Origin of the sequence: Clostridium lacusfryxellense (genome assembly GCF_018861735.1) — a bacterium.
Taxonomy (GTDB): Bacteria; Bacillota; Clostridia; order Clostridiales; family Clostridiaceae; genus Clostridium_AD; species Clostridium_AD lacusfryxellense.
The window spans coordinates 115,344-173,014 of the sequence record NZ_JAHLEB010000003.1 but is presented as its reverse complement, the minus strand read 5'-3'; the positions used below and the strand labels follow the sequence as shown (position 1 = coordinate 173,014).

At 30.7% G+C, this 57,671-nt stretch carries 55 protein-coding genes and 1 tRNA gene (2 of these 56 cut by a window edge); 15 read left to right on the top strand and 41 right to left on the bottom strand.

Annotated elements, in window-relative coordinates:
• The 13 genes from yabN to purR all read right to left on the bottom strand — a co-directional run.
• Positions 1–609, bottom strand: the beginning of a protein-coding gene (gene yabN, locus KPL55_RS03680; RefSeq protein WP_216305362.1) for a bifunctional methyltransferase/pyrophosphohydrolase YabN. Its footprint begins 837 nt before the window's first position; only the first 609 of its 1,446 coding nucleotides appear in the window; it begins with the start codon at positions 607–609; its stop codon lies beyond the left edge, outside the window.
• A 23-nt stretch (positions 610–632) separates the two neighbouring features.
• A complete protein-coding gene (locus tag KPL55_RS03675) occupies positions 633–2,168 on the bottom strand; it encodes a putative polysaccharide biosynthesis protein (RefSeq protein ID WP_216305361.1) in 1,536 nt (511 codons plus the stop codon).
• A gap of 166 nt (positions 2,169–2,334) precedes the next feature.
• A complete protein-coding gene (spoVT, locus tag KPL55_RS03670) occupies positions 2,335–2,886 on the bottom strand; it encodes a stage V sporulation protein T (RefSeq protein WP_216305360.1) in 552 nt (183 codons plus the stop codon).
• A 248-nt stretch (positions 2,887–3,134) separates the two neighbouring features.
• Positions 3,135–4,130 (bottom strand): peptidylprolyl isomerase, encoded by a 996-nt coding sequence (locus KPL55_RS03665; protein WP_216305359.1) that lies wholly within the window; start codon positions 4,128–4,130, stop codon positions 3,135–3,137.
• A gap of 74 nt (positions 4,131–4,204) precedes the next feature.
• On the bottom strand, positions 4,205–7,726 hold the full coding sequence (gene mfd, locus KPL55_RS03660) for a transcription-repair coupling factor (protein WP_216305358.1): 3,522 nt from the start codon (positions 7,724–7,726) through the stop codon (positions 4,205–4,207).
• 57 nt (positions 7,727–7,783) lie between these two features.
• Positions 7,784–8,347: an aminoacyl-tRNA hydrolase gene (gene pth, locus KPL55_RS03655; protein ID WP_216305385.1), complete on the bottom strand. Its 564-nt coding sequence runs from the start codon at positions 8,345–8,347 to the stop codon at positions 7,784–7,786.
• Between the two features lie 188 nt (positions 8,348–8,535).
• A complete protein-coding gene (locus KPL55_RS03650) occupies positions 8,536–9,735 on the bottom strand; it encodes a S1C family serine protease (protein WP_216305357.1) in 1,200 nt (399 codons plus the stop codon).
• Positions 9,736–9,802: 67 nt separating this feature from the next.
• On the bottom strand, positions 9,803–11,218 hold the full coding sequence (locus KPL55_RS03645) for a sensor histidine kinase (RefSeq protein ID WP_216305356.1): 1,416 nt from the start codon (positions 11,216–11,218) through the stop codon (positions 9,803–9,805).
• Positions 11,219–11,905: a response regulator gene (locus KPL55_RS03640; protein ID WP_216305355.1), complete on the bottom strand. Its 687-nt coding sequence runs from the start codon at positions 11,903–11,905 to the stop codon at positions 11,219–11,221.
• A 344-nt stretch (positions 11,906–12,249) separates the two neighbouring features.
• On the bottom strand, positions 12,250–13,221 hold the full coding sequence (locus KPL55_RS03635) for a ribose-phosphate diphosphokinase (protein WP_216305384.1): 972 nt from the start codon (positions 13,219–13,221) through the stop codon (positions 12,250–12,252).
• A 258-nt stretch (positions 13,222–13,479) separates the two neighbouring features.
• On the bottom strand, positions 13,480–14,850 hold the full coding sequence (gene glmU, locus KPL55_RS03630) for a bifunctional UDP-N-acetylglucosamine diphosphorylase/glucosamine-1-phosphate N-acetyltransferase GlmU (RefSeq protein WP_216305354.1): 1,371 nt from the start codon (positions 14,848–14,850) through the stop codon (positions 13,480–13,482).
• A gap of 181 nt (positions 14,851–15,031) precedes the next feature.
• Positions 15,032–15,352: a septation regulator SpoVG gene (gene spoVG / locus KPL55_RS03625; RefSeq protein ID WP_216305353.1), complete on the bottom strand. Its 321-nt coding sequence runs from the start codon at positions 15,350–15,352 to the stop codon at positions 15,032–15,034.
• A gap of 96 nt (positions 15,353–15,448) precedes the next feature.
• Positions 15,449–16,270 (bottom strand): pur operon repressor, encoded by an 822-nt coding sequence (gene purR / locus KPL55_RS03620; RefSeq protein ID WP_216305352.1) that lies wholly within the window; start codon positions 16,268–16,270, stop codon positions 15,449–15,451.
• Between the two features lie 240 nt (positions 16,271–16,510).
• Between purR and murC the strand changes: the two genes are divergently transcribed.
• From murC to KPL55_RS03605, 4 genes are all read left to right on the top strand, one after another.
• A complete protein-coding gene (murC, locus tag KPL55_RS03615; protein WP_216305351.1) occupies positions 16,511–17,890 on the top strand; it encodes a UDP-N-acetylmuramate--L-alanine ligase in 1,380 nt (459 codons plus the stop codon).
• A gap of 115 nt (positions 17,891–18,005) precedes the next feature.
• Positions 18,006–18,128, top strand: a complete 123-nt coding sequence (locus KPL55_RS26265) for a hypothetical protein (protein ID WP_281418800.1) — start codon at positions 18,006–18,008, stop codon at positions 18,126–18,128.
• A 220-nt stretch (positions 18,129–18,348) separates the two neighbouring features.
• Complete coding sequence (locus KPL55_RS03610; RefSeq protein WP_216305350.1) at positions 18,349–20,085, top strand: ABC transporter ATP-binding protein; 1,737 nt, start codon at positions 18,349–18,351, stop codon at positions 20,083–20,085.
• Positions 20,085–21,872, top strand: coding sequence for an ABC transporter ATP-binding protein (locus KPL55_RS03605; RefSeq protein WP_216305349.1), 1,788 nt, complete (start codon positions 20,085–20,087; stop codon positions 21,870–21,872). Before KPL55_RS03610 ends, KPL55_RS03605 begins: the two co-directional genes overlap by 1 nt.
• Before the next feature lie 3 nt (positions 21,873–21,875).
• Here KPL55_RS03605 and KPL55_RS03600 read toward each other — a convergent pair whose 3' ends face one another.
• Entirely contained in the window at positions 21,876–22,307 is a 432-nt protein-coding gene (locus KPL55_RS03600; protein WP_216305348.1) for a hypothetical protein, read from the bottom strand.
• On the bottom strand, positions 22,304–22,660 hold the full coding sequence (locus tag KPL55_RS03595) for a hypothetical protein (RefSeq protein WP_216305347.1): 357 nt from the start codon (positions 22,658–22,660) through the stop codon (positions 22,304–22,306). The genes KPL55_RS03600 and KPL55_RS03595 overlap by 4 nt, the downstream gene beginning before the upstream one ends.
• Positions 22,661–22,861: 201 nt before the next feature.
• Here KPL55_RS03595 and KPL55_RS03590 point away from each other — a divergent pair, with 201 nt between their 5' ends.
• Positions 22,862–23,182: a hypothetical protein gene (locus KPL55_RS03590; protein WP_216305346.1), complete on the top strand. Its 321-nt coding sequence runs from the start codon at positions 22,862–22,864 to the stop codon at positions 23,180–23,182.
• Between the two features lie 5 nt (positions 23,183–23,187).
• Here the strand turns inward: KPL55_RS03590 and KPL55_RS03585 are convergent, their stop codons facing one another.
• On the bottom strand, positions 23,188–23,808 hold the full coding sequence (locus KPL55_RS03585) for a LysE/ArgO family amino acid transporter (protein WP_216305345.1): 621 nt from the start codon (positions 23,806–23,808) through the stop codon (positions 23,188–23,190).
• Between the two features lie 293 nt (positions 23,809–24,101).
• Between KPL55_RS03585 and KPL55_RS03580 the strand changes: the two genes are divergently transcribed.
• The 5 genes from KPL55_RS03580 to KPL55_RS03560 all read left to right on the top strand — a co-directional run bounded on the left by KPL55_RS03580 (position 24,102) and on the right by KPL55_RS03560 (position 27,608).
• A tRNA-Pro gene (locus tag KPL55_RS03580) sits at positions 24,102–24,177 on the top strand.
• Between the two features lie 208 nt (positions 24,178–24,385).
• Entirely contained in the window at positions 24,386–25,732 is a 1,347-nt protein-coding gene (locus KPL55_RS03575; protein WP_216305344.1) for a [Fe-Fe] hydrogenase large subunit C-terminal domain-containing protein, read from the top strand.
• Positions 25,733–25,818: 86 nt separating this feature from the next.
• Positions 25,819–26,343, top strand: a complete 525-nt coding sequence (locus KPL55_RS03570; RefSeq protein WP_216305343.1) for a phosphatase PAP2 family protein — start codon at positions 25,819–25,821, stop codon at positions 26,341–26,343.
• 48 nt (positions 26,344–26,391) lie between these two features.
• Positions 26,392–27,045: an HAD family hydrolase gene (locus KPL55_RS03565; protein ID WP_216305342.1), complete on the top strand. Its 654-nt coding sequence runs from the start codon at positions 26,392–26,394 to the stop codon at positions 27,043–27,045.
• Between the two features lie 125 nt (positions 27,046–27,170).
• Positions 27,171–27,608: a hypothetical protein gene (locus KPL55_RS03560; RefSeq protein WP_216305341.1), complete on the top strand. Its 438-nt coding sequence runs from the start codon at positions 27,171–27,173 to the stop codon at positions 27,606–27,608.
• Positions 27,609–27,877: 269 nt separating this feature from the next.
• Here the strand turns inward: KPL55_RS03560 and KPL55_RS03555 are convergent, their stop codons facing one another.
• Positions 27,878–29,236, bottom strand: coding sequence for a DUF2812 domain-containing protein (locus KPL55_RS03555; protein WP_216305340.1), 1,359 nt, complete (start codon positions 29,234–29,236; stop codon positions 27,878–27,880).
• Positions 29,233–29,550, bottom strand: coding sequence for a PadR family transcriptional regulator (locus KPL55_RS03550; RefSeq protein ID WP_216305339.1), 318 nt, complete (start codon positions 29,548–29,550; stop codon positions 29,233–29,235). Before KPL55_RS03550 ends, KPL55_RS03555 begins: the two co-directional genes overlap by 4 nt.
• A 163-nt stretch (positions 29,551–29,713) precedes the next feature.
• Between KPL55_RS03550 and KPL55_RS03545 the strand changes: the two genes are divergently transcribed.
• Positions 29,714–30,583 (top strand): hypothetical protein, encoded by an 870-nt coding sequence (locus KPL55_RS03545; protein WP_216305338.1) that lies wholly within the window; start codon positions 29,714–29,716, stop codon positions 30,581–30,583.
• Between the two features lie 38 nt (positions 30,584–30,621).
• On the opposite strand, the gene KPL55_RS03540 is transcribed toward KPL55_RS03545, so the two are convergent.
• Positions 30,622–32,178, bottom strand: coding sequence for an ABC-F family ATP-binding cassette domain-containing protein (locus KPL55_RS03540; protein ID WP_216305337.1), 1,557 nt, complete (start codon positions 32,176–32,178; stop codon positions 30,622–30,624).
• 332 nt (positions 32,179–32,510) lie between these two features.
• Between KPL55_RS03540 and KPL55_RS03535 the strand changes: the two genes are divergently transcribed.
• Positions 32,511–33,686: a class I SAM-dependent rRNA methyltransferase gene (locus tag KPL55_RS03535; protein ID WP_216305336.1), complete on the top strand. Its 1,176-nt coding sequence runs from the start codon at positions 32,511–32,513 to the stop codon at positions 33,684–33,686.
• A 325-nt stretch (positions 33,687–34,011) separates the two neighbouring features.
• On the opposite strand, the gene KPL55_RS03530 is transcribed toward KPL55_RS03535, so the two are convergent.
• The 6 genes from KPL55_RS03530 to KPL55_RS03505 form a co-directional block, all read right to left on the bottom strand.
• On the bottom strand, positions 34,012–34,716 hold the full coding sequence (locus tag KPL55_RS03530; RefSeq protein WP_216305335.1) for a 2-phosphosulfolactate phosphatase family protein: 705 nt from the start codon (positions 34,714–34,716) through the stop codon (positions 34,012–34,014).
• Positions 34,717–34,760: 44 nt separating this feature from the next.
• Positions 34,761–35,159: a hypothetical protein gene (locus KPL55_RS03525; RefSeq protein ID WP_216305334.1), complete on the bottom strand. Its 399-nt coding sequence runs from the start codon at positions 35,157–35,159 to the stop codon at positions 34,761–34,763.
• 334 nt (positions 35,160–35,493) lie between these two features.
• Positions 35,494–36,444 (bottom strand): PucR family transcriptional regulator, encoded by a 951-nt coding sequence (locus KPL55_RS03520; protein WP_216305333.1) that lies wholly within the window; start codon positions 36,442–36,444, stop codon positions 35,494–35,496.
• Between the two features lie 13 nt (positions 36,445–36,457).
• Positions 36,458–37,567 (bottom strand): ABC transporter ATP-binding protein, encoded by a 1,110-nt coding sequence (locus tag KPL55_RS03515; protein ID WP_216305332.1) that lies wholly within the window; start codon positions 37,565–37,567, stop codon positions 36,458–36,460.
• A gap of 147 nt (positions 37,568–37,714) precedes the next feature.
• On the bottom strand, positions 37,715–38,641 hold the full coding sequence (gene mnmL / locus KPL55_RS03510; protein WP_216305331.1) for a tRNA modification radical SAM protein MnmL/YtqA: 927 nt from the start codon (positions 38,639–38,641) through the stop codon (positions 37,715–37,717).
• 124 nt (positions 38,642–38,765) lie between these two features.
• The gene (locus KPL55_RS03505) at positions 38,766–39,839 is read right to left on the bottom strand and encodes a hypothetical protein (protein WP_216305330.1); all 1,074 of its coding nucleotides are present in this window, start codon (positions 39,837–39,839) and stop codon (positions 38,766–38,768) included.
• A 211-nt stretch (positions 39,840–40,050) separates the two neighbouring features.
• Here KPL55_RS03505 and KPL55_RS03500 point away from each other — a divergent pair, with 211 nt between their 5' ends.
• Both KPL55_RS03500 and KPL55_RS03495 read left to right on the top strand, forming a co-directional pair.
• Positions 40,051–41,124 carry a YkvI family membrane protein gene (locus tag KPL55_RS03500; protein WP_216305329.1) on the top strand — a complete coding sequence of 358 codons (1,074 nt, stop codon included), beginning with the start codon at positions 40,051–40,053 and terminating at the stop codon, positions 41,122–41,124.
• A gap of 71 nt (positions 41,125–41,195) precedes the next feature.
• The gene (locus KPL55_RS03495) at positions 41,196–42,134 is read left to right on the top strand and encodes a radical SAM protein (RefSeq protein WP_216305328.1); all 939 of its coding nucleotides are present in this window, start codon (positions 41,196–41,198) and stop codon (positions 42,132–42,134) included.
• 71 nt (positions 42,135–42,205) lie between these two features.
• Here KPL55_RS03495 and KPL55_RS03490 read toward each other — a convergent pair whose 3' ends face one another.
• From KPL55_RS03490 to murI, 7 genes are all read right to left on the bottom strand, one after another.
• Positions 42,206–42,871 carry a phosphatase PAP2 family protein gene (locus KPL55_RS03490; protein ID WP_216305327.1) on the bottom strand — a complete coding sequence of 222 codons (666 nt, stop codon included), beginning with the start codon at positions 42,869–42,871 and terminating at the stop codon, positions 42,206–42,208.
• Positions 42,872–42,891: 20 nt separating this feature from the next.
• Positions 42,892–44,691, bottom strand: coding sequence for a heme NO-binding domain-containing protein (locus KPL55_RS03485; protein ID WP_216305326.1), 1,800 nt, complete (start codon positions 44,689–44,691; stop codon positions 42,892–42,894).
• Between the two features lie 80 nt (positions 44,692–44,771).
• Positions 44,772–45,437, bottom strand: coding sequence for a helix-turn-helix domain-containing protein (locus KPL55_RS03480; protein WP_216305325.1), 666 nt, complete (start codon positions 45,435–45,437; stop codon positions 44,772–44,774).
• A 78-nt stretch (positions 45,438–45,515) separates the two neighbouring features.
• Positions 45,516–45,908, bottom strand: a complete 393-nt coding sequence (locus tag KPL55_RS03475) for a DUF3783 domain-containing protein (RefSeq protein WP_216305324.1) — start codon at positions 45,906–45,908, stop codon at positions 45,516–45,518.
• A 34-nt stretch (positions 45,909–45,942) separates the two neighbouring features.
• Positions 45,943–46,458, bottom strand: coding sequence for a peptidylprolyl isomerase (locus KPL55_RS03470; RefSeq protein ID WP_216305323.1), 516 nt, complete (start codon positions 46,456–46,458; stop codon positions 45,943–45,945).
• Between the two features lie 165 nt (positions 46,459–46,623).
• A complete protein-coding gene (locus KPL55_RS03465) occupies positions 46,624–47,064 on the bottom strand; it encodes a hypothetical protein (protein WP_216305322.1) in 441 nt (146 codons plus the stop codon).
• 200 nt (positions 47,065–47,264) lie between these two features.
• Positions 47,265–48,038, bottom strand: coding sequence for a glutamate racemase (gene murI / locus KPL55_RS03460; RefSeq protein ID WP_216305321.1), 774 nt, complete (start codon positions 48,036–48,038; stop codon positions 47,265–47,267).
• Positions 48,039–48,205: 167 nt separating this feature from the next.
• Here murI and KPL55_RS03455 point away from each other — a divergent pair, with 167 nt between their 5' ends.
• The gene (locus KPL55_RS03455) at positions 48,206–48,493 is read left to right on the top strand and encodes a hypothetical protein (RefSeq protein ID WP_216305320.1); all 288 of its coding nucleotides are present in this window, start codon (positions 48,206–48,208) and stop codon (positions 48,491–48,493) included.
• Between the two features lie 488 nt (positions 48,494–48,981).
• On the opposite strand, the gene KPL55_RS03450 is transcribed toward KPL55_RS03455, so the two are convergent.
• From KPL55_RS03450 to KPL55_RS03410, 9 genes are all read right to left on the bottom strand, one after another.
• Positions 48,982–50,349, bottom strand: a complete 1,368-nt coding sequence (locus KPL55_RS03450; RefSeq protein WP_216305319.1) for an MATE family efflux transporter — start codon at positions 50,347–50,349, stop codon at positions 48,982–48,984.
• Between the two features lie 113 nt (positions 50,350–50,462).
• Positions 50,463–51,917 (bottom strand): sensor histidine kinase, encoded by a 1,455-nt coding sequence (locus tag KPL55_RS03445; protein ID WP_216305318.1) that lies wholly within the window; start codon positions 51,915–51,917, stop codon positions 50,463–50,465.
• Positions 51,910–52,599 carry a response regulator transcription factor gene (locus KPL55_RS03440; protein WP_216305317.1) on the bottom strand — a complete coding sequence of 230 codons (690 nt, stop codon included), beginning with the start codon at positions 52,597–52,599 and terminating at the stop codon, positions 51,910–51,912. The genes KPL55_RS03445 and KPL55_RS03440 overlap by 8 nt, the downstream gene beginning before the upstream one ends.
• Positions 52,600–52,690: 91 nt before the next feature.
• Positions 52,691–53,431, bottom strand: a complete 741-nt coding sequence (locus KPL55_RS03435; protein ID WP_216305316.1) for a hypothetical protein — start codon at positions 53,429–53,431, stop codon at positions 52,691–52,693.
• 157 nt (positions 53,432–53,588) lie between these two features.
• Complete coding sequence (locus KPL55_RS03430) at positions 53,589–54,914, bottom strand: pyrimidine-nucleoside phosphorylase (RefSeq protein WP_216305315.1); 1,326 nt, start codon at positions 54,912–54,914, stop codon at positions 53,589–53,591.
• Positions 54,915–54,958: 44 nt separating this feature from the next.
• Positions 54,959–55,627 carry a deoxyribose-phosphate aldolase gene (gene deoC, locus KPL55_RS03425; protein WP_216305314.1) on the bottom strand — a complete coding sequence of 223 codons (669 nt, stop codon included), beginning with the start codon at positions 55,625–55,627 and terminating at the stop codon, positions 54,959–54,961.
• Between the two features lie 22 nt (positions 55,628–55,649).
• A complete protein-coding gene (locus KPL55_RS03420) occupies positions 55,650–56,663 on the bottom strand; it encodes a LacI family DNA-binding transcriptional regulator (RefSeq protein WP_216305313.1) in 1,014 nt (337 codons plus the stop codon).
• A 237-nt stretch (positions 56,664–56,900) separates the two neighbouring features.
• Positions 56,901–57,053, bottom strand: coding sequence for a hypothetical protein (locus KPL55_RS03415; RefSeq protein ID WP_216305312.1), 153 nt, complete (start codon positions 57,051–57,053; stop codon positions 56,901–56,903).
• Between the two features lie 121 nt (positions 57,054–57,174).
• Positions 57,175–57,671 carry the 3' portion of an HAD-IIIA family hydrolase gene (locus tag KPL55_RS03410; RefSeq protein WP_216305311.1) on the bottom strand. The gene runs 37 nt beyond the window's last position, so 497 of the gene's 534 nt are visible here — the last part of the coding sequence; the start codon falls outside the window, past its right edge; its stop codon occupies positions 57,175–57,177.

The following is a 57,671-nucleotide window of genomic DNA, read 5'->3' as shown; positions in this document are numbered from 1 at the left end:
ATACAATTTAATTTTCCTAATACTTTCAAGCCCTTTTATCCCAGCGGCGCGGACAAAATCAATTTCCATATCATCTTTATAATATTCTAAAAGCTCAAGTTTTACATCTGTAGCAATGCCTTCATTGTAAACTTGAGTTATTAAAAGTCCTACCCTCTTGTCTAATACTTGATTTTTTATATCAAAGGCATCTATAATTTTTAAACCCTCAATAGGATCTAGTTTTAGGCTTTGGATTACTGCATCTATAAAACTAACCGCAGGCATAATTTCTATATTTATATTTAGTTTCTCACAAAGATTTATTAATAATTTAACGGAGGTTTCTGCAACTAGAGGATGTCCCGGAACTCCATAAACAATATCTCCAAATACTTTGTGCTTTAGAAGAAGATCTTCTGCAATAGCTCTATAAACATCATCAAAATTGTTATATTCTTCATACTTATCATCATATGTTTCAAATTCAACTCCTATAGATTTTAAGTAATCCACAGTTGGATGTTTTTGCGTTCTTAAATAAATATTTTTACTATCTTTAAGAATTTCAACTGTTCCTATAGTTAGTGATTCTATCGATCCAGGACCAAGTCCCACTATTTTAATCATTACTTTTACTCCTTTGTTTTTTATTATCGGCTCAAAATTTTCTTTTTTATATCTTCATATCTAAATATTCTAAGGGAAAACACGAATATTAAATAAACAACAATTCCTATTAGTATGGATATTAGACATGAAACTCCCCTACTCATTGTATAATTATAGACAATAGCGTTGCTAAATACAACTGCAACTATCATTATACTAGCAGCAATAGCTGGTTTAAAAAAAGCATCAACGTTATTGAACTTTATGTTTAAACTCTTCTTTAACTCGCGCATATTTAATAAACAGCTTGTAATATACCCCAAAATAGTTCCTATAACTGCCCCATATATATTTAGAAATGAAAATGAAACCAAAACATACGTTATAATAACCTTGACGGTGCACCCAATTGCTAAGTTATATACTGGCTTCATATAATTTCCTATACTTTGCAAAATTGCAGTACTTGTTTGCGTCAAAATAATAAAAGGTATGCATATTGATATATACCTCAATATTTGATATCCCGCCACATCTTTCATAAAAACCAGATGCATTATAGGATAAGCCATGAAGAACATTCCTAAGGCTGATGGCAATGAAATAACATTAGATAATTTGACGGCCATATCTACCCTTTTAATAAGTTCCCCCCTTCTACCCAAATAAAAGGCTTCTGCAATTATAGGCACCAGGGATGCACACAGAGCCACCGAAAGAGCTAAAGGTACATTCATCAATGTAAATACCTTCCCAGTCAATTGACCGTACATCACCGCTGATTGTGTTTGCGTAAATCCTGCTTTTAGAAGTTGCTGCGGCACCAGTATAGAATCTATTAATGACATAATAGTCCCTACTGCAGCTCCTAAAGATATCGGTAATGCAGCTCTCGCTATATCACTTAAAATGTTCTTATGCTTTGTTTTCTTTCTCACTGGAAATTCTTTTTTAACTTTAAAATAAGTTGATACTAAATATATACTTCCCATAATAGCACCAACTAATGTTCCAAGAGCTGCCCCTCCAGCCGCATATTCAATTCCCTTTGGGAACAATAAATATGCAAACAAAACTCCAGCTACAACCCTTCCAACTTGTTCTACTAATTGTGAAATCGCTGTAGGCTTAACATTTTGCAGCCCTTGAAAAAAGCCCCTAAATGTACACATAATAGAAACAAATATTGGCGCTATAGCAATCGCCAAAAAAGAATAATATGATTTGGGATCCCATTTGAGTAAAGTTATGATAGATCTAGCAAACATGAGCATTATTACCGTAAATGCTGTACCTAATAGAATCATAAAAAAAAGTGTTTGTCTTAAGACTTGGCGCGCACCATCCTGATCGTTTTTGGCGTTCATCTCTGCAATAAGTTTTGACATTGCTATAGGCACACCTGAGGCAACTGCTACAAAAAACATATATAGTGGGTAAGACATCTGGTAATATCCCATGCCTTGGTCTTTTATAAGCGCTTGCAACGGGATTCTAAAAAACAGCCCTAAAAATCTAGCAAATAGCCCTGCTACTCCTAGTATAATAGTTCCTTTTATCAATGAATGTTTCTTCATAATAACCTCCTTGTGTTGGCTAAGTGCACTTTATAATTACGCCCTCTGATTATAATTATTTTATTTAGGAGATTATTATTACTAATACTTCAAAAAAAACAAAAGTATATATTACTGCAAATATACTTCACTTGCCTAGTAATATATACTTTCTAGAACAATATGTTTATTGTTCCATCTGCTTACCTAGAAATGAAGCTGCAGTTTCAGCTAGCTTTAATTCTAAATTCCCAAATTTAACCGATGCCTCTGTGGATATGATTAGTACTGCTCCAATTGCATCTCCCTCTGTTATTATAGGTGCGATTACTTGAGCATTATATTTATTTTCCATCTCATCCTCATACAATCCTATGATTTTTTCCGAACCTTCACCGAGTACTATAGCTTTTCTATTTTCCATTACCTTTTCTAGCTCAATACTTACTTTTTTATCAACATATTCCTTTTTAGGAGAACCGCTTACAGATATTATATTATCTTTATCACATATAACTATTATGTTACCTATAGTTTGTTGTAATGATTCAGCATATTCTCTAGAAAATTCACTTAATTCACCTATTGGCGAATATTTCTTTAATATAACTCCGCCTTCTCTATCAGTAAATATTTCCAATGGATCTCCTTCTCGTATTCTTAATGTTCTTCTTATTTCTTTTGGTATAACAACTCTTCCTAAGTCATCTATACGTCTTACTATACCAGTTGCTTTCATTTAAATTATTCCTCCTTATATAAAATCTTATATAATATACTAGCTCTATTATTATCTTTCAAAACTTGAAATTTTATGCACATTTGTATATGTTTAATTTTTATATAGTATTTAACCACATATTTTTACTTAAAAATTTATTTTTTAGATTAATTAAAATATTTGTTTATATATTATTATTCCCAATTCATCAAAAAATATAAAAAAAGATACCCAAATTTTAAAGGTATCTTTCATAATACAAATTTTTATAAATTTTTATCATATTTCTTTATTTTAGCTTCTTCCTGCCATTTTTTCATTGCAGCTGTCCATAGAGTTTCTTTTTCTTTTGTTATAAGTATTTTTTCCACATCTGCTTTAACAGCTTCAAATTTTTTAACAGGATATTCTTTCTTTTCGATATTTTTTATTATATGAAATCCAGATTGACTTTGAACAGGTGCTGAAAGTGTTCCTACTTTGAGCTTTAGAGCAGCTGCCATAAAATCTGGATCCATTTGTGTATTATTGTACTCTAAGAACCCTAAATCTCCACCAGCATCCTTAGTTGAATCCGTACCTTTCTCTTTAGCTACCTTAGCAAAATCTTCACCAGCATCTAATCGTTTTTTAACTGCTAGCGCTTCAGCCTGCGTTGCAACTAAAATTTGTGCTATATGAATTGTATTTGGTTTTTCTGTAAACTGAGTAGGATTACTAGTGTAATATGCTTTCTCAGCTGCCTCAGTAGTTTTTGCATTTTTTGTACTTTCATTATATAAAGCATCTTGAACAACACTTGGTTTTATTCTTTCCTTCAATGCAGCTTCTGTAAGGCTTGCACTTGCGAGCGCCGCTTTATACTGCGCATCTGTACCTAAACTTTTCTTAATCTCTGCTAACTGCTTATTTATTTCTTCATTCATCTTAGCTTCTGTAGGCGTTAATTTTAACTCTTTTGCTTTATAATTTATAATTTTCTCAGTAATTAATCCTTCTAATACTTGTGTTTTTTGAGTCGTTAATTGAGTCATAGCCTCAGTATTTGTTTTATAACTTGCTCCATATTGTGTTTCCAGTTGTTTAAGTACACCCACTAATTGTGTATCCACTTGACCTCTTGTTATTTTAGAATCATAAACCTTAGCTACTGTGCTTTTAGCAATACCTTCTGGTGTTTTTTCAATCATATTACACCCAATTAAAGATGTAGCAAATATAGTTATTAAGGCGGTGCTGATTATTTTTTTTACGTTTTTCATTTCATTTCCCCCATTCTATATGTAATATAGTCATTTGTAGTTTCGCTGCGATACCCATTAATTTTAACACAAACTCACTTTATTTCAACTATACTTTTTATATAACAAACAATCTCTATGAGATTTGCAAGCACCTCTTCTTTATTCGAATTTTTAACTTTATATGCAAAAGCTGGCATGCTCCCTAACTTAAATATAATACTTTTCATATATTTAGTAACTAATGCCTTAACTAACTTTTGATTTATTCTCTCACTGCTCTCGAATTGTAGTATAATCTCTTCGTTTACTTCCTTTATCTCTATTATTCCAACCTGAGATGATACACATCTTAGGTACGCAATGTCCATAAGATTTGCAACGCAAACTGGTATATCTGAAAACCTATCTTCTATCTCTTCTTGTATATCTAACATGTCTTCGCGCGAATCAATAGCTGCAATTTTTTTATAAATTTCAATTTTTTGCATCTCATCTTCAATATACGTTCCTGGTATATAAGCATCGATTTTTATTTCAACAGATGTTTCAATAGGTTGTTTCTCTATATCTCCCCTTATACTTTTAACTGTCTCTTCTAGCATTCTGCAATATAAATCATAACCTACAGCTGCCATATGTCCATGTTGAGCCCCACCCATCATATTACCAGCACCTCTAATTTCAAGGTCTCGCATCGCTATTTTAAAACCTGAACCAAGCTCCGTAAAATCCTTTATTGCTTTAAGTCTTTTTTCGGCTACTTCAGTTAATACCTTATCCTTTTTATAAGTAAGATACGCATAAGCTATTCTATTTGATCTACCAACTCGACCTCTTAATTGATAAAGCTGGGACAGTCCCATCTTATCTGCCTCATAAATTATTATAGTATTTGTATTTTGTATGTCTATTCCTGTCTCAATGATGGTTGTGCACATTAATATGTCGTACTTATTCTCCATAAAATCTATCATCACAGATTCAAGTTCTCTTTCCGTCATTTGACCATGCGCGATACATACTCTACCCTCTGGGACAAGCTGTCCTATATAGGCTGCCATCTCTTTTATAGTTTCTACCCTATTGTATACAAAAAAAACTTGACCATTTCTATTAAGTTCCCTTAAAATTGCATCCCTTATTAGCTGGTCATTAAATTCCACCACATAGGTTTGTATTGGATATCTCTCCTCTGGCGGTGTTTCAATTACACTTATATCACGAACTCCAGTAAGCGACATATGCAAAGTTCTCGGTATCGGCGTTGCTGTTAACGTGATCACATCTATATTCTTTGTTAGAGACTTTATTTTTTCCTTGTGTGTTACACCAAATCGTTGTTCCTCGTCTATAATTAATACCCCTAAATCTTTAAACTTAACATCGCTTTGAATTATTCTATGTGTACCTATTAATATATCTACATTTCCTTCTTTTGTAGCCTTTATAACAAGTTTCTGCTCAGCCGGAGTTCTAAATCTACTAACCATCTCAACTTTCACTGGGAAATCAGAAAATCTTTTCGTGAGATTTTTATAATGTTGCTCAGCCAGTATTGTAGTCGGCACTAAGAATGCCACTTGTTTGCCATCCATAACCGCTTTAAAAGCCGCTCTAACCGCTACTTCTGTTTTTCCGTATCCAACATCACCACATATTAACCTGTCCATTGGTTTATCTGATTCCATATCTTTTTTGATTTCCTCAATTGCTATTAATTGATCTGGTGTTTCATCAAATGGGAATTCTTCCTCAAATTGTTTTTGCCATACAGTATCTTTGCTATACCTGTGGCCCTTAAGCGTAGATCTTGCTGCATAAAGTTTCACCAAATCTTCTGCAATATCTGCAATAGAGTTCTTTACCTTATTCTTTGCTTTAACCCATTCTGCTCCACCTAGTTTACTTATCTTAGGTGCTTTACCTTCGCTTCCAATATATTTCTGCACCAAATCTAGTTGCTCTACTGGAACATAAAGCGTGTCTCCTGAATTATAACTAAGCTCTAGGTAATCTCTTTTATGACCATGAACCTCTAATTGTTTAATTCCTTTGTATACACCGATACCATGATTTACATGAACAACATAATCTCCTAACTTAAGCTCCGTAAAACTTTTAATTTTACTTACTCCCTTTTTACTGGCGCGACTAGTAGTTTTCCGTTTTGATTGTCCAAAGACCTCTTTGTCAGATATAACACACACCCTGAGCTCCGGATATTCAAAACCTTTTAATTGGTTACCAAATGTTACAACAACTTCACCAAACTCAATTTGAGATATACTGTCTTTATAAACACTTTCAACACCTCTATCTCTAAGTGTAGCTATGAGCCTTTCGCCGCGAGTACGTGTTCCAGAAAGTATTATAGTCTTATAGCCTTTACTTTTTTTGTCCTTTATATCCTCAATAAGCATATCTAATTGACCATGGTAATCAAAAGTTGTAATTTGTGAAAAAGATATTATACACTTTGGTTTAAGTTTTAAAGTAGTTTTTGCAATAGCATTTAATGTCATAACTTGTAGGCTTTCTAAATCTTCATATATATATTCCTTATTAATTAAACCCTCTGCTTGTTTAGGAAGTATATTCCCACGCCTTAAAAAATTTTCATAATTTTCTTCAAATTCGAAATATACACTATCTAGTTTGCCTAAACATCTTTGTACATCATCAATTACTACGAATGATCCCTTCATGTAATCTAAAAAAGTTGATGTTTCATCATAAAAGTAAGGCATATAGCTGTCAATATCTTTAAAACTCCAAGTTTCTTTTAGTGATTCTAAGTTAATATTAACTAATGATGTTATTCTTGCAATAGTTTCTTTGTCTTTCTTTTTACTTAAAGTACCTAATACCTTTTCTAAATCTTCTTTTATATTGTTATAACCTTTTTCCAGAGTCTCTTGAGTTAATATTATTTCCTTTGCAGGAAACATTTCAATTTCTGCTACCTTATCAATACTCCTCTGAGTCTCACCATTAAATGTCCTTATAGAATCTACTTCATCATCATAGAGCTCTATTCTAAACGGCAACGGAGTTGTAGGAGGGTATAAATCAACTATACCTCCCCTAACGCTGAATTGACCTTTAGTATCTACTCTGTCTACTCTTTCATACCCACACTGTATTAATTTTTGCGAGAAATCATTTAAATTTAATTTACTTCCTACAGATAATTTGAAAATATATTTTTCTAGCAAGTCTATAGGTACATAAGTAGCCGCCAAAGCTTCAATACAGGTAATTATTATTTTTTTACCACTTTGTGTAATCTTTTTCATTACTTTAAGTCGTTCCCATCTTAGATCACCAGATACAGCATCTGCATTATAAAAACCCATCTCTCTAGTTGGAAAATAATAAACATCATTCACATAAAAAGATAAATCTTCGTAGATATTTTTAGCTTCTACATCAGAATGCGTTAAAATTAGTATAGACTTATCTAATTGCTCATATACACCGTTCACTAAATAATTCTTAGCTGATTCCGAAAGTCCATATACTCCAATAGGATATGTTTTTTTCTCTATACTTTTTAAAATTTCTTTAAATTGTTTGCTCTCTTTCAAAGGCTTCATAAGCCCGCTTAGTCTCATGTTAACACCTCTCACTCCAACATAAATATAGTTTAAATATTTTATATAATAACTTCTTTAAGCAATGAATCCATTAAATAGATTCATTGCTTCATCACAACCTTTTTCTATTATAACCCGGACAGATTTTACACCTGCCTCAAATGTTTTTTCTACAAGTACCCGGTCCTCTTTAGAAAACCTACCTAAAACATGAGGTATTAGTGATTTTTCAGGTTTCCCTACACCTATTTTTATTCTTGGAAATAGATCAGATGATAAATTTGTTAGAATACTTTTTATCCCGTTATGTCCGCCCGCACTTCCTTTACTTCTAACTCTTAGTTTACCTACATCCAAACTAATATCATCATATATTATGATGATATTTTCATTAGGAATCTTATAAAAGGAAGCTGCTTCGCGTATACTTTCCCCACTTAAGTTCATATATGTACTAGGTTTTAATAGAATTACTTTTTCACCAGCTATATTAATTTCCCCATATACACCTTTAAATTTTATCCTATTAATTAAAACATTATACTCACTTGCCAATAAATCAATAACATCAAATCCTACATTATGTCTTGTATGTGCATATTCTTTTCCCGGATTTCCGAGTCCAACTACCAAGTACATCATTACCTCCAAATATTATTATGTTTTAGACATGTATCCATTACATAATTATTCTTTTCATTTGTCTTATTTATAATACTATACCAAAAATATATTTTAATCTACAACTACGCATAAAAATATGCATAAAAATTACCATATACTATATGGTAATTCAAAATAATTAAAATAGTAAGCTTTAATATTAATTATGAAAGTTCTTTTAATTCAGATATCATTATGCTAATTTTTAGAGCTTTACCATTTCTCCAAATTTTACAAGAGACCTTATCAGACACCTTATGCTTATTCAAAATATTACTTAAGTCTTCCATATTTTTGAGGCTCACATCAGCCATTTGAACTATAATGTCATTAGTTATAATTCCAGCTTCCGCCGCTCCGCTACCACTTATAACTTCTTGTACACGTACTCCCTCAATTCCATCATTATCAGTTGGAACTGCAACCTCCCCATAGATACCAATAGATGGCCTACTGACTTTACCATGAGTCATCAAATCGTTAATTATAAGCTTAACTTCATTTGAATTAATAGCATATCCCATTCCATAATATTCACTAGTTGATTTAAGCTTCACATTATTTATACCGACAACTTCTCCATAGATGTTGCATAAGGCACCACCATTATTACCAGGGTTTATATCTGCGTCAGTTTGTATTACTTTATATATAGTCTGTTCTCCTGCCTTTTTATCAACTATATTTATCTTTCTATCAATTGCACTTATAACACCAGCTGTAACTGTTCCCAAAAACTGTTCCCCTAATGGGTTTCCAATAGCAATAGCTACGTCACCAATTTTAACCTTTGATGAATCTCCAAATTTTGCAACAGGAAGGTTACTAGCTTCCACTTTTAAAACCGCCAAATCTGTTATTGGATCTACGCCTACTACTTTTGCCTTTAAGACATTATCATTACTCAGTTTTACATTTATTTGCAACGCATCTTTAATAACATGGTAATTAGTTATAATAAATCCATCACTTTTAACTATAATTCCCGAACTACTTCCTTCAGGAGTTTCCCACTCGCCTTCTTTTTTATCACTTATACCAACTACTGTTGGTGCTACCTTTTGAGTGACTTGCAAAATAGGATTTTCATATTCCCCCTGGACATTATTTTGTAACACACTCCAATTAGTATTGCCATTAACATTCTTTGATATTGCTTTATTAATTACATATTGCGCCGCAGTCCCACCAGAAAGTGCTGCTATTAGTATAAAGCTAAATACTTTTACAAATGCTTTAAAATAATTCTTTTTATTGTTTCTTCTAAATTTAATTTCGCTAAATATATCACCGCCTCGTTCTGCGTTCTTCCACATAGCATCTCTTATCTGTTCATTCGATTCATAGTTATCTTTTTTATCCATAACATCACCTCCTATTGGTTATACCTAGGTTACGGAAGTTTTATATACATACCTTCATTATCGTAAACTATTTCACTTTCCTTAATGTAAAAGTAAAACAAACACCATTTTCCTTATTTTCGACCCATATATCTTCCTGTAATTGAGTTATTATATTCCTCACAATAGATAATCCAAGCCCTGTGCTATCTTTTGCCGTTCTTGATTTATCTGCTTTATAAAATCTATCCCAGATATGAGATAAATCTTCCTCTGCTATTTGTGGACCAACATTAAATACAGATATGAATGCTTTTTTTCCTTTTGTTTTTGAACTAATCTTTATTTTTGCACCTTCATTAACATATTTTATTGCATTATCCAATAAGTTTGTGATTACTTGAACTAACCTATCTGTGTCCCCAGCTACAAAAGAATTATCCTGGTCAAAGAATACATCTAAAGATGCCTTTTTTTCTTTGATTTTTGTTTCATTTTTTATAACTGTTAACCTAATAATTTCGTTAATATCCACTTCGATAATTTTCAAGCTAAATTCCCCTGCTTCAATTGCAGACATATCCAATAAGTCGTTTACAAGCCTTGTTAGTCTTTGTATTTCTTCATATGCAATAGATAAATAATATTTCTCCTTTTCCGCTGGTATTACCCCATCTAGTATTCCACCAATAAACCCCTTAATTGATGTTATAGGCGATCTAATCTCATGTGATACATTAGATATGAACTCGCGCCTATTTTTCTCGTTCTTTTCTACTGAATCAGCCATAAAGTTAATAGATTGAGCAAGTTCTCCGATTTCATCATTAGATTTCAAATAAACTCTTTTATCCACATCTCCATTAGATATCTTCCTAGCTACGGAATTAATTTCAGCTAATGGCTTTATAATTATTTTTTGTGAAAAATAATATATAACTATACAGGAAAATATTATAGCAAATATCGCGGATATCCAAATTATTTCATAAACCCGTTTTAAAGATTGGCTTACTTCTTCAATAGAATTATATAATATTATTGATCCTAAAAAACTGCCTGACTCACTCTTTATAGGCGTACCGTATACTCTTACTGTTTTATCGAAAATTCCAGCATATGGACCTGTAATTTCAAAGGTATGTCCAAGTCTAAGCTGTTCTAGTTCTTCAACAAAAACTTGTTTTCCCATAAACTCCTTGTGTTCTTTATTAGATACGACATAAACATAGCCGTAACTATTTACTAGCCATATATCCGATTTTATATATTCAGCAATTAATGATATAGAATTATTTACGGCTTCAACCGAAGCATCGCCAGCCATATACTCTTCAACAAAACTTTGTATAACATATGAGTTATCCATAAATTGTTGTTTTCTTTGGTTAAAGAAATAATTTTGAAACCAATAAGATAAAAATGATGCAATAAATATTAAACTCATAGAAATTATTATAGTGTAAGTGGCTAACATCTTAAAGAACAGCCCTTTTTTTACCATCTATTTCACCTCGAATTTATATCCTACTCCCCAAACGGTCTCAATTTGCCAATTTGATCCTCCTTGAAGTTTTTCTCTTACCCTTTTAACATGGACATCCACGGTTCTAGAATCTCCTGGGTAATCATATCCCCAAACTTCACATAATAACTGTTGCCTTGTGAAAACTCTATTTTTATTAAGAGCTAAGTAATGTACTAATTCAAATTCCTTTGGTGGCATTTTTACTTCTTCACCTTTATATGTAACATTATACGAGTTAATATCAATTTCTAGGTCCTCAAAATTTAAAACCTCTTTTCCACCATTATCTAAATTATAACGTCTAAGCACAGCCTTTACTCTCGCTATTATTTCTTTTGGTTCAAAAGGTTTTACTACGTAGTCATCAGCCCCTAGTTCTAGTCCTAACACCTTGTCAAAAGTTTCCCCTTTGGCAGTAAGCATAATAACCGGAGTTTCATTTTCTTTCCTTATCCATTTTAAAACATCTATTCCATCAATATAAGGCAACATTATATCTAAAAGCACTAAATCTGGTTTATAGCTTAAAAATGCTTCCTGCGCAGCCCTTCCATCGTGTGCAACTTTTGTTGCATATCCTGAATTTTCAAGATACATCTTAATTACCTCAGCAATATTTTTATCATCATCAACTATTAGTATCTTTCCTATAGTTCCTTCCATATCAGTACCTCCTAATTTTTCCTATACTATTTTCTCTATTATTTTATTAATTATTTTTTATTCTGTTCAGCTTACTATTTTTGTAAATTGTACATCTAACCCAAATAACCTTATGAATTGTTTACCTTATTACTAATTTATCACACTTTTATGTTTAGTGATTAGTTTTTTTAAAATGTTACAAATTATTCACTGCTATAGTTTAGTCTTTAAACATTTAAATACATACTTATGATATATATTATAGTCATTTTCTGGCTATTATATATATGTAATTATAAAATAAAATAGCGACGCCCAATTATAAAAAAAATTGCGCATCGCTATTTTAACATATGTCTCTTCTAGTCTGTACTCACTTCTTCAAACAATTTACTTACAGAAACATCTTCATATATTCTTTTTATTGCCTCTGCCAAAATTGGAGCTACAGATAGTGTGGTAAATTTGTCACTATGTTTACTCTCTGGAATATCAATAGTATTTAATATTATTAACTCTTTGATTACAGAATCATTTATTCTTTGAATAGCAGGTCCAGATAATACGCCATGGCTACAACAAGCATAAACGCATTTTGCACCAAGCTTAACTAAAGCGTTAGCGCCATTAGTTATAGTTCCTGCAGTATCTATCATATCATCCATCATTATAACTGTTTTACCCTTTATATCTCCTATAACGTTCATAATTTCTGCAACATTAGCTTTTGGTCTTCTCTTGTCAATTATAGCTATTGGAGCATCTAACTTTTCTGCAAATTTCCTTGATCTAGCTACACTTCCAAGATCTGGCGCAACTACAACTACATCATCTCTATCTTTAAATCCATTTTCTATGTAATATTTTGCAAGTATTGGTGTTCCCGTCATATTATCAACAGGAATATTAAAATACCCTTGTATTTGAGCTGCATGTAGATCCATAGTAAGTACTCTATCTGCTCCGGCAGTTGTTATAATATCTGCTACAAGTTTTGCTGTAATTGGGTCTCTAGCTTTCGCTTTTCTATCTTGCCTAGCATAACCATAGTATGGTATAACTGCTGTTATTCTTCCTGCTGAAGCTCTTTTAAACGCATCGATCATAATAAGTAATTCCATCAAATTATCATTTACTGGTTCATTGGTTGATTGAACAACAAATACATCTGCCCCTCTAACAGTTTCATGGATATTGACAGATATTTCTCCATCACTAAAAGTTCCTACTTGTGAAGCTCCAATTGGTAATCCTAGTATGTCAGCTATATCTGATGCTAACTTAGGATTTGAGTTACCTGCGAAAATCTTAATATTTTTGCCATGGCTTATCATCTGTAGTCCTGATTTACAAAAGACATAATAAATTACATTCATATAATTTATTATGAATTTTCATTCTATCTACTAAATAGAATTGAAGTATCTGAATGTTAAACTACCAGGAGAATATTTCTCATAAAAATTTATCATACCATTAAAGGTAAGACTTCATATTTAATGCTGATTTAGTAGTTTTTATAAACACCTTCTACCGCGTAAATCAGTTTTCCACCTCCCTTTATAATTTACTTATTATATATGTGTAGTACTTTATTTGCTATGTCCTGACTTCACTACCCAATTTTCAATATTCCTCTGTCTTGCCCTAGCTATTGCTAAAGCATCTTTAGGAACCTCATTTGTAATTGTGGATCCAGCCGCAATATACGCATTGTCATTAACTTTTACAGGTGATACTAAATTAGTATTACACCCTATAAAGGCGTTATTACCTATTATAGTTTTGTATTTTGATTTACCATCATAGTTTACAACTACAGTCCCGCAACCAAAATTGCATCCACTGCCAACTTCTGCATCACCGATATACGTAAGATGGGATACCTTTGTATTGTCTCCAATAGTAGATTTTTTAATTTCTACAAAGTCTCCTATTCTAGCACGTTTACCAATAACGCTTTCTGGTCTAATGTATGCATAAGGCCCTACAGTTGTTTTTTCTCCTATTACACTTTCTAGTACTACGGAAGTTTGAATTGAAATTCCATTTTCAAGAATACTATTATAAATTCTATTATTAGGATACAAAATACATTCTTCTTTAATAATAGTCGTACCCTCAAGTACATTACCTGGGTATATAACAGTATCTTTCCCTATTTCAACTTCGCAATCAATATAAGTGCTGTTAGGGTCTATTATTGTAACCCCGTTTTCCATATGCTTTATATTAATTCTTTTTCTCATAATCTCCTGTGCATGTGCAAGTTCTACCTTAGAATTAACAGCAGTAATTTCGCCTGCTGGTACATCAAAAGCTCCAACCTTAAATCCCTGATTTTTTAATATTCCAATAGCATCCGTTAAATAATATTCCTCTTGAGCATTATTATTATTTAATTTATCTAAACTACTAAGTAGTTCTTCTATATTAAAGCAATACATACCTGAATTAATTTCATTAACTAATAATTCGTCTTCGCTGCAGTCTTTAAACTCAACTATTTTTTTAACTTCCCCATTTTCATTTCTAATTATTCTACCATACTTTGCAGGGTCGCTAATAGTTGAAGTTAATATAGTAGCTTTAAAATCACCTTTTTCATGAAAATCTAACATCTTCCTAACTGTATTTTCAGTAATTAGGGGACCATCTCCAACAAATATTGCTACTGTACCACTTTTCCCTTTTAGGAATTCATTAGCACACATTACTGCGTGTCCTGTTCCTAACTGCTCTTCTTGAATCGAATAATTAATATTTCTGCTCTCTGTTCCTTTTCTAACTTCTTCTGCTCCTTTTCCGATTACCACATCAACCATTTCAATATCTGCAGTCCTCATAACGTCAATAACATGGTTTATCATTTCTTTTCCACAAACCTTATGCATAACCTTAGGGAGATTAGAGTTCATCCTTTTTCCTTCACCTGCAGCTAATATTATAGCGCATTTATACAAATAAAACACCTCTTTATACAATAATTCGACATATTTACACATTTTATTTTATATTCACTTTAGTAAACTAATTTTTATATTATATTTTATATTATATTTTATATAATATTTAATTGCAACTAGCCTCAAGTGCTTTTCTGTATTTTTCTTCAAAAAATAAAAGGGGTTTCCCCCTTTTTATTTATACTTCTACATTTTCTATTACTGTCTCTGCTTCTTTTTCTATTACTCGATGTGCTGGTTCTTCATTTTTGACTTTCTCATACTCACCTAAAATAGCTGTTTGAATTTTCTCTCTTGTTTGAGTATTTATTGGGTGTGCTATGTCCTTGAATTCTCCATCTGGAGTTTTTCTACTTGGCATAGCAATAAAAAGTCCACTTTGTCCCTCTATAACCTTAATATCATGAACAACAAATTCATTGTCAAAAGTTATTGATACAATCGCTTTCATTTTACCTTCTGTAGCAATTTTTCTAATTCTAACGTCTGTAATTTCCATATACTCCACCTCCAAATTGCGTTATAATATTACTATTTCTCTATAACTTTGGATTTTCCTTCTTAAATTGTAAATAAATATTTAATTTTTAGAATATTACGCTTTTTCGAAGATTTTAGATGGAGTTAGTTCAGATTTACCTTCCTCATTTATTCCTTCAAACTGAATAATTGATATATACCCCTCTATTAATTTGTTACCGCTCTCAATATTATCAACGAGAACGCCAATCCCTAAAAGTTCACTTTCAAATTCCTTAAGCAAATTCATTATGCCTGTTGCAGTCCCTCCAGCTTTCATAAAATCATCTATAAAAATACATTTGCTGCCTTTTTTTATAGACTTTCTAGAAAGAGACATGGTTTGAATTCTGTTACTAGACCCAGAGACATAATTTATACTAACAGTACTTCCTTCAGTAACTTTAGGGTCGCGTCTTACTATAACTAATTGCACTCCAAGCATTTTTGCCACTTCATACGCTAGTGGTATGCCTTTTGTCTCAACAGTTACAACATAATTTATATCAAGCTTATTAAAGGCGGATGCCAGAATAACCCCTGCTTTATGCACTATTTCTGGATTATACATAATATCAGTCATATATATAAAATTCCCTGGAATCACTCTATCTTTTTGCGCTAAGATTTCACATAATTCTTCTGCAAATATATCACTTTCTTGTTTTGATACTCCGCAAATATATTTTACTCCACCAGCTGCTCCTGCTACAGTTTCTATTTTCCCCATAGAAAGATCGCTTAAAGTTTCACGAACAATAACAATATCTTCGCTAATTGTGGATTTAGCAGCATTAAATAGTTCTGTAAAAGTTTTCAGGTTAATTGTCTTATTAGGATTCTCTGTTAGTATTTTTGTAATTCCTGTAATTCTTTGATTTCTACTATACTTATTCATAATATCTCACCCATATTTTTATTTTTACGAATTTTAACTAGTAAAAAATAATCTATCATTCGTATTTTAATTGTAAATCTTTTTTATCTTTATTACAATGATTATATGAGTAATAAAAAAAAGTTTAACTTATTAGTAATTTTGTATATAATTAAGAAGTACATTCATCCATTTTCAATAATCAATAATTATGCAATTTGCATATACTATAATAATAATCATTTTTAAGGAGTTGATGTAATGTCTTTTGATTTTATAAAAGATATAAACAAGAAAATACATTTCATAGGAATTGGCGGCATAAGTATGAGTGGCCTAGCTGAAATACTTATAAGTAGCGGCTATAAGGTTTCCGGGTCTGATATGAAGTCATCTCATATAACAAACAAACTAAAAGAAAAGGGTGCTCAAATATATATAGGACATAATGGAGATAATATAAATGACGTAGATCTAGTTGTTTATACCGCTGCTATTTCATTTGATAATCCTGAGTACATTAAATCTAAGCAGTTAAATATACCTTTAATGGATAGAGCTGAATTTTTGGGTCATATTATGAAAGGTCATAAGTATAATGTAGCAGTAGCTGGCACTCACGGTAAAACTACTACAACCTCAATGCTCGCTCACATTGTTTTGAAAGAGGATATAGACCCAACAATACTTGTCGGTGGCGAATTAGATGCTATCGGTGGAAATGTTTTAGCTGGACATAGTGAATATTTCATTACAGAAGCCTGCGAATATAAAGCATCATTTTTAAAGTTTTTTCCTTATATAGGAACAATATTAAATATAGATGCAGATCATTTAGACTACTATAAAGACATAAATCACATTAAAGATACTTTTAAAAAATTCATAAATATTATACCTAAAGAAGGATACCTAGTAGCAAACATAGAAGATGAAAATGTTAAAACTGTCTTAAGCGAGGGTAATTATAGCTGCAACATACTCACTTATGGCTTAAATAGCGGAAGCCTCATGGCCAAAAATGTTAACTACAATGCACTCGGTTGTGCTACTTTTGATGTTCAAAAAGATGGTGAAACATTATTTCAGATAAATCTTAACGTTCCAGGGGAACATAATGTTCTAAATGCCCTTGCAAGTGTTGGCGCTGCACTAATTTTAGATTTCTCTAACGACTCAATCACTTCAGGCCTTTCAAGTTTCAAAGGTACACATAGAAGATTTGAGTTAAAAGGTACTAAAAATGGTGTTACTGTTATCGACGATTATGCTCATCATCCTACAGAAATTAAAGCAACCTTAAGTGCTGCAAGAAATTATCCTCATAATAAAATATATTGTGTTTTTCAGCCTCATACTTATTCAAGAACTTTAAGTTTATTTGAAGATTTCTCAAATTCTTTTTACGAGATGGATAATTTGATCTTAGCAGATATCTACGCAGCAAGAGAAAAGGACACTGGCATAGTAAGTTCGAATATGCTTGGAGATAGCATAAGAGATAAACATGTTAATTGTGTAAATATTCATAGTTTTGATGAAATAGTTGATTATCTTAACCTCAATTTAAAAGAAGGTGACTTACTACTTACAATGGGTGCAGGTGACGTTGTTAACGTTGGCGAAATGTACTTAAAATAAGATTATAAATATTTTTAAATATTGCATTGACAAACATTAATAAATAAAGTATTCTTAAAAAGTAATCATTTGAAAAAAAATAAATATTTTACATTTTGAAAAGGAGGTAGTAATTATGTTTAATAAAGAAATATCTACTAATGCTTATGTTAAATTTAATTTTATTATATCTAATGGCATTAATACGCCTAAAACTTTATATGATAGTCCTACCTTAATGAAAGTTATCTTTTCATAATTGTTTATAAATATTTAAACATTAAAGTATTTTTATGAAATTATAAACATTGGTCATGGACTGTAAGTCTATGACCTTTTTATATGAATCAACTAATTATGCATCTTTATTTCTTATGCATAATTAGTTTTTAAAAAGCCATGGATATTTCCATGGCTTTTTTCTGTTAATAAATTAAACCTAAATAAAATATATCGACCTTGAAGGAGGCATCGCTTAGATGAAACGACTCATAAAATATGTTTCAAATTATAAACTCTTTGTAATTATACCTGTTATAGCAATGTTAATTAGTATCGCACTAGACATGTTTAATCCCTATTTTATAAAAGTTATGATTGATAAAGTACTAGGTAATGGAGAATATAACCTTCTAACTTTTGTGTTAATATCTCTTACTGGAATTACTTGTGCTAGAGCAGTCCTTGGTTATATTAGAGAATATACCTTAGATTACTTGTCTTCTAGGATAAGTATAGATTTAAAAACTGACCTATTTAATCATATTCAAAGTCTGCCTTTTAAATATTTTGATAATATGAACACTGGTGAACTTATGTCAAGAATGGGTTCTGATGTGGATAATGTCTGGATGTCCATCGCTTTTGGTATAGGCCTTGCCATTGAACAAGTATTTTATTTTATAGTTGCCTCAATCATTATATTCCGAATGAACTGGGAACTTTCACTTGTGACTCTCATAACTATGCCAATTATTGGATATATAGCATTTAAGCTTGAAAAACAGGTTGGGGAAGCCTATGACAAAATAAGTGATCATAACGCAGTTTTGAATACTACCGCCCAAGAAAATATAGCTGGTGCAAGACTTGTAAAAGCTTTCGCTAGAGAAAAATATGAAACAACGAAGTTTTTTAATCATAATAGAAAAAATTATCGCCTTAATATGTCTCAAGCTAAGATTTGGAGCAAACACTTCCCTATGATAGACTTTTTATGCAATATTTCCGTTCTGTCCGTAGTTTGTGTTGGTGGACTACTAGTAATTAAAAATTCACTATCTATAGGTGAACTAGTGGCTTTTAGCCAATATGTATGGATGTTAATTTGGCCTATGAGGATGATAGGATGGCTTACAAATATCATAACTCAAGCTAATACTTCAGCAAAAAAAATATTTAATATAATTGATACAGAACCAGAAATCAAAGATAAAAATGATGCTATACCAATGCCTCAAATTAAAGGCCATATAAAATTTGAGAATGTGTATTTTAAATATAATGAAAACAATATATTAGAAAATATCAATTTAGATATACCAATTGGAAGTACTGTTGCAATAATGGGTACTACAGGTTCTGGTAAAAGTTCACTTATAAATCTTATAGGCAGATATTATGATATTTCAAAAGGCTCTATCACAATAGATGGTAATGATCTAAGAGATATACGTATAGCAGACCTGCGCAAAAAAATGTCCGTAGTTGCACAAGATACTTTCTTGTTTTCAGAAAGCATCTATGAAAATATACGGTTTGGAAAACAAGATGCAACCTTTGATGAAATAAAAAATGCCTGCAAAGATGCTTGCGCTGACGAATTCATTCAAAATCTTACTGAAGGCTATAACACAGTTATTGGTGAGAGGGGCCTGGGCCTCTCAGGTGGTGAAAAACAGAGACTTTCTATTGCGAGAGCACTAATTAAGGATTCCAGCATTTTAATACTTGATGATGCCTCGTCAGCACTTGATATGGAAACAGAATACAATCTATTAAAGAATCTTAACAAAAGAAAAAATAAGGCAACTACCTTTATAATCGCACATAGAATTTCTGCGGTTAAAAATGCTGATATAATACTATTTCTTGAGAATGGTCATATCATTGAAATGGGTAATCATAAGACATTACTTGAGAAAAAAGGGAACTACTATGAGGTTTTCACTCAACAATTCACAGATTTTATAGACCTAGAAGGGGTGATTATATAATGATTAAGAATTCAACTGGGCAAGATGAGAAGTTTAAAGAAGTATCTAAAGGTGCCTTAATAATAAGGATATTTAGTTATTTAAAACCTTATAAACTTAAGGTAGTTATAGTTATATTGCTAATGATCCTAGTAATGATTTGCTCCTTATTAAATCCATACATTTTAAAGGTAGCAATAGACAAATATATAGCTGCATCTAATATAGTGGGTCTAACGCAAATCGCTGCATTCATGATAGCTTTCAATATAGTATCCTTGATAGCATCCAGAATAAGATTTAATATGATGGCATCTGTTACAAACTCCGCACTTTTAGATATAAGGCAAGAATTATTTAGTCATATTCAGAAACTATCCCTTAACTTCTTCGATAACAGACCTGTAGGAAAAATACTTGCAAGGGTTATTGGCGATGTAAACTCGCTTCAAGATCTTTTTACTAGTAGCGTAACTAACTTAATACCCGAAATACTAACTCTAGTATTTGTAACAATTATTATGTTTTCTATGAATTTTAAACTGGCTCTTATTTCCGTATCTTTTTTACCAGTGTTAATTATCGGATTTTTTTGTATAGAAATATTTTCTAGAAAACGTTGGCAAGTATATAGATCAAAACGTTCTAATCTTAATGCCTATACCCACGAAGACTTTTCTGGAATAAGAATAGTTCAATCTTTTGCCTCAGAAGCTAATACTTCTAAAACTTTCGTAAACTATGTTAGAGGTATGATGGATTCCTTTATGCGTTCTGTAAGACTAAACGATATGTTTTGGCCGATGGTAGAATTATCCTGGGGAATTGGGAGTTTACTCGTATATTGGTACAGCGTTCCTCTTATTAAATCAAAAGCATTAACTATTGGTGAGCTTGTAGCTTTTACTGCTTATATTGCAATGTTTTGGAGACCTATTCAGAACATCAGTAATTTCTATAATTCATTAATAACGAATTTTGCTTCTGCCGAGCGAATTTTTGAAATACTAGATATTAAACCTAATATCTTATCAATTAATAATGCATTACAAATGCCTAAAATAAAGGGTGATGTTCAGTTTAAAAATGTAATGTTTAGTTATGATGATGGTGTTCCTATATTAAATAATGTTAACTTTAAAATAAAACCTGGCGAAACAGTAGCTTTAGTAGGTCCTACAGGTGCAGGTAAAACTACCATAATAAATTTGCTTAGCAGATTTTATGATGTTGATAGTGGTGAGATCTTAATTGATGGTAAAAATGTAACCCATGTTGACATAGAATCACTTCGAAGTCAAATGGGTATAATGCTACAAGATACCTTCCTATTTTCCACTACCATTATGGAGAATATACGTTACGGAAAATTAGATGCAACAGATGATGAGGTAATTGCTGCAGCAATTGCAGTTAATGCTGATTCATTTATCATGAAGCTCACGCATGCATATCAAACAGAGGTAAATGAACGAGGTGCTCGGCTTTCTGTTGGTGAAAGGCAGCTTATATCCTTTGCTCGCGCACTGCTTGCTAACCCAAGAATATTAATATTAGACGAAGCTACTTCGAATATTGATACCACTACAGAAAAGCTTGTACAAAAGGGGATTAAAAAACTCTTATTCGGTAGAACTTCCTTTGTTATAGCACATAGACTATCAACTATCAGAGATTGCGACAAAATAATGGTAATAGATGACGGTAGAATTATAGAGAGTGGAACTCATGAACAACTTATAATCCTAAAAGGATTATATTATAATCTCTATATGTCCCAGTATAAATTCTTAAATGAAGGGGCTTAAATGTTATTTTCTATTATATTTCATTAATAACTGACTGACTTCTTTGATATGTTCAGGTTCAATATGTTGAAAGAGAATATAGTACGGTTTTTTACCCACCGTTATTGTTATATTCTTTTTTGATAATTGAACCTTATTTATATCATTAAATATTATAACCTTACCCTTTGACGTAAAATTACTATTAAGTTCGAATCTATCCTTATCAAATACCAAATAATTTAAATTTTCTAATTTTCTAAGTTTTATAATAAAAGATATTGAAAATGTTATAGATATCAATGTTATTAACAAAAATATTGCTCCTATCCCATTTATTCCTTGAATAAATGCTCCAATAACTCCTATTATTAATGCAAAACTCATCAAAATACTAAACGCACCTTGCTTCATAGCTATCTTTTTCGTTAACTTACTAAACTTTATTTCTTTCAATTGATTCCCTCCTGGCGTATTTTAATATCAACAAAAAAATTTTTATTAATGACTTCAATAACTAAGCCACTATAATCTATTTCAAAGTTTGCCATAGTAGAGTGAATTCCACTATCACTTAAAAAATGAACTGTACATATGTTATTATCATCTTTAGTAGAAAATCTAATAAAGAGACTTCTAACTGATGGAAATTGTATTCTAGATTTTATATAACTAGGTAAGTTATATAAATATAAATTTACACATCGCAACTCCACATTAATTATTAAATCGATGTTATATTCATCTTTATTTATAGCTTTAACTTCAAAATCACTTACTATTTTCAAGTTACTTTTTTCATAATTCATATGTTCCTCCTAATGTAATACTTAAACATTAATATAATATTCAACATTAATATTATGCCATTTTATATGTTTCATTAGCAATCTAATTTCCTAAATTTATTTACGATTATTGAATATTATTAAGTTTTAAAATTATATAGTGTAAAAATATAAACTTTTGGTAATACTAAATACGAAAAAAATGTTTTGGAGGTATATGTTATGAAGAATTTTTTAATCTCTGCTATAGTAGATATAGTAATAATTTTCGCTTCATATTTCCTATTTAGAAGTGTTATAAGTGGACCAACTCGTCATAGATTATATGAAAAATTTATGAGTTCATTCGCAAAATATGTAATTATCATTTTTGTAGCTAGTGTACTCGTCACTTCGGTTACTGCTCTAGTTTTATACAAAACGCAATATATAGTTTACATTAACATTTTAGCTCCTGCCCTAGTATCTATACTCGTAGGTTTCGTTATGTCTACTGTACCTACTAGAGGCTCTGGTGATAAAGAAAAAGATGCTAGAAAATAGTAACGTTAACTTATTAATTTTACAAATGAGTATGCTAGTTTAAATCCGTATAACATTATAATTACTCCACATACTAAGTTTATTATTCTAAGAACTTTAATATCAAATTTCCCTTTAAATAATGAAGTGATTGTTGCAAGGGATAAAAACCAAATGAATGATGCTAAACATACCCCTACAATAAAATATTTCCCCATATATTGCGGTAACGTAGCTCTCATACCTCCAAGTAATAAAGATCCATCAATTATAGCTTGAAGATTTAACCAGGTTACTGCAAAACATGTCCAAATTATTGATATAAATGATCTGTTTATATCAATAGTTTCTTCAGTTTGAATTTTTGGTGATTTCATTACAAGTCCTGTTCCTATATATATTACTGCTATACTTCCTAATAAAAGGATAAATATTTTTAAAACCTTAAACCTCTCCATTAATACCCCTACGCCCATGTAACATGAAAGTGCAAGAGATATATCAAAAAATATGGTTATAAGTGCTACTTGATATGCTTTTAGCTTACTTTTATGTATAGCTGTATTTATTACAAATATATTCTGCATACCAATAGGCACAACGTAAGCAAATCCTAAAAGCAGACCATCCATTAAATATCTAAACATTTTTTCCTCCTAGCTCTTCACCAACTGGCAAACTGATTTTCTTCATAGAATTATAACTTATACAAATCATCCTGTATATACCTCATACATTTTGATTTTTCAAAAACACCCCAAAACTATTTTTTAAAAAAATTTTGTAAGTACTGTTGACATTTACTCATTTGTTTTATATAATAGATATTGTCTTCAATAAATGGAAATTATAATTTACAATTTTACATTTGTTATTTTTAAAAAACATTATGAATATTGTTGACAATTATGCATTTGTTTTGTATAATAAAACATGTCGTCGGGGTGTAGCGCAGCTGGGAGCGCGCGTGGTTTGGGACCATGAGGTCGCAGGTTCAATCCCTGTCACCCCGACCAAAAAGAGTTGTCTAATGACAACTCTTTTTTTATTTTAATTTTCTAAACCCTATAATGTATAAAATTAATTAATTTTGACAAAATATATAATGGTTTTCTATTTTATTGTTTTATGTTAATTCCAAGTAATTTATACTAATTTACAATACGTTTATATTAATATTATGCTAAAATTTACATATCTAATAACTAATTAGGAGTGATTATATTGAATAAAATGTATAATGAACTTTTTAAAACTCTTCTTAAATCATATTATGAAGATAATTTTGAAAATAAGGTACATGAATTATTGTCTAACGATGCTATTAATGAAATTGAGTTAAGTGCCACAATTTCTTCGCTTTGCGGAGTTGAAGTAGACTTTTCTACGAGTTATATAGAGGACTTAAGTAAAGCTATCAACTCTTATGAAACAAATCATAAAATTGTAAATAAAATAAAACATTGTACAATGGATTGTGTTGATAATAATGGAAAAACAATGTGTCAAGCTTCCTGCCCTTTTGATGCAATATTAATAGATAATAAAAATAATACTACTTATATAGATAATGATAAATGCACAGACTGTGGTTTTTGCGTAGAAGCCTGTCCAAATGGGGCCCTAATGGATAAAGTAGAATTTATTCCACTTGTAAATTTATTAAAAGGGAATTCCAAAGTAATCGCAACTGTAGCCCCTGCTATTACTGGTCAATTTGGAGAAAATGTTAATGTTGATAAACTTAGAACAGCTTTTAAGAAAATTGGGTTTGCCGATATGATTGAAGTTGCATTTTTTGCAGATATGCTTACATTAAAAGAAGCAGTAGAATTCGACGAACATGTTAAGACAAAAGATGATTTAATGCTTACCTCGTGCTGCTGTCCTATGTGGGTAGGAATGGTAAAGAGAGTTTACCATAGCCTAGTAAAGCATGTATCCCCCTCCGTATCCCCTATGATTGCTTCAGGTAGGGTTTTAAAAGAATTAAACCCTGACTGCAAAGTGGTCTTTGTAGGTCCGTGTATTGCAAAGAAAGGCGAGGCTAAGGATAAAGATTTAATAGGCGATATAGATTATGTACTTACCTTTGCAGAGCTTAAGGATATTTTTGATACATTAGATATTAATCCAGAAAATCTTGAAGAAGATGTATCAACTCAGTATGCTTCTAGAGGAGGAAGACTTTATGCTAGGACAGGCGGGGTATCTATAGCAATTGGAGAAGTAATAGAAAAACTATTCCCGGAAAAACACCATTTATTAAATGCTACTCAAGGTAATGGTGTAAAAGAATGTAAAGAACTACTTACTAAAGCTCAAAACGGAGACGTAAATGCTAATTTCATTGAAGGCATGGGTTGCGTTGGCGGCTGCGTTGGCGGTCCTAAAGCCCTGATTAATGCAAGTTTAGGTAAAGACAGAATTGATAAATTTGCAGAGGATTCAAAAATTAAAACATCTATGGATAGTGATTGTATGCAAGAAATACTAAGTAAAATTGGTATTAATTCTGCGGAAGATTTTAAAGATAAAAACAAGACCAAAATTTTCAACAGAGAGTTTTAGATAGTACTTTGGATACAAATATAAGTTAGAATATGATACAATAATCATTAACCAAGATAAATTTTTTAATTGTAGGGGAGGTTTTTATGAAATCATTGTTTAAATATATAAGTAATAAAGATATTAGCATACTTAGAATTATAAATAATTCTTGGAAGTGTAAATTCTTAGATATTATAATGCCCTGTATGACTTACTTAGGCTCCTTTACTTTTATGTTTATATTTTGTACTGGCGCCTTCCTACTTGACAGTACACCGCTACGTGCTATGGCTATTAAAGCTATGATTTCAATTACGATTAGTACTGGTATTGGTAAGATTCTAAAAGTAACTGTTACAAGATTAAGGCCTTTTATAAAGATTCCAAATTTAAATATAAAAAAAATAGGTATAGATAAATATTCTTTTCCATCAGGTCATACCACTGGTGCTTTTTCATTAGCTATTATAGTTGCTTTGTACTTCCCAATATTCGGATTTATTACTATACCCTTGGCAATATGTGTAGGACTTTCTAGGATCTATATAGGTGTTCATTATCCTACAGATGTTATTATGGGACTTATTATTGGAAGCACTTGTTCTTTACTTACTTACAAATTTTTTTAAGACGAATTAATAATACAAATATGTTTATATTAAGGGGTGATTGATTAAATGTTAACAAATATTAAAGCTGCTATTTTTGATTTAGATGGTACCCTAATTGATTCTATGTGGGTTTGGGGTAAAATAGATGAAAATTATTTTAAAAGCAGAAATATGGATCTACCTGAAAATCTAAAAACCCAAATAGAGCATCTTAGCTTTGATGAAACCGCTTCCTATTTTAAAAGTAATTTTGGTATCCTAGATACTATAGAAGAAATAAAAAAAGAGTGGAACGATATCGCATATGTTGAGTACAAGAACAATGTTACATTAAAGCCTGGCGTAATCGAATTTTTATCCCTACTAAAAAGTTTAAATATAAAGATTGGCCTTGCAACAAGTAATTGCAAACCTCTATTAGAAGTTGTACTTCATGCTAATAATATATACCACTATTTCGATAGCATAACATTAACGGATGAAGTATCTAGAGGGAAAAATTTTCCTGACGTATACTTACTTGCAGCTCAGAAATTGGGTGTAAATCCTGATGAATGTATTGTATTTGAGGACATACTCCCTGCAATTAAAGGAGCAAAAGCTGCTGGAATGAAGGTCGTAGGCGTTTATGATGATTTCTCTGCTAAGCAGAAAGAAGATATAATAAGTCATGCAGATAGATATATAACTCAATATCATGAATTGACCACAGCAATTTAAAACTCATGTTTAAACATGAGTTTTTTTATATGAATTTTTTTGTGTCCTTTGGAATACTATATACTAATATCAACTATATTACTAAGTCATTTTTATAAAGTATTAATTTACAAGGAGAGGTATTATTGCTTATTTTTTTATTTTCAATCGTTTTAATATGCTTTGGTGTGTATTATTACCTAATGGATGAAAAATTATCAACTCAAAAAACTCAAATAAAGGTTATCTCTAGGCAAAATAGAGATTTTAAATCCAAAATTTTGAATTCACGTAATGATGATGGACCTATAGTAATTAAATACAAACCTTCCCTTTTTAGCACTGGAACTACAAATGATAATTGTAATCTATATTTAAGCCCCTTGGAAAATTCTCCAGTTCTATCTAACGTAGCTAAAGACACTTTAGTAGAAATTCAAGATTCAGCAGAGATTTTTAATGCTTCATGGTATGAAATATCTATTAAATCTCAGACTAACATTAATAATAAAGGCTGGGTGAAAAAAGACATCCTAATTACTCCCGATGATACTGTTAATAACCAAGAGGAGCCTACTACTTAAATAAACAAAAGGCACATATATTTGCAAAATATGTGCCTTTTGTTTATATTTAATTTATACTACTTATTTATTTTTATTCTTTTTTTTATCATTTTTGGTTGTTTGATTGTTTTCCTTCTTCTCTTTTTCTTGTTGACTTCCCACAGAATGATCCTCTTTTTCTCCCATAGCATTTTACCTCCTATATTGAAATTTAATAGTACTGATCTACTATTATCTCCAATATTTAAATTAAAATGCTATATAATTAGCCTTTAGTTAACAATTTATTAAGGAAAAAGCTTTTTATAAACCTTATTCAAAAACGCATCTTCACTTATATTGATAGCATCTTTAGCAATATCTACTAACTTATCTTCTGATATTAATACATAATGTGTTTTCTCACTATCTGAATAAACCTCAATATTACCTGGTAAATTTGTGTCCATTAGTTTAAAATCAACACCATTTAAAATATGTTGCTTTAAAAATTTACCCTTATGCTCTTTAATTACCCAAGGATATTGACTTTGAAAAATGCTATAACTTAAACTATGCTCTTCATTATTGTTAAAATAATCAATGCTTTGAGCAAGTACACTATTATCCTGACTAATAGAAGGACTTACTTCATCATTCTCCTTATAACCAAAATCTACTAGTGTTAACTTAACTTTATCTGTTACTACTTTATTTATTACTACTTTATTTATTACTACTTTATTTATTACTCCTTTGTTTTGCTCAATAGCTGTAATACTACTAAAACCTAAATTACACATAATCATTAAAACTAAATATATTGAAACTAGATTACTACAAATAGTTATGGGCGTGTTAATGTTTTTTGAGAATGTTTTTCTATTATTAAATTTTTTAATAATAGAAAAAATTATTATAGGAACAAACACTACAATTAGTAAAGCAAAGTTGAGTTCCTTACTGCCTTCATTACCATAATCCGAAAATTTTAATAGCAATATAAGTATTATCAACCCATAGGATTTTATTAAAATATTTTTTATTGTTTTATTTTTATAGCTCGAATACAGAACTGATTTATTTTCTTTTAGCCGACCTTTTGATCTTATGGCCCAAAGAAAAAAAGGTATAATACCTGCAATGCTAATAAATAAAACGGAATACGCTGCAATACCAAACAATATCTGGGAATTAGATTCTATAGTAATGTCAAAATTGCCAGCAGGTCGTGTTATAAAATAATTAGATAAAAAAATAATTAAATAGTATAAAATCAGCTTTACCCAAGAATATAATGAAGCTTTGAAAACGGATTTAAACTTCTCCTCATCGCCAGTGTAAATAGAAGTCACACTCTTATAATCCACTGCATAAAATATTTGATTTACCCCATTCTGGCATATATATTCCCACCCTGCGGCCTGGCAATATTCTCTATATTTTAATGCCAAATCACTATCTATAGGACCAAAAATAGAAGCCTTTGGAATAACATCAACTGAATATTTTATATTTTGTGGTTCTATTTTTTTAAATTTAAAAAAATATCCTTTATTAGATTGTAATAACCATCCTTTTTCTGCCATTAATTCGAGGTATTCTTCCACTGCCAAGCATTCACGCGGTAAAAAATCAAAAAATGTTGTCTTTGTATTATTGCTCATAACTTCCCCTCCATAAATAATCGACCATCATTAACCATAATAATTAACCTTCCATACTCATCTTGAAGTGTTCTTTTTCCTTTATCTGTAATTATATAACTTCTTCTTCTACCTTCTACTTTTGTCTCTCTTATCATATCTTCCTTTTCAAACTTAGCGAGAAGTGCATAAAGCGTTCCGGGTCCAACCTTTATACGCCCCTTTGAAATATTAGCTACAGCTTCCATAATATCTACACCACACATCTCTTTAAGCAAGGACATCAATATATAATACATTGGTTCTGTTAAATTTTGAAACTGCTCTCTTGCCATATAAATCTCCTCTTTAATATCGATACTCGATATATATAATTATATTGTATTATCGATACTCGATATTGTCATTGTCAAGTCAATTTTTTATTTCATAGAATGCTAGTTGTGTTATAATTTATTGATCAAACTAATAATCTTGCTTTAACTAAAGGAGTTTAATATGAGAATAATATCCAAAGATAACCTATGTATAAATAGACCATACATAAATTTAAAGAGGCTACCACTAAAAACTTCATTAAGAGTTGGAGAAATTACCGAGGCTGGTTTTAAAGGTACTTATATAATTAATCAACAAACACAAGATTTATCTACTAACGAGGATTACATTCTACAATTCAATCAAGGTATTGAAAAAATAACACTTGATACTGAGTTATTAAATGAACTATTGTTAGTTGAAGTCAATTATTCATCTAAAACCAGTAATAAATCTTCTAAATTTAAGATTTACCTTGTTTTAGATAATATAAAATATTCCCTGCCGTTTAGTTCATTTGGGGATGTTTATGATAACTGTATGGATATCTTAGCTAGAGAACTTAATGGTAAAGAAGAACTAACTTACATAAAAGAAAGTTTTAACAATTTAGAAAATGATGAAATCTTAGTAGATATAAAGTTAAATTTAGAAAGACTACAGGAATTTGAGGATAAGGTAAACTACAAAAGAAATGTTTATTACTTTGTTATAAATAACATAACTTCAGCTACTTCAAAATATGATATTAACACGAGTCCTAAAGAACTCTTAATAAGTGATACTTTAAAAGTTCTAAGATATAACCGTGATACAAGACTTTATATCATTTTAGAACCTATTGATAAAATAACTAAAACAACATTAAATGAAACTGATATTATTTGTAACCTAGGTGAAATTAATTTCCCTACTGTTAGCATATGCACGAGTTATGGACTTGGAAAATTATTAGATGTTAAAAATAATGTTATTCCAAATACCAATACATTATCATTATTTGCAAATATTCTAGATCTAGGTTTAGACGTTTTAAAAAGTGATATATAAAAAGAGCTAGAAATTATTCTAGCTCTTTTTAATGTAAATTATACGATTTTAGTTGTCCACTCTTCACAGTCCCACACATCTGTTACTACATCTTGATAGAAATCTGGTTCATGACAAACTATAAGTATGCTTCCTGCATATTCTTTTAGAGCCCTCTTAAGTTCTGCTTTAGCATCTACATCTAAGTGATTGGTAGGTTCATCTAATATCAATATATTAGTTTCCCTATTTAGGAGTTTCGCAAGTCTTACCTTTGCTTGCTCTCCACCACTTAGTACTGTGAGTTTACTTTCAATATGCTTTGTAGTAAGTCCACATTTGGCAAGTGCTGATCTTACCTGACCTTGTGTAAAACTAGGGAATTCTTGCCAAAATTCTTCAATGCAATTATTGCGGTTGACTCCCTTTATTTCTTGTTCGTAGTATCCTATATACTGATAATCTCCTAAGTTTGTATGACCTGAAAGAGCTTTTATATCACCCATAAGGCTTTTTAATAATGTTGTTTTCCCAACACCATTAGCCCCAGTTAAAGCAATCTTTTGTCCTCTTTCCATATATAAATCTAATGGTTTAGACAATGGAGTATCATAACCAGTAACTAACTCCTTAGTTTTAAATATTATTTTACCTGAAGCTCTTGCAGATTTAAAATCAAACTGAGGTTTTGGTTTATCTTTTGTAACTTCCATTCTATCAATTTTATCTAATTTCTTTTGTCTTGATTTTGCCATTCCACTTGTTGATGCCCTTGCTTTGTTTTTAGCAACAAAAACCTCGAGTCTTGTAATTTCCTTTTGTTGCCTTTCAAAATCTGACTCCATTTGCTTTCTTTTAGCCTCATGAACTCTTAGAAACTCTTCATAAGAACCTATATATCTAGTTAATTTTTTGTTTTCCACATGATATATTATATTTATAGCACCCTTAAGGAATTCAATATCATGGGATATTAAGATGAATGCATTTTCATAATTTTGAAGATATCTCTTAAGCCATTCTACATGGGTCTCGTCCAAAAAGTTTGTAGGCTCATCAAGTAGAAGAACATCTGGAGCTTCTAATAGAAGTTTTGCAAGAAGAATTTTTGTTCTTTGTCCTCCACTTAAATCAGCAACATCATTTTCAAGCCCAACATCTTTAAGTCCAATTCCTGCAGCTACTTCATCTATTTTAGAATCAATACCATAAAATCCATTATTATCAAGTTGATCTTGAATTGTTCCCATTCTATCAAGTAACTTTTCAAGTTCCTCAGGGGTTGCCTCGCCCATTTTATCTGTTACGTCCATCATTTCTTCTTCTAAGTCAAAAAGATATTTAAAAGCGTCCCTTAAAACTTCCCTAATAGTCCTACCTTTTTCCAGAACAGTATGTTGATCCATATATCCAACTCTTACACTACTAGACCATTCAACGTCGCCTTCATCTGGCATAAGAGAACCTGTAATAATGTTCATAAATGTTGATTTACCCTCACCGTTCGCCCCTATAAGCGCTATATGTTCCCCTTTAAGTAATCTAAAAGATACATCTTCAAATATTACTCTGTCCCCAAATCCATGACTCATATTTTTTACTACTAATCTACTCATTTGTATTTCTCCTTAATATTGTATGATTTTATATATTTATAATTTTAATATTCCTTATAGTCATATACTTATTTATTTTTAATAATCAGATGTCATATATACATTTCCATACAAAGAAAATACGTCCAATTTTATCTAAATATCCTTAATTGAAGCTTGTATATAAAAATGACACATATACAAGTGTAATTTATAATCGCTCTTATGTCAAAACAATTTTATGATTTTATATTACAAACTTAAGCAATGTGTTATACTACTATAGATAAATAACTTGATAATTTGTTATTTAAAATAACTTTACGACCCCAAGAATACAGGAGGGATTTAAAATGGCTTGTAAATTTTACTTATATAAAGGTAAAGGTAGAAATTCAGAAACTGGACACCTTTGGATATATTCTAATGAAATCGAAAAATTTGATGGTGATTACGTAAATGGAGACATAGTTGAAATATACAATTTTAGAAATGAGTTTATAGGAAAAGGTTTCATAAATGATGTTTCTAAAATTGCTATAAGAATAATGACAAGAGATATACACGAAGAAATAGATGAAGAGTTTTTTAGAAGAAAACTTGCTGCTGCTTGGAAGTATAGACAGACCGTTATAGACACATCTAGCTGTAGATTCTTGTTTGGAGAAGCAGATTTTGTACCAGGAATGATAATCGACAAATATGAAGATTATTACGTTATCCAGTCTTTAGCATTAGGAATAGATAAATATAAGGATATAGTTGTTAAACTACTAATGGAAGAATATAATGCAAAAGGTGTCTATGAGAGAAGTGATGCTAAAGTACGCGAACTTGAAGGAATGGAAAAAACAACAGGATTCTTAACCGAGCCTTTTGAAACTACTATAGAAATTATTGAAAATGGAGTTAAATATTATGTAGATATTGCAAATGGTCAAAAAACCGGATTTTTCTTAGATCAAAAAGAAAACAGGGCTGCTATCCATAGATTATGCAAGGATGCTGATGTTTTGGATTGTTTTACTCACACAGGTTCATTTGCGCTTAATGCAGGTATAGCTGGTGCTAAAAGCGTACTTGGAGTAGACATTTCTGAATATGCAGTTGAATGCTGTAGAAAAAATGCGCAGCTTAATGGATTGTCGGACACTGTTAAATTCGAATGCCATAACGCCTTTGATATTCTAAGGGAATGGTCAAGAGACAAAAGACAATATGATGTAGTAATTCTAGATCCTCCCGCATTTTCAAAGTCACGTTCGACTATAGATGGTGCTACAAGAGGATATAAAGAAATTAATTTGCGTGGTATTAAATTGGTTAAACCGGGCGGATTTTTTGTAACTTGCTCTTGCTCTCATTTTATGTATCCTGATTTATTTAGAGATACAATTGCTGATGCAGCAGTAGATGCTAAAAGAACACTTAGACAGGTAGAATTCAGAACTCAGGCATCAGATCACCCAATATTATGGAATTCTGATGAATCTTATTACTTAAAATTCTACATATTCCAAGTGGTTTAACGTAATCAAAGTATATATTACTCCAGATGCTCTTACTTCGCTAAGAAATTCTAAAATTTAGTTTATTTGCATTTGCTAAACAACACAAACTCGATATCGCTCAAACATGTGTTGTTCTTCACGCAAACACAAAAAAACTAAATTAGAATTACTAAGGCTTGTTCGAATGCATTTTACGTAATATATACTTTTTTATTGCGTTTAAATCCTATTTTCATTGATATAATACATTTATAAATACATAATTTAATAAATGAAATTATAGTAATGTTTTTTATATACCGCGCCTATTTCCCATAAACTCTTTAATTATGATTTTACTACATTATAATATAATTCCATCCTTGTATTCTGGTACAATGTCTATGATATCTTTTTTGCAGCAGTATTCTAAGTCTGCTAAAAGACCTAACTTCGTAATTGTTTTGTAGTGACTAGCATATCTTATAAAACTATGGATATCCTCATTGTTTTTATAAATGTAATGAGAAGTTACAGCTATGTCTGTTAATTCCACTTCTACTAGTTTTAGAACACAATCTATTATGTACCCACTACACAGAAAATCATCTATAGAAAATTCACCGTAAGTCCCCGCATTAACTATTACAACGTCTTTGTTTAATGTAACTATTCTACTTGCAGTAGCCTTGGCATTAATCATTGCCCCTATTAGGATGCTATGCGCTCCTACGCAGCCTTTTATAGCTTTAGTACCATTAGTAGTAGTCATAACAAGTGTTTTGCCTTCAATGGACTCTCTTGTGTATTCAAGTGGCGAGTTAGAATAATGAAACCCCTCTATCTTTAATGCGTTTCTCTCTCCGCCAAGCATAAACTCCTCTTTACTACTTTTCACAATTCCAGCTGCATCTTCAACTGTTAAAACAGGAATTACACCCTTGCATCCGTTATTAAGCGCAGTAGTTATAACGCTAGTTGCACGAAGCATATCTATCACAACCACTGTTTTATCTTTTATCTTATCTTTTTTTATATCATCTGCTGAAACTATTATATCTATTTTCATGTGTTTGTCCTCCTTTAGTAATATTGCAGCTACAACTGGATTATTTAGTTGTTGAACTTATAGCTATTATTTCTGATCTCTTTAATAGAAAATATAATAATTAGTATATTTATAATTATATCAAATGAACTCCCAACAAGCCCTTGCTCTACAATATTTAATCTTGTAATGCTCAATCTATAACAAATAACAATAGCTATCATTATAAAAATTGTATCTATAGAATAATATGTGATAAACCATTTCAGATTTAATGGGTTTATTTTATTTAGAATTAATATTACTCCACCATAAATTATAATTATAATATTTAAAATATATATCAAAACAAAAATATTGCTATTTTGACTTAATGATAACAGTACATATATAGGCTTGAATACCAACATTAGAGAAATTAATAAAATACAGATAGTTTTCATTACGCTTTTCATTGTATTCACATCTCCCCCTATTAATATTAATTTATCATATACTACAAAGAAAGACCTCAGCCGGAGTATAAATCTCTCCACCTGAAGTCTTTACCACATCACCCCAGGTGATGTCCCTTTGCAATACCCTCTTTTTTCATAGAGGATGCTATCAAAAGTATATATTGCGCAGAATGCGTTCGAGCAAGCTTTAGTAATTCTTAATTTATTTTATTTTCAGTTGCGTAAAGAAAAATGCATGTTTGAGCGACAGCGAGTTTGCATTTTTTAGCAACTGAAAATAAAATAAATTTTAGAATTACTTAGCGCAGCGAGCGCATTCCAGCAATATATACTTTTCAATTTACTCAACCTTGTTTTCTTTCCATATTAGGAAAGCTATAAGGAATACAGAAGCATCCTTAAAGTCCCTTATATCAAAATTTGTTTCTTTTTTGATCTTATCTAATCTATATATCAATGTATTTCTGTGAACATATAGTTTCCTAGCAGCATCGCTGATATTAAGACCACAACTTACAAACTGCTCAATAGTTACTATCATTTCACTATCAAAAGCATCAAATTTATCTTTTAACATAAATAAGAGTTCCTGCTTAATTTTGCTTTCTACGTTGTATACAATTTTCTCAAATAACATTTTATTGTAACTAAATATATGATCTTTTATATCAAATTTTTTCCCAAGATCCATACATTGAACTGCTTCCACATAAGCTTTCTTAATTCCCACTGCATCAAATGCTCTCTCACCATAACTTACATAACACTTACAATATAAATCTGATGAGATAGATTCTTTTATACTCTGCGCATGTTCTTCTGTTTCAGCAAAGTCACCAATTACAATTATATTATCGTTATATATCAAACTTATAACTGGCTCATTATCATATATTTGTTTTATGACATTAAGAGATTCATATTTGCTTCCATCTACACTTATTAATAGGATAAAACACCCCTCTTTAAGAAAAGGCAAATTCAGATTAATATTGTCAACAGAAATTTCTCTATTTTCCAGGATATCAATAACTGATTGTTCTTTAGTTAAAAAATTCTGGGTATATTTATTTTCAATTGTGTATTTAAGCAAAGATGTACAATTTTCATACTGCTTTTCTAAACTAATTATGCCTTTAGTACGCCCAAGCATAATAGTGAATTTAGTAATATGTGAACTTTCAATATCTAAGTCACTAATATATAGTGCTGTACCATCTTCCGTAATTACATTAAATGGTATATTCGAAGATTGACTTAAATCCTTCAGAAATTCAGTAAAATTGTACATACTCTGTTTCCTCCTATATTACTGTGTTTTCAGTTTCTTTATCAAATATATGAATTTTACTAGCATCTAAAGCGATCTTAATTTTATCTCCAACTACTGCTTTAGAAGTACCATTAACTCTAGCTACAATATTTGTATTTCCTTTTACCATATATATATTAGTATCTGCTCCCATGTTCTCTGTAACCTCAACCTTAGCCTCTATTACTGACTCTTTATGTTCTTCAATAAATTCAACACCATCATCAATATCTTCTGGTCTTATCCCCATTATAACATTTTTACCTATATATGCTCCTTCTTTTACAATTGCAGCTTTATCTTTTGGTAATATTATAGTCTCATTATCAAATAAAAGTACAACTTCGCCGTCTTTCTCTTCAACTTTGGCTTCCATAAAGTTCATTTGAGGACTTCCTATAAATCCAGCAACAAACATATTAACTGGGTGCTCATAAATGTTATGAGGAGTATCTACTTGCTGAGCTAAACCATCTTTCATTACAACTATTCTTGTTCCCATAGTCATAGCTTCTGTTTGGTCATGAGTTACATATATAAATGTTGTTTGAAGTTTGTGATGAAGTTTTGATATTTCTGTTCTCATCTGAACTCTAAGTTTAGCATCCAAATTTGATAGTGGTTCATCCATCAAGAATACCTTTGGATTTCTAACTATTGCTCTTCCAAGTGCTACCCTTTGTCTTTGTCCACCTGATAATGCTTTTGGTTTTCTATCAAGTAAATGTTCTATATCAAGTACTTTAGCAACATCTGTAACTTTCTGTTTTATTTGATCTTTTGGCATTTTTCTAAGTTTTAAACCGAATGCCATGTTATCATATACAGTCATATGAGGATATAAAGCATAATTCTGGAATACCATGGCAATATCTCTATCTTTAGGTGCAACATCATTTACAATTTTATCGCCAATGTATACTTCACCTTGTGATATCTCTTCAAGGCCTGCTATCATTCTTAAAGTTGTTGATTTACCACAACCTGATGGTCCTACGAATACTATAAATTCTTTATCTTCTATTTCAAGATTAAAATCCTTAACCGCTGTTACATTCCCATCATAAACTTTGTATATGTGCCTTAATGATAAACTTGACATAATATATACCCCCTACAAATTTAATTTAAATGCTATTCAATATACTTATTGTAATCCTTTAAATCATTTTTATCTATTCCCAAAACCCCCAAAAGTATTTAAGTTAATTTGTAGAAAGATACAAACGTATTTTATTGCTTTTAGAACCTATTGCTTAAATTCCATCCCTTGATATAAATCTAATTCTTTTAGTCTATTATCTATTGAATTTAATACTTCCCACTTTTTAAGGCTCCACATAGGGCCTATTAAAAGATCCCTTGGTGCATCACCTGTTAACCTGTGAATAACCATAGGAGGTGGAAGCATAGTAATAGCAGTGCAAATCATATCTACATACTCCTCTTGATTTAGAAACTTAAGCTTTCCCTGTTTATAAAGTTCCACCATAGGAGTATCTTCCATAAGGTGAAGCAAATGCATTTTTATTCCTTTTATATCTTTGTGTGCAACATAGTCTATTGTTTTTAGCATCTCTTCCTTACTTTCTCCCGGAAGTCCGAAAATAGTGTGTACAACAACATCAATATTTCTTTTATTAAGCTCACTTAGAGCCTCTTCAAACTTTGACAATTTATATCCTCGATTAATGATCTTTGCACTTTCATCACTAAAAGTTTGGAGCCCCAGTTCTACCCAAGTGTACACTCTATTAGAATATTCCTCTATTAGGTTTAATACCTCACTACCCAGGCAATCAGGCCTGGTAGCTATAGCAAGCGCCACTGTACCCTCTTGAGACACTGCTTCCTCGTATTTTTCTCTTAACACCTCTATACTCGCATAAGTATTTGTATATGCCTGAAAATATGCTATATATTTTTTTGATTTCCATTTTTTACTCATCATTATTTTTATATCCTCAAATTGCTTTGTTATAGAATACATTCTATCACCAGCGAAATCTCCAGATCCTCTTGCGCTACAAAACAAACATCCCCCGTGGCTAACTGTTCCATCTCTATTAGGGCACGAAAATCCAGCGTCAAGTGCAATCTTAAAAACTTTGTCGCCAAACTTTTCCCTTAAGAAATAATTTAAATTATGATACCTTTTTTCGTTCCAAGTTTTCATCGCTGATCTCTTCCCTTCTTTACTAAAATACCAACCAACAAAAAAACTAGCCTATAGACTAGTTTTTGTTTACTAATGAAGTCCTATTCTAATTATACCTTATAGATTATATATAGTGTTTAAATTATAATTTATCTACAGTAAATTCCTTTAAATCTAATTTCCATTTACCAACAATATCTGTTTCCGCGCCACTAATATTAGATTTAGAGACCACCTCATAAGTCATACTATCCTCTCCAAAAGACGAAAATAATATATCAACTTTATCTGATGGATAATCTTTTTCAAAATCAACAGAGATCATATCGCCATTATCTACTTCATAAACTCTAATATATTTCCCTTCTTTTCCCTTGTCATATTGAACAAGCAAAAATTTTTCATCTAAGGAAAATGTCATAAACTCCACTTTACAGTCAATCAATAAATCTAATGGAATTAGCTCCTTTCCAATTGGTTTTTCTTTGGCCATTACACCAGACCCTTCAGTCCCTCCCGACTGTTCTGTTGAACTTGAAGGATTTGCTGCAACCGCTAGTGATTCATCAATATATACAATTCCTATAAATGAATTTTTATCATAAGTACTAATTGCTAACTTATCTCCTTCATAGCTAAAATTTATGGAACTATATTGTTTTATCGGCACCAACATCTTATACAACTTCGCGGCATCCTCATTTGAGTATGTGTATTTAGGAAGTCCACTTTTATCAATAATTAAATTAGTTTTCACATTTTTCTTATCGCGAAATCTAATACCAATGCTCTCTACAAAAGCTTCTTTTTCTGGTGAACTAGTAATTTCATTTACTTTGTATTCAGCCCCATCCTTAACAACTTTTATAGAATATTCATCTAGGCATGACAATGGCTTCTCAATGGATGTCCTTGTAACTCTCACCTTAAAAACTCCACTTCTACCAACCTCATTAGTTTCTGTAACTTTATATCCCTTTATCTTAATGTCACTTATTGGCATATTAGGTGTCTTTTTCATTAACTCCTTTGTGTATAGTTTTTTACCATTTTCGTAATCACCCTTCATTATAAAGCCCATATAACTTTCAACTACATTAGTTGCAGTTTCAATTTCAAAAGCATTAACTTTTGTACTTTCTTCCTCTTTCTTCATGCAACTCGTCGAAGACAAAACAAATAAGAATATTAATAAACAACTTAAAAGCCTTTTCAATTTCTTCACTCCCTTTAATAAAATTTAAAATCAGACAAATTGTTTAATTATAGCTTTCCTCTAAATAAATATTTAATTTACTAAATTTTTATTTATTATTTGTTATTTAAATCAATTTTATTATTATTTTGTATACAACTCACATATATTTATAAATACAAGCATCTAATTTAATATGCCCTTAAATCAATAATTTTATGGAGGAGATACTTTGAAAAAAATAATTGGCCCAATATTTCAAACTGCAGCTGTATTTATCGGTACTATAGTAGGTGCCGGTCTGGCCTCAGGACAGGAAATAACTCAATTTTTCAGTACTTATGGATATGTAAGTTTCTTTGGAATTCTAATATGCGGCCTAATTTATATTGTAATAAGCTCTATTATAATTTCTATTAGTATAAAACATAAACTTAGTTCCTATACCGAACTTATAAACCTTGTAAGCCCAGGTTTTTTCGGCGTAATTACGGACATTTTTACAAGCTTTTTCTTAGTTAGTGGAGCTGCTATAATCTTAGCAGGAAGCGGTGCACTTCTTCATCAATACTTCGGTGTTTCGAAATTTGTAGGAATTTTAATTATGTCCACAATATCTTTATATACACTACTTAAGGGTACCAAAGGCTTAATCACAATAAATTCTTTTATAGTTCCATGCCTAACTACAATTATTGTAACTATATTCGTTTTATATCTAATATTTTACAAAGATATGGTAAGCGCCTCCTATATTAAACAAATTCCATCTTATAAAAATAATATTATCCCAGCTCAATGGTTTATTTCTGCCCTTCTATATGCTAGTTTTAATATGCTATGTTGTAGTGGAGTCCTAGTTCCAATTAGTCAAGAAATAAAACGCAAACGTATTCTTATTCCCGGAGTTATCTTAGGCGCTGTAGTCCTAACAATATTGTGTTATTTAGTAAACATAATGCTTTTATTAAACATACCACAAATTTTCAAATATGAAATTCCCCTTATGTATATAACTCACCGTTTTGGAACACTACTACAGATTTTTCTACTAGTTGTAATTTGGTGTGAAATGTTTTCAACTGAAGTTTCTGATATATACAGTGTAGGAAAAACCCTAGAGAAGAAATTTAATATATCTTATAAAAAAGCGGTGGTACTTATACTTATTGTGGCATTGCCTATTTCTCAAGTTGGCTTTAGGAATTTAATTAAATTCCTATATCCTGGTTTTGGTGTTATAAGTCTTATTTTTCTAATTCAATGTTTAATATTTTATAGAAAAACTACTAAAAAACTCAATTGACATTATATATATTGGACTGTACAATCTTATATGATATAAGGTACATGAAATTATAAGTCAAGGAGATAACAATGATAAATAAAGCTAAGGTTACATTAAATAATTCATGTTTTTTAAACCTGCTAGAAAAATGTAATTTATGTCCTAGGAAATGTTCTGTTAATAGATCAGATGGTGAGGTAGGCTTTTGTAATGCAACAAGCGAAGTTGAAATAGCTAAAGTAACTCTTCACCACTGGGAGGAACCATGCATTTCAGGTTCGAATGGATCTGGAGTTGTATTTTTTTCACATTGCAATTTGCACTGTGTATTTTGTCAAAATCATAAAATAAGCCAGGTCGGATATGGAAAAATAGTGTCTATAAATCGGCTTAGTGAAATTTTTCTAGAGCAACAATTACGAGGTGCGCTTAATATAAATTTAGTTACACCTTCTCACTATGTTCCCCAGATAATCGAGGCTCTAAAACTTGCTAAAGGTTATGGACTTAATATTCCCATTTTATATAATTCAAATGGATACGAAAATATAAATACCATTAAAGCCTTAAGAGGTTTTATTGATGTTTATTTACCAGACTTAAAATATTATAAAGATAAATATGCTCTCAAATATTCTAACTCTCCTAATTATTTTGCTACTGCTTGCAAAGTTATTACTGAAATGGTTTCACAAGTGGGAGTTGCTAAATTTGATAACGATGGGATAATTCAAAACGGGGTAATAATTAGGCACCTAATGCTACCCGGACTATTATTCGACTCTAAAAAAATAATTGATTATATATACTCTACATTTAATGACACCGTATATATAAGTTTAATGAATCAATATACACCTATGTATAATTCATTTAAATACCCTGAAATAAATAAAGTAGTAAACCCTAATCATTATGACGCTCTAATAAACTACTGCGTATCCATCGGCATCACCAAGTGTTTTATCCAGGAAAGCGGAACCTCCTCTAAATCCTATGTTCCTGATTTTGACTTAAGCGGAGTATAAATTAAAATCTATATTCCATTTAAACAAAAGGTCGCCATGATTTTAATCATGGCGACCTTTTGTTTAAATAATCATTCCGTATAAGAAATAATCTTAATTTTATCTAAATTGAATTTTCGACTCCTAAAAGAAAAATATAATATAAAAGCAAATAATATAGCTGCAAGAACATCTGCAAAATAATGTTGTTTTATAAACATGGTAGACAAAATTATGGAACCAGACATAATAACACAGGTTGCCTTTATCCATCTAGAAACTTTTTCTGACACACAAATATATATTCCTATTAACATAGAGTTTAAAACATGAATACTCGGAAAACAGTTATATGGATTATCCGCAGCATACAAATTTAATACTAAATCACTTAAAAAATCAGTTCCCGTTACCATCGGCCTTGGAACATGTGTTGGATAAAAATAATATATTATATAACATGTAATCATGCCGATATTTAAAGTTATAAGTAATTTAAAATACCTTTCTTTATCCAATATACATAAGACGACAGTAAAAATCGCTATAAATACATACCAAGACACATAAGGTATTATAAAAATTTTATTAAAGGGAATTATTTTATCCACAAATGTGTAGACAGAGTTAGTCTCTCCTCTATATTGGTTGAGTAATGGATAAGTCAAACTTATGATTGGTATGCTTAATCCCAGTAATCCTCTTTTAATGACCTCTCTCCATTCATAAGTAACAACCTTGTTTTGTAATTGTTCCATTTATTTTCTCCTAACTCCTTCTATATCTTATATTTTTTTAAATCATCTTTAAATGAGCTTGTTATCTTTTTAAATTCAGATATACTCTCTATTAACTTCTTTATTTCATTTGTATAACTTGCAACACTTGCACTTACCTCTTCAGAAGATGCAGAATTTTCCTCGGCAATTGCAGCTAAAGACTCTATTGTTTCATATATGTTTGCGATAGATTTTGCTTCTCTATCTAAATCAGTTATTGTATTTATCATTGCTGTTGAAACTGTTCTAACAGACATTGTAGCTTCGTAGCTTATATCTCTTACTTCTTCTAGTCCTTTAGTTTCATTTTGTAGAATATCATACTGTTCACCAATTTTGTTAACAAGTGTGTTTATGTCCTTAACAAACTCAATTAAATTAGTATTGATTTCTTCTACAGCGCTCTTAGACTGTTCTGCAAGCTTTCTAACTTCATCTGCCACTACTGCAAACCCACGTCCTTGTTCGCCCGCTCTGGCAGCCTCTATAGACGCATTTAGTGCAAGTAGATTAGTTTGCTCTGAAATTTGTGAAACAATTGATACTATTCCAGTTATGTCATGAGCTTTTGTTTCAAGACTTATACCATTATCCTTAACCTCTTGAAACTTTTCTAAGGTTCCAAGTATGGTTTTACTTGTACGATCAACGCTTTCATAACTATTATTTATCTTCTCAATAGCTTTCTCAAGTTCATCTTTATTATCATTTTCATTTTTAACGATATCCTTAAGTGATCTAATATTATCATTTAATATCAAAACAGCGTTTTCAGTATCTTCTGCTTGACTTACTGAGCAGCTAGCCATTTCTTCCACTACTCCCGATATGTCCTCAGATGTATTGTTCATAGTATGAGAAATTTTATTTATATTATCAGCAAAAGTATCCATTTCATCAGTTACACCTTTAAACTGAACAAAATCTGCTCTAAATCCTTTTTTATATAACTTAAGCCTTTTGTATAACTCCTCATACCCATCTCCAGTAACTATATCTCCATCTTCTACATAATTGCTACTATTGATCTGATCTATAGTTTCTAAAATTAGTTTTGTAGGTCTTCCCATTATAAAAGATGCTAATATTGATGATGCCCCTGAGATTACCGCAAGTGCTAATACCTTTATAATATTATCTGGCCCAACTACGAGAAGCGCTCCTAATAAAGCTATTATAAATGTTAATAGACCTACCTTACCATGTACGCTCTTTATAAACCCTAGAGATAATATTTTATTGATTTTATATGTTTTTTTATAATAAATATCTTTCTCAAATGTCAGCTTTAAACTTAGGCTGTCTGCTGTTTTTTCTAATTGCTCTATTTTAATTTTTTCATTGAAGTATTCACAAGTACCATCTAAAAGGCCTAAAAAATAATCAAACATCGCTCTCTTAGAATTATAAGTGAAAATAGCCTCACGACTAGATATGGGTGTTATACCTACTAGTGGTGGTTTAGCCCCAGCAAACTTCTTTGTCATTGCCACATGTATATCAAATAGCGATTTCAAAAATGTATATACATTTTCTGTGTGAAAAAACGCAGGAAAATCTCTATGAAACGCGCTCAAATTATCTTTTCCTATAATTCTCCACAATTCCTCAATAGGTATGTTTTGCTCCTTTGATATATTCCCAATTACATTTTTAACTTGTCCATCATCTACAGTCTCAATAGGCGAAAATATCTTGCGAGGATTCCACCCCACAGACTTCATTGCCTCATTAACTACATCATCACTATAAAGTTTTCTACAAGTTTTCATCCATGTAGCTACTACTGTTCCTTTCATTATGTTCCCCCCCCCCGTTTATCTTTTGATTATTTCTTTCATATAAAGTATATTATATATTATATATTACTAAATTGTTATTATAATTTAAACTCTACTCTATCGAGTTTGGCAATTACTTTAATATCATTATGCGGTACCGCAACTGTCTTTATTGAAATTCTATTGCTTATTAACAATACCTTGTTGCTATCTAATGTTTTTATTTGTCTTAATAATCTTTCACCATTATAATCAACTAATGAAATAGAATTGTTTTCTATTTCGTGTGTCAAATGAGCAAAAGCAATATCTCCACTACATATCCTAAATCCAAGCATATCATCATTTTCTATTTTCAAAAACAATACTTTATCTTGAGCATATCCTTCTACCTTGTTTGATATTATAGGCATTTGCCTTATGCCAATAGCTTTCGCTAAGTCGTATTTATAAATAGAAACATCTTTAAGAACTGAGCTAAATGCATCATTCCAAACTTCATTTACTTTTCCAGTGTTTGGCCTTTCAAATTTTGGTTTACTTTCCTCCTGTGCATCATCTGCATGAAATGATACAGAAGTATCTTCAATTTCTTCTCCCAATATCTTAGATATTTTTTCTAGAAATTTTTCATTTATAACTTTTCTTCCTAATTCAACTTCATTTATAAAACCTTCAGAAACTCCTATTTTTTTACCTAATTGTTTTTGGCTTATCGATTTTGCTTCTCTTACCTGTTTAATTCTATCTCCTACTCTACTCATAATTCTCCACCTTCCCAATTTAAATATCGCAAAAAGATTTAACATAAAATATAAACCTTCTGCACCTATGCAGAAGATTTATATTTTATAGTATATTATTTTTTTTCTATAAGCTTCTCTTTCTTCAATTAGATGTCCAAAAAGATAACTAACAGTCCAATCTATAGATGTCGGTGTTACAGCCGCGAGGATCGTCTCACTGCTTTTAATTTGTCTTATACTATCAATTAGATCGTATAGCTGTTTATCACTATAATTACTAAATAGAAGTAATTTTTCATTGGGTAATTCAATATTTTCTTTTTTGCTTTCTATATTTTGTAATATTTCTTTGATTGTGAAGTTACCCATATTTTTCTTTATTACTTTGCAAGGTAATATATTTTCAGCAGCTAGTAAACTATTAAGTTGTTCTTCTTCTATACTTGTTAGTCCATATGCAAGGATAAGTTTTTCATTAATAATTTTCACCCTATATTCCCCCTACACTTTAATTTTTTTATTATTACATTTTTTCTGGTTGGCTATACTCAATTCCTAAAGTATCCACGGTCATGCTTTTTATTTTTTGTTCTTTAGATGGTTTATCTCTGAAATCTCTTTCTACCTTAGCTATTTCTAATGCATTTTCCATTCCCTCTATAACTTTTCCAAAACCTGCATAACTTGAATCTAAATGAGGAGAATTAGCTACCATAATAAAAAACTGGCTTCCTGCTGAATCTGAATCATTAGATCTAGCCATTGATAAAACACCAGTTGAATGTTTTAAATCATTTTTAAATTTATTAGAAGAAAATTCGCCCTTTATTGAATATCCCGGTCCGCCGACGCCTGTTCCTTCAGGGCATCCACCTTGAATCATAAACCCTGGTATTACTCTGTGAAAAGTGATTCCATTGTAAAACCCCTTGTTTATAAGGCTAATAAAATTATTTACTGTATTGGGTGCTACCTCTGGGTATAATTCTGCCTTTATTACTTTACCGTCTTGCATATTAATTGTTACTATTGGATTCATATATTTATCTCTCCTTTTGTTATGTATTCATTATAAATTATATCACATATAATATCATTTACCATTTTATATATATAAACCATTTATTTAATAATTTAGAAAACAACTAGAACATATAATTACATACCCTCTAGTTGTATTTTAAACAGTTTAACTAATAGGAACCTACATGATTTGCTGATCTACACTTAATTGTAAAGTAATATTGCTCTCGGGTTCATCAAGTTTTATATGAATGTTTCCTCCGGGAAGAATTATTAAAAAATGTTCACCCAGCACGTCTACCTCTCTATCTTTATCAATATTAACTACATCTATTTCTAAGTTATCATTAGTTTCTGCCCTATCATATTCATAACCAATATTTAAGCTACCAAATGTAGTTATATCTTTTAAGTGTTTATCCTCTGTTGCAATAATTAAGTGCGCAATATTTTTTTCGCAAGTAAATTTACATAGTAAATGGTTTATAACGCATAAACAATTACTTTGTGCTGGATTACTTACAACTATACAATTCACCTTTTTTGTTTCCTCAATTTTCATCTTAAATATATCATTTTCTTCGCGGTTTTCATTATTTTTCTTTAATTGAAATACCCTCAATTCATCACCTTATTTCTGTTGTGTTTTGTACAATATATACTATTCTGCTACTCGTGATATTGTTATACTAGTTAAAATATAAATACATAAATATTGTTGTAATAAAGTACTTAATGCAAATCCCATAAAAAAAAGCCTGAAGCTATTTTCAGACTATTTTCATATCTATAATCAAATCTTATATGAATTTCTTAAATTCTTTATAATCTTAACAATTTGTAGCTTAAATCTATTATTTTATTATCTTGCGAGGAATTATATATGCTTACACGGCTCTTGGTTTTCTTATCATTTAAAATATTTTTACTAACTAGCTTCCTTTTTAACTGATTTACAGTCCCTATGCTTCCATCAATTATAATAATTTTTTCCCCAACAATTTTAACTAATTCCTTTTTTATAAATGGATAATGAGTACATCCTAGGACAATAGATGCTACGTCTCTTTGCATAATCTTCGTTAGTTTTCCTTTAAGATATTTCTCAACTTGTTCGCCTTCTATAATCCCCTCTTCGATAAGTTCAACAAGTCCTTCACAAGGTAGTGGTATTATATCAACCTCTTCCTTATATACCTCCATTAAGTTGCTAAACTTCTTTTCAGCTAAAGTCATAGGAGTAGCCATAATAACTACACTCCTGCCCCTACTTACTTCAACAGCGGGTTTCAGTGCTGGTTCTATTCCAATTATAGGTATATCCGTATACCTTAATCTGAGATCATCTATAGCTGCACTAGTTGCGGTATTACAAGCGATTACAATCACTTTTACTCCCTTATTTAAAAGAAAATCTACCGCGTTAAAAGCTAGCTTTTTAACTTCATTTACATTTTTAGTTCCATAGGGCGCATTTATTGAATCCCCAAAATATATAAAATCTTCATTAGGCAATATACTTAAAGACTCCTTTAAGACACTTATTCCACCTACCCCAGAGTCAAAAAAACCTATTGATTTTTCTTTGTTATTCATATAATCACCACCATATTAAAATTAATAATCCTACGCAACATCTATAAAAATAAAAAGGTATATATTGCTGCGGTCAAATTTTATAGTCACATATATACATTACATTAAATAATATATTAATAAGTCTATCTAACTAATTTAAATTATAACATAAAAGGAGGAATGTTATGCAAACTGCTCCTAATTTTAATAAAATAAAAGATTCTATAAGTAACGGTTTAGAAATTATATCAAATAAATCTGAAAACTTTATTGAAATATCCAAACTTAAGTATAAACTTCACTTTGAAGAAAATAGTATGGAGGATCTCTACAGAGATATAGGTAAGGAACTATACACAATTTTCAAAGCTAATAATCAAGTTGAGAATTCTCTATTAGATTATTGTAATGCTTTAAGCAAAATAGAAAAACGAATAAAAGGCCTTGAAAAAGAACTTGATAAAATCAGATAAAAAATAGTTCACATAGTATGAATTTTCTCCTGCGTGACACCAAATAAGAGTTTGAAACGTGAAATTTCATTAAGAAATTCTAATCTTTTGCAAATATAAAATTCTCTAGCGCTCACATTCGGCGTTCGCCGGTTCGCTAGCCTTCCTTCCAGTCAGGCTCACGGGCTTTTTATATTTGCAAAAGAAGAATTTTAAATGGAATTTCAATGTTTCTGCTCTTTTTATTTGATGCCACTCCCGGAGGAATCCCTACTATATAACAGCACTAACCTGTATCCAGTATGGATAGCGTATAAATAAATAATAAATCTCAATAAACATCAAATAAATCTTTTAGACGGTAGGCTTCATATGCAGTACATATACTTCAAATTTAATATTCGCAAGCTGTTTCCTATGTAGTAAAAAAAGTATATATTACTGTTAATGCACTTGCTTCAATGCATTATACGTAATATATACTTTTTTGCGTTTTTTAAAATTAGAATTTATTTTACAGTTACGGGTTCCATTTCACTTTGTAATTTATTTAGATGTTTTATTTCTATAAAAATAAATACTGCAGTTATAATTGAAGCTAGTGCATCTGAGCTAGGACCTGACATCCACACTCCAGTTAATCCAAAGAATCTTGGCAAAATAAATAGTAATGGTATAAGAAGTATTACCTGTCTGCTTAACCCTAAAAATATAGATATGCCAGCTTTCCCTATAGCTTGAAAGTAGTTAGCACTAACTATTTGGAACCCTATTATAGGGAGCATCATAAGATAAATTCTAATTCCATGACTACCTACCGCTAGTAACTCTGGATCCTTATTAAATAAACCAATAATTTGCTTTGGAAATAACTCTATAATTGCAAATCCAGTTACTGTAATACATGTAGCTGCTATTATTGCTATAAATAATGCATGTTTAACGCGGTGATAATTTTTTGCTCCATAATTATATCCGATAATTGGTTGACAACCTTGGTTAATCCCAAATGTTGGCATTAAGATCATCATTACCACACTCATGATAACTCCCATAGCTCCAAGTGCTATATCCCCACCATATTGAACTAAACTTCTATTAGATATAATAGACACTACACTTGCCGCAAGTTGCATTGAAAATGGTGACATACCTATAGCAAAAATGCTTTTTACAACTTTAGCATCAAGCTTTAAATTTTTATAGCGTATTTTTAACACACTTTTACCACCAAAAAAATAATATAATACCCATATCATACTTATAGCCTGAGAAAGAATAGTTGCAATAGCTGCACCTCTAGTTCCCATATGAAAAACAAAAATAAAAATTGGATCTAAAATTGTATTTAAAATTCCGCCTATTAACATTGTAAACATAGCAGCTTTAGGATTTCCCTCAGATCGTATTGTGTTATTGAGTCCAAAGCCTACACCTTGGAATATCCCACCTATAAGTATTATTGTTATGTAGTCTTTAGCAAATGGCATAATATCTTTACTAGCTCCTATTTTTGATAAAATAGGGTCTAAAAATATAAGACCTAAAATAGTTACTAAAATTGAAATTATAATAAGGAGTGTAAATGCATTCCCTAAGATGTGTTCTGCCTCTTCTTTCTTTTGTTGCCCAAGTTTTATAGATATAAGTGCTGCGCTTCCAATTCCCACAAGCATTGCAAAAGCCATAATCATAATCGCAATAGGGAATGTAACTGTAACTCCCGCTAAAGCAAGGTTCCCTACGCCACGTCCTATAAATACTCTATCAATAACGTTATATAACCCATTGACGAGCATCCCTATAATTGCTGGCACAGAGAACTTTATAAGTAGCTTACCTATACTTTCTTCCCCTAATTGTTTTGAACTATCCAACTAATCTCCTCCTCTTTATATATAATATTTCTACATATAAACCCAAAAACCTTTTGAATAATACAAAATTTTAATATTTTATCTTAATTTCTTTGGTTAGGATATATATAATCTTAAGCTTTTTTTAATTTTATTATAAATTTACAACCCTTATTTGCATTTTGCACTAAAGTTATATCCCCTCCATGTTTTTCGATTATTGATTTTGATATTGCAAGTCCAAGACCCGTTCCACCACTTTTAGAGTTTCTTGTAGTATCTACACGTACAAAGGGATCAAATATATTTCCTTGAAATTCTATAGGTATTCCTATTCCATCGTCTTCAATTATAATTATAGCCGCATCATTTTCTAATAAAAGCTTAATACTAATAGTAATTCCCGGACTATTATATTTAATACTATTTAATATAATGTTTGATAAAGCTCTATCCAAGTTTTTCCTATCAAATGACATCTCAACCTCATCTTCAGTAACATCAAACTCATATTGAATCTGCTTTTGCTCCATCATAGGAACATACGCCGCAATAAATTCTCTTAAAAACTCACCAATATCATGTTTACCTATTTCCAATTTATACTCTGTACTTTCAACACGTGAAAATTCAAAAAGATCTTGAATTAAATCATTTGCACGTCTGCTATTATTATTAATAACCTTTAATAATTTGTTTTTTTCTTCTATTTCAATGTCATCATTCTCTAATAGGAATTCTGAATAACCCAATATACTTGTTAATGGGTTTTTTAAATCATGAGATATGTCAAGAATCATTCTTTTCCTGTTATCTTCTGCTTTTTCTTTTAGTAATTTTTCTTGCTGTATTTTTTCTGCCATTAAATTAAAAGCATCTTTTAATTGTCCTATTTCATTTAAAGAATTAATTTCTACACGCGCTGAATATTCACCATTTTTTACAGTATTAACTCCTTGCAAAAGTTTTTTTAATGGATTAACAAAAATCATTGATGTAAGTTTAGAGTAAAGTACCATTGTAGATAACAAAAATATAAATATTATAAATGGAAATAATTTTAAAAATGTAATTCTTGTATTTTTAGGCCTACTATCATATTCTAATTCCTTTTTATGTTCAATTCCCCATGTATAAGCATCGAAGATACTGTTAGGCATTGCCGTAATTAAAATAAAGTCTTTTTCATTCTCGTCTTTGCTAGAATAAAAATATCCATCCTTTAGATTATTATCAATCATATCTTTATAATACTCCTGAGTATATTTAAAACCTACCTCATGTTTACTACCATTTTGCATAACAATGACTAAATTTTTGTTAAGCACTTCAACATAGCCTTTATGCTTTATAAAATTCGTAGCGTTAATATCCTTATAACTTTGTTTAATAATATATTGAGCTGTTGCATTCTGCAATGACGGATCTACATAATTAATAGAAGAGTAAAACATTAATGCACCCATTGTTATGATAAATATTAAGATTAATATAATTAAAAATAAAATATAATTTTTAAATAATTGAGTTGCCATGTTTTTACTTTTAAAATAAGATGCTAAGATTTTTAATTTACTTTTGTTAATCATGGTTTTTCTCCATTTTATATCCTATACCCCTTATTGTTTTCAAATATTGTGGGTTCTTAGGATCCTCCTCAATCTTTTCTCTAATATGACTTATATGCACCATAATGGTGTTTGAATCTCCATAGTAAGGATTTTGCCAAACTATTTCGTACAGTTGCTTTTTAGTATAAACTTTTCCTGGGTTCTCTAAAATAAACTCAAGGAGTCTATATTCCTTTGGGTTTAAAGCGACTTCTATTTTATTTTTATAAATACAACAACTTTCCTTGTCAAGCATTAATTGTCCAACTGCTACACCGGTCTTGTGTGTCTTGTTAGAATATTTATAATATCGCCTTAGCTGAGCCTTAACTCGCGCAATTATTTCAATGGGACTAAATGGTTTTATTACATAATCATCGGCACCTAGTCCAAGTCCTAAAATTTTATCAGACTCTTCCTCTCTTGCTGTTATAAATATTACTGGTATTTCACTTGTTTCTCTAATCTTTTTCAAAACCTTAAATCCATCAATTTTAGGGATCATAACATCAAGTAGAGCTATGTCTATATCTTTACTTTGAAATATATTCAAAGCTTGCTCGCCGTCTTCTGCTGTAAAAATAACATATCCTTCTTTTGATAAATGTATCTCTAGTAATTCTCTTATGTCCTGCTCATCTTCTACAATTAGAATATTCATTATGTACCCCTCCATCTTTATATATTGTACCCCCAAAGTACACTATATTCCAAATAAAAACGATAATCTTATATCATATATCAAACATTGATTATTTTAATATTCTCTTATTATAAAGTAGTCGCCTAATTGCATACAATACTAAAGCCAATATAACTATGTCCATAACATACCAAATCAATAAATTATTTATTGGATATTCTTTTACTAAGACATAATACCCAGCTGTGGTTTTGACATACCTAGCTACTTCTTTTAAGAATAATAAAGGGAATAAGTTTAAACCTTCAATCAAAAAATATGTTCCAAACCCTGCTATTGTACTAAATCTTTTCCAAATTGGTAATCTTGAGATGCAAAATGAAAAATACATTACGAACACAGAACGAAACATATTTAACAAATATTCAATTAGATACATTATTGTATATGTTTTATTTATTTCATAAAAATATCTAGAATCCTTAATATAGCTTAAATCGCTATAATTAAAAATAAGTACAACAATTAACGATACCATAATTAATGCCAATGTAAACATCCATATAAGGTCAGGGATAAGTTTTGAAATTATAATGCTTTTACCCTCTTCATTAGGCGTGAAGATAAGATATCCTTGACTACCATATATATTTTCATTACACCTTTTGAATATTTTCAAAAATGTTATTATACCTAATATTGTAATTCCAAAAATAAATGATGAGGTATTGATAATCTCATAGTTTCTAAAAAACATCATTAAAATAGAAGCAATTAATGTATAAATAAAAAAGGATACAATATATCTAAAATAACTTGATTTAATTTCATACTTTAAATTTCTTAGCATTACTAAAACCCTCCCTTTAAAATTGTGCATTATTAACTTATATTATAATGTTTTTCAAATTAATACAATATTAAATGTACAAAACGTACATTTAACAGCATGAAAATATAAATAGGAAGATGGATTGTAATTAAACCTCCATCTTCCTATCTTTAATTTAAAATTTTATAATTCCATCCCTAGTAACAATACCTTTAATTAACGGTTTTGGGTTTGTCTTTTCCTTTACTATTTCATACGCATCTAACACCATTTTTGTTGATGTTTTTTGTTTTTCTTCACTATTTGCATAAATAGTCGCAATGGTCTCTCCCTTCTTCACAAAATCACCAATTTTCTTGTGAAGAACAACCCCTACAGATAAATCTATTATACTTTCTTTAGTCTCACGCCCAGCTCCTAAATTTAAAGCAGCAATTCCTATCGCATCAGCTTTTATTGCTTTTACATAACCTTCATAATTTGATAGTATGTCTTCTACAATAGATGGCACCTTGAACATAGACTGATCATCTACAAATGATGGATTTCCACCTTGCGCTACTACAAGTTCTCTTAGCTTCTGAAGGCCTTTTCCTGACTTTATAATATCCTTAAGTATTTCTCTTGCCTCATCTACATTCTTTGCTTTTTCGCCGAGTACAAGCATATGTGATCCAAGTGTTAAACAAAGTTCTGTAAGATCTTTTGGACCTTCACCTTTTAACGTATCTATAGCTTCTTCAACTTCTAAAGAATTACCAACAGCATATCCTAACGGTTGGTCCATATCAGTTATTACCCCAATGGTCTTTCGCCCTACATTTGTTCCTATTTCAACCATTTCTCTAGCGAGTTCAAATGCATCATCCTCATTTTTCATAAATGCTCCACTACCAGTTTTTATGTCAAGAACTATAGCATCTGCTCCAGATGCTATTTTTTTACTCATTATACTTGATGCTATTAGTGATATATTATCAACTGTTGCAGTAACATCACGAAGTGAATACAACATTTTATCTGCTGGTGCTAAATCAGCAGTTTGACCACCTATAGCGATTTTAGTTTCATTTACATCTTTCATGAATTTTTCAATTGACATTGAAGTTGAAAATCCTTCAAAAGATTCTAGTTTATCAATAGTTCCGCCAGTATGACCGAGCCCTCTTCCTGACATTTTAGCTACTGGCACTCCTGCCGCTGCAACAATAGGTCCAACTATTAACGTAGTTGTGTCACCAACACCGCCAGTACTATGTTTATCAACTTTTATACCCTTAATCTTAGATAAATTAATAGTTTCTCCGCTATTAACCATTGCCATTGTTAAATTTGTTGTTTCTCTCTCGTTCATCTTTTGAAAGTATATAGCCATAAGCAACGCAGAAACCTGGTAATCTGGGATAGACCCCTTCGTATATCCAGATATAAAGAAGTTAATTTCTTCTGTAGTAAGCTCATTTCCATTTCTTTTTTTCATTATTAAATCATACATTCTCATGCTACGCACCCCCATAATTATTAATTTTAGCCATATGTTATAATTTAATAATTAGAATTAACTTCCTTAGTACCATTAACTATAGCTATAGAACTACTAGCTCCTATTCTACTAGCACCAGCTTCAATCACTGCCATCGCATCCTCGGTTGTTCTTACTGCTCCAGAAGCCTTAACTCCCATGTCAGGTCCTACAACTTCTCTCATTAGCTTTACATCATGTACCGTTGCTCCTCCTGTTGAAAACCCTGTTGAAGTTTTTACGAAATTTGCGTTAGCTTCTTTAGCAATTTTACATACTTTTATTTTTTCATCATCCGTTAACAGGCAAGTTTCAATTATTACTTTTACTAATGCATGACCGTTGCATACATCGACTACTGCTTTGATTTCATCCTTAATAACATCATATTTATTTGATTTTACAGCACCAACATTAATTACCATATCAATCTCCTGTGCACCATTGTCAATTGCTTGTTTTGCTTCAAATGCTTTTACTTCTTTAGTAGTTGCTCCAAGTGGAAATCCAACAACTATACATGTTTTTACGTTGGTTCCATGTAATTCTTTACTCACAGTTGATGCATAATATGCATTAGCACATACAGATGCAAATTCATATTCTTTAGCCTCATTGCAAACTTTTATAATATCTTCCTCAGTCGCTTGTTGCTTTAATAATGTGTGGTCAATAAATTGCTCTAATTTCATATTAATCTTCTCCTTTATTTTTTTAATTTTTTTCTGATCCTTTTAATGTAATCTCTGGAATAATAGTAATTCTTTTGATTTCAGGACCTACCTTGTTATTTAATTTTCCAAGTAACATTTCCATGCTAGTTCTACCAAGTTCCATAGACGGTCCATTAATAAAACTAATATTCATTCCTATTATATTTAACATATCAAGTTTATCAAATCCAATAATAGCCATGTCACTAGGAACATCAATCTTTTCTTCATTGAATGCTTTTATACATCCTAATATCATGGTATTACTAGTTACAAATATCGCAGTAGGTCTATTATTCATTTTTAATATTTGCTTAGTAATCTTATAAGCAGTCTCATACTTATAATCACCATAAAAAATATATTCATTTTGCAGCTTTATATTATAATCCTCTAAAGCCTTCTCATAACCTAGTAATCTCTCTTTAGCGGGCCTAGAATTCATATCCCCTGTAATTATAGCAATTTTTGTGTGGCCTTCTTTTATTAAAATGGATGTTCCCTCATAAGCACCCTTTATGTGATCTATAAAAACTCCACTAAACTCAAGACATTCAACATGCCCATCAATCAAAATCACTGGAATTCCTAAATTTTTAAGAGCTATTAAATTTTCATTATTATTTGGATCCTTATAAATACTTGTAGTTATAAGAAGTCCTTGTATTCTTTGCTGCTTAAGTACATTAATAGCTTTTAATTCCTTGTCTTTATCATCATCAGTATCACAAAGAATTATGTTTAAGTTATGCTGATCAGCGATTTGTGTAATACCTTTAATAATTTCTCCGAAAAACGGATTATTAATATCCGGAATTATGACACCAATAGTATTTGTTTTACTTCTAGACAGACTTCTAGCTATAGCGCTAGGTGTATAATTTAGATCTTTTATTATCTTTTGAATCCTTTTTCTTGTTTCATCTTTTACATATCCCGAGTTGTTTAAAACTCTTGATATGGTAGCATGGGATACTTTGGCTTCTTTAGCAATATCATTTATTGTAACGCTCATTTTGTCCCTCCTCATATCCCTAATACTCACATAATTCTAAGCAGATAAAATATTTTTTAGCTATACATATGTTACCGCTTTCACATTTAGTATACTGCAAGGTTGGTAAAATTTCAATAGAGTAAATATAATCTACATCAACTGAATTAAACCAATTAAAACGGGAATATAATTAATAATGTTACAAATAAAGTTACTACTGCGATGGTTAATTATCCATCACAGTAGTAACTTTACTTAAGCTAAATATCTAATTTTTTGTATTACAATTTCTAAATTTTTCATTAAAGATATAGTATCATCAATATGCTGAGAACTAGCCTTTATGCCTTTTTGTATAATCCTAACTTGTGGTCTTAATGCAAGATTATGAAATACATCTGTTACCACATCAACATCAAATAAGTATGAACCTTGTTTACAAATCGTAATTTTTTAGTTAATAACACACGCCCTAAAAAACAGAAAGGCAACCGCTCGCGATTGTCCTTCATGATGACTATAAAAAAATTTATTTATTTGGTACTAATAACCATAATACTGCATCTAAAATATCTTCTGCTATATAATTCGGTTCCATATTAGACCACTTATCTCTATCCTTACCCAATGAATCCATTCCTGCACCAGTCTTAACTAATATTGTTTTTGCCCCTGCACTATCCCCTGCCAACATATCGCTCCACCTATCTCCAATCACGACACATTTTGATAGATTTACATAATATTCATTTGATGCCCTAATTAACAATTCAGGGCTAGGTTTTCTACAAGAGCATTTTTGTTTACTTCTATGTGGACATATATATGCCTTATCAAATCCAAATCCTAATAATTCCGCTTCAAATTGACTAGCCGTACTTTCTCCTCTTGAAATTCCCGGTTGATTAGTAAATGCAAAAATCTTTATATTTGAGTTTTTTAAAAGTTGTATTGCTTCTTCGCTAAATGGGAACAATTTGAATTCCCCCGGATAAGTCACTGAGCAATTACCACCAATGGTTCCAT

Coding starts and splice junctions, on each gene's coding strand:
- KPL55_RS03470 (WP_216305323.1), bottom strand. CDS start 46,458: ATGAATCCAATAGTAACAATTAATATGCAAGACGGTAAAGTAATAAAG.
- KPL55_RS03605 (WP_216305349.1), top strand. CDS start 20,085: ATGATTAAGAATTCAACTGGGCAAGATGAGAAGTTTAAAGAAGTATCT.
- KPL55_RS03540 (WP_216305337.1), bottom strand. CDS start 32,178: ATGAGTAGATTAGTAGTAAAAAATATGAGTCATGGATTTGGGGACAGA.
- KPL55_RS03530 (WP_216305335.1), bottom strand. CDS start 34,716: ATGAAAATAGATATAATAGTTTCAGCAGATGATATAAAAAAAGATAAG.
- pth (WP_216305385.1), bottom strand. CDS start 8,347: ATGTACTTGGTAGTTGGACTCGGAAATCCGGGAAAAGAATATGCACAT.
- KPL55_RS03555 (WP_216305340.1), bottom strand. CDS start 29,236: ATGAGCAATAATACAAAGACAACATTTTTTGATTTTTTACCGCGTGAA.
- KPL55_RS03445 (WP_216305318.1), bottom strand. CDS start 51,917: ATGATTAACAAAAGTAAATTAAAAATCTTAGCATCTTATTTTAAAAGT.
- KPL55_RS03675 (WP_216305361.1), bottom strand. CDS start 2,168: ATGAAGAAACATTCATTGATAAAAGGAACTATTATACTAGGAGTAGCA.
- KPL55_RS03430 (WP_216305315.1), bottom strand. CDS start 54,914: ATGAGAATGTATGATTTAATAATGAAAAAAAGAAATGGAAATGAGCTT.
- KPL55_RS03435 (WP_216305316.1), bottom strand. CDS start 53,431: ATGCTAAGAAATTTAAAGTATGAAATTAAATCAAGTTATTTTAGATAT.
- KPL55_RS03485 (WP_216305326.1), bottom strand. CDS start 44,691: ATGAAAGGAACAGTAGTAGCTACATGGATGAAAACTTGTAGAAAACTT.
- KPL55_RS03570 (WP_216305343.1), top strand. CDS start 25,819: ATGAAATCATTGTTTAAATATATAAGTAATAAAGATATTAGCATACTT.
- spoVT (WP_216305360.1), bottom strand. CDS start 2,886: ATGAAAGCAACTGGTATAGTAAGACGTATAGATGACTTAGGAAGAGTT.
- KPL55_RS03585 (WP_216305345.1), bottom strand. CDS start 23,808: ATGTTTAGATATTTAATGGATGGTCTGCTTTTAGGATTTGCTTACGTT.
- mnmL (WP_216305331.1), bottom strand. CDS start 38,641: ATGAAAACTTGGAACGAAAAAAGGTATCATAATTTAAATTATTTCTTA.
- KPL55_RS03495 (WP_216305328.1), top strand. CDS start 41,196: ATGATAAATAAAGCTAAGGTTACATTAAATAATTCATGTTTTTTAAAC.
- KPL55_RS03535 (WP_216305336.1), top strand. CDS start 32,511: ATGGCTTGTAAATTTTACTTATATAAAGGTAAAGGTAGAAATTCAGAA.
- KPL55_RS03550 (WP_216305339.1), bottom strand. CDS start 29,550: ATGGCAAGAGAGCAGTTTCAAAATTTAACAGAACCAATGTATTATATA.
- KPL55_RS03590 (WP_216305346.1), top strand. CDS start 22,862: ATGAAGAATTTTTTAATCTCTGCTATAGTAGATATAGTAATAATTTTC.
- KPL55_RS03545 (WP_216305338.1), top strand. CDS start 29,714: ATGAGAATAATATCCAAAGATAACCTATGTATAAATAGACCATACATA.
- purR (WP_216305352.1), bottom strand. CDS start 16,270: ATGAATAAGTATAGTAGAAATCAAAGAATTACAGGAATTACAAAAATA.
- KPL55_RS03665 (WP_216305359.1), bottom strand. CDS start 4,130: ATGAAAAACGTAAAAAAAATAATCAGCACCGCCTTAATAACTATATTT.
- KPL55_RS03565 (WP_216305342.1), top strand. CDS start 26,392: ATGTTAACAAATATTAAAGCTGCTATTTTTGATTTAGATGGTACCCTA.
- deoC (WP_216305314.1), bottom strand. CDS start 55,627: ATGAAATTAGAGCAATTTATTGACCACACATTATTAAAGCAACAAGCG.
- KPL55_RS03650 (WP_216305357.1), bottom strand. CDS start 9,735: ATGGATAAAAAAGATAACTATGAATCGAATGAACAGATAAGAGATGCT.
- KPL55_RS03640 (WP_216305355.1), bottom strand. CDS start 11,905: ATGGAAGGAACTATAGGAAAGATACTAATAGTTGATGATGATAAAAAT.
- KPL55_RS03480 (WP_216305325.1), bottom strand. CDS start 45,437: ATGAGTAGAGTAGGAGATAGAATTAAACAGGTAAGAGAAGCAAAATCG.
- spoVG (WP_216305353.1), bottom strand. CDS start 15,352: ATGGAAATTACAGACGTTAGAATTAGAAAAATTGCTACAGAAGGTAAA.
- KPL55_RS03420 (WP_216305313.1), bottom strand. CDS start 56,663: ATGAGCGTTACAATAAATGATATTGCTAAAGAAGCCAAAGTATCCCAT.
- murC (WP_216305351.1), top strand. CDS start 16,511: ATGTCTTTTGATTTTATAAAAGATATAAACAAGAAAATACATTTCATA.
- KPL55_RS03490 (WP_216305327.1), bottom strand. CDS start 42,871: ATGGAACAATTACAAAACAAGGTTGTTACTTATGAATGGAGAGAGGTC.
- KPL55_RS03515 (WP_216305332.1), bottom strand. CDS start 37,567: ATGTCAAGTTTATCATTAAGGCACATATACAAAGTTTATGATGGGAAT.
- KPL55_RS03645 (WP_216305356.1), bottom strand. CDS start 11,218: ATGGTAAAAAAAGGGCTGTTCTTTAAGATGTTAGCCACTTACACTATA.
- KPL55_RS03455 (WP_216305320.1), top strand. CDS start 48,206: ATGCAAACTGCTCCTAATTTTAATAAAATAAAAGATTCTATAAGTAAC.
- mfd (WP_216305358.1), bottom strand. CDS start 7,726: ATGAGACTAAGCGGGCTTATGAAGCCTTTGAAAGAGAGCAAACAATTT.
- KPL55_RS03635 (WP_216305384.1), bottom strand. CDS start 13,221: ATGATAAGCCATGGCAAAAATATTAAGATTTTCGCAGGTAACTCAAAT.
- KPL55_RS03440 (WP_216305317.1), bottom strand. CDS start 52,599: ATGAATATTCTAATTGTAGAAGATGAGCAGGACATAAGAGAATTACTA.
- KPL55_RS03610 (WP_216305350.1), top strand. CDS start 18,349: ATGAAACGACTCATAAAATATGTTTCAAATTATAAACTCTTTGTAATT.
- KPL55_RS03595 (WP_216305347.1), bottom strand. CDS start 22,660: ATGAATTATGAAAAAAGTAACTTGAAAATAGTAAGTGATTTTGAAGTT.
- KPL55_RS26265 (WP_281418800.1), top strand. CDS start 18,006: ATGTTTAATAAAGAAATATCTACTAATGCTTATGTTAAATTTAATTTT.
- murI (WP_216305321.1), bottom strand. CDS start 48,038: ATGAATAACAAAGAAAAATCAATAGGTTTTTTTGACTCTGGGGTAGGT.
- KPL55_RS03520 (WP_216305333.1), bottom strand. CDS start 36,444: ATGTACAATTTTACTGAATTTCTGAAGGATTTAAGTCAATCTTCGAAT.